This window comes from Mesorhizobium sp. M0954, assembly GCF_040319155.1.
Lineage (GTDB): Bacteria > Pseudomonadota > Alphaproteobacteria > Rhizobiales > Rhizobiaceae > Mesorhizobium.
In genome coordinates this window covers 1-56,495 of record NZ_JAMYNR010000019.1, presented here as the reverse complement: position 1 = coordinate 56,495, position 56,495 = coordinate 1, and the positions used below count along the sequence as shown (strand labels likewise).

52 protein-coding genes and 1 tRNA gene (1 of these 53 running past the window's edge) are annotated in these 56,495 nt (G+C 62.9%); 26 read left to right on the top strand and 27 right to left on the bottom strand.

The features are described 5' to 3' along the window. The 4 genes from NKH93_RS23555 to NKH93_RS23540 all read left to right on the top strand — a co-directional run. Positions 1-1,407: the 3' portion of a peptide ABC transporter substrate-binding protein gene (locus NKH93_RS23555; RefSeq protein ID WP_352771877.1), read on the top strand. 186 nt of this gene lie to the left of the window's left edge; the window shows 1,407 of its 1,593 coding nt (coding positions 187-1,593); its start codon lies beyond the left edge, outside the window; its stop codon occupies positions 1,405-1,407. A gap of 166 nt (positions 1,408-1,573) precedes the next feature. Then, positions 1,574-2,497, top strand: coding sequence for an ABC transporter permease subunit (locus tag NKH93_RS23550; RefSeq protein WP_352470962.1), 924 nt, complete (start codon positions 1,574-1,576; stop codon positions 2,495-2,497). Then, positions 2,490-3,608 (top strand): ABC transporter permease, encoded by a 1,119-nt coding sequence (locus NKH93_RS23545; RefSeq protein ID WP_352770575.1) that lies wholly within the window; start codon positions 2,490-2,492, stop codon positions 3,606-3,608. Before NKH93_RS23550 ends, NKH93_RS23545 begins: the two co-directional genes overlap by 8 nt. A 1-nt stretch (position 3,609) precedes the next feature. Then, the gene (locus NKH93_RS23540) at positions 3,610-5,229 is read left to right on the top strand and encodes an ABC transporter ATP-binding protein (protein WP_352503453.1); all 1,620 of its coding nucleotides are present in this window, start codon (positions 3,610-3,612) and stop codon (positions 5,227-5,229) included. Here NKH93_RS23540 and NKH93_RS23535 read toward each other — a convergent pair. Next, positions 5,204-6,343 (bottom strand): site-specific integrase, encoded by a 1,140-nt coding sequence (locus tag NKH93_RS23535; RefSeq protein WP_352972278.1) that lies wholly within the window; start codon positions 6,341-6,343, stop codon positions 5,204-5,206. The genes NKH93_RS23540 and NKH93_RS23535 overlap by 26 nt on opposite strands. Before the next feature lie 387 nt (positions 6,344-6,730). Further along, a tRNA-Pro gene (locus NKH93_RS23530) sits at positions 6,731-6,807 on the bottom strand. A gap of 205 nt (positions 6,808-7,012) precedes the next feature. Here NKH93_RS23530 and NKH93_RS23525 point away from each other — a divergent pair. Both NKH93_RS23525 and NKH93_RS23520 read left to right on the top strand, forming a co-directional pair. Further along, a complete protein-coding gene (locus tag NKH93_RS23525; protein ID WP_502896485.1) occupies positions 7,013-8,527 on the top strand; it encodes a phosphomannomutase/phosphoglucomutase in 1,515 nt (504 codons plus the stop codon). 17 nt (positions 8,528-8,544) lie between these two features. After that, entirely contained in the window at positions 8,545-10,815 is a 2,271-nt protein-coding gene (locus NKH93_RS23520) for an AGE family epimerase/isomerase (RefSeq protein ID WP_352972274.1), read from the top strand. Here the strand turns inward: NKH93_RS23520 and betB are convergent. The 5 genes from betB to betI are packed head-to-tail and all read right to left on the bottom strand — an operon-like array spanning position 10,779 to position 17,079. Further along, on the bottom strand, positions 10,779-12,242 hold the full coding sequence (betB, locus tag NKH93_RS23515) for a betaine-aldehyde dehydrogenase (RefSeq protein ID WP_352922956.1): 1,464 nt from the start codon (positions 12,240-12,242) through the stop codon (positions 10,779-10,781). The genes NKH93_RS23520 and betB overlap by 37 nt on opposite strands. Positions 12,243-12,299: 57 nt before the next feature. Further along, positions 12,300-13,952, bottom strand: a complete 1,653-nt coding sequence (betA, locus tag NKH93_RS23510) for a choline dehydrogenase (RefSeq protein WP_352501752.1) — start codon at positions 13,950-13,952, stop codon at positions 12,300-12,302. 3 nt (positions 13,953-13,955) lie between these two features. Beyond that, positions 13,956-14,963 carry a pyridoxal-phosphate dependent enzyme gene (locus tag NKH93_RS23505; protein WP_502896484.1) on the bottom strand — a complete coding sequence of 336 codons (1,008 nt, stop codon included), beginning with the start codon at positions 14,961-14,963 and terminating at the stop codon, positions 13,956-13,958. Beyond that, positions 14,963-16,492 carry a choline-sulfatase gene (betC, locus tag NKH93_RS23500; RefSeq protein WP_352972270.1) on the bottom strand — a complete coding sequence of 510 codons (1,530 nt, stop codon included), beginning with the start codon at positions 16,490-16,492 and terminating at the stop codon, positions 14,963-14,965. The genes NKH93_RS23505 and betC overlap by 1 nt, the downstream gene beginning before the upstream one ends. Next, a complete protein-coding gene (gene betI / locus NKH93_RS23495; protein WP_352501755.1) occupies positions 16,489-17,079 on the bottom strand; it encodes a transcriptional regulator BetI in 591 nt (196 codons plus the stop codon). Before betI ends, betC begins: the two co-directional genes overlap by 4 nt. A 224-nt stretch (positions 17,080-17,303) precedes the next feature. Here betI and NKH93_RS23490 point away from each other — a divergent pair, with 224 nt between their 5' ends. Then, positions 17,304-18,470, top strand: a complete 1,167-nt coding sequence (locus tag NKH93_RS23490) for an acetyl-CoA acetyltransferase (protein WP_352501756.1) — start codon at positions 17,304-17,306, stop codon at positions 18,468-18,470. Between the two features lie 25 nt (positions 18,471-18,495). Next, positions 18,496-19,500 (top strand): asparaginase, encoded by a 1,005-nt coding sequence (locus tag NKH93_RS23485; protein ID WP_352501757.1) that lies wholly within the window; start codon positions 18,496-18,498, stop codon positions 19,498-19,500. Here NKH93_RS23485 and NKH93_RS23480 read toward each other — a convergent pair. After that, on the bottom strand, positions 19,493-20,869 hold the full coding sequence (locus NKH93_RS23480) for a TIGR03808 family TAT-translocated repetitive protein (RefSeq protein WP_352501758.1): 1,377 nt from the start codon (positions 20,867-20,869) through the stop codon (positions 19,493-19,495). The two genes, NKH93_RS23485 and NKH93_RS23480, sit on opposite strands and share 8 nt — an antisense overlap. A 130-nt stretch (positions 20,870-20,999) precedes the next feature. On the opposite strand from NKH93_RS23480, the gene NKH93_RS23475 reads away from it, so the two are divergent. Then, entirely contained in the window at positions 21,000-21,473 is a 474-nt protein-coding gene (locus NKH93_RS23475) for a GreA/GreB family elongation factor (protein ID WP_352501759.1), read from the top strand. Here NKH93_RS23475 and NKH93_RS23470 read toward each other — a convergent pair. The 4 genes from NKH93_RS23470 to NKH93_RS23455 form a co-directional block, all read right to left on the bottom strand. Further along, positions 21,470-21,856, bottom strand: coding sequence for a type II toxin-antitoxin system death-on-curing family toxin (locus NKH93_RS23470; protein WP_352972266.1), 387 nt, complete (start codon positions 21,854-21,856; stop codon positions 21,470-21,472). The genes NKH93_RS23475 and NKH93_RS23470 overlap by 4 nt on opposite strands. After that, complete coding sequence (locus NKH93_RS23465) at positions 21,853-22,083, bottom strand: AbrB/MazE/SpoVT family DNA-binding domain-containing protein (RefSeq protein ID WP_352770601.1); 231 nt, start codon at positions 22,081-22,083, stop codon at positions 21,853-21,855. Before NKH93_RS23465 ends, NKH93_RS23470 begins: the two co-directional genes overlap by 4 nt. A gap of 70 nt (positions 22,084-22,153) precedes the next feature. Further along, positions 22,154-24,274: a methylmalonyl-CoA mutase gene (scpA, locus tag NKH93_RS23460; protein ID WP_352972264.1), complete on the bottom strand. Its 2,121-nt coding sequence runs from the start codon at positions 24,272-24,274 to the stop codon at positions 22,154-22,156. Beyond that, positions 24,271-25,713 (bottom strand): methylmalonyl-CoA mutase subunit beta, encoded by a 1,443-nt coding sequence (locus NKH93_RS23455; RefSeq protein WP_352972262.1) that lies wholly within the window; start codon positions 25,711-25,713, stop codon positions 24,271-24,273. The genes scpA and NKH93_RS23455 overlap by 4 nt, the downstream gene beginning before the upstream one ends. Positions 25,714-25,988: 275 nt before the next feature. Between NKH93_RS23455 and NKH93_RS23450 the strand changes: the two genes are divergently transcribed. Next, entirely contained in the window at positions 25,989-27,527 is a 1,539-nt protein-coding gene (locus NKH93_RS23450; RefSeq protein ID WP_352972260.1) for a helicase HerA-like C-terminal domain-containing protein, read from the top strand. A gap of 149 nt (positions 27,528-27,676) precedes the next feature. On the opposite strand, the gene NKH93_RS23445 is transcribed toward NKH93_RS23450, so the two are convergent. Then, on the bottom strand, positions 27,677-30,538 hold the full coding sequence (locus NKH93_RS23445) for an ATP-binding protein (protein ID WP_352972258.1): 2,862 nt from the start codon (positions 30,536-30,538) through the stop codon (positions 27,677-27,679). 207 nt (positions 30,539-30,745) lie between these two features. On the opposite strand from NKH93_RS23445, the gene NKH93_RS23440 reads away from it, so the two are divergent. From NKH93_RS23440 to NKH93_RS23410, 7 genes are all read left to right on the top strand, one after another. After that, positions 30,746-32,065 carry an epoxide hydrolase family protein gene (locus tag NKH93_RS23440; RefSeq protein WP_502896483.1) on the top strand — a complete coding sequence of 440 codons (1,320 nt, stop codon included), beginning with the start codon at positions 30,746-30,748 and terminating at the stop codon, positions 32,063-32,065. 131 nt (positions 32,066-32,196) lie between these two features. Continuing rightward, positions 32,197-32,733 carry a hypothetical protein gene (locus NKH93_RS23435; RefSeq protein ID WP_352922961.1) on the top strand — a complete coding sequence of 179 codons (537 nt, stop codon included), beginning with the start codon at positions 32,197-32,199 and terminating at the stop codon, positions 32,731-32,733. A gap of 47 nt (positions 32,734-32,780) precedes the next feature. After that, positions 32,781-33,428 carry a cysteine hydrolase family protein gene (locus NKH93_RS23430; RefSeq protein WP_352501766.1) on the top strand — a complete coding sequence of 216 codons (648 nt, stop codon included), beginning with the start codon at positions 32,781-32,783 and terminating at the stop codon, positions 33,426-33,428. A 222-nt stretch (positions 33,429-33,650) separates the two neighbouring features. Next, complete coding sequence (locus NKH93_RS23425) at positions 33,651-34,307, top strand: VOC family protein (RefSeq protein WP_502896488.1); 657 nt, start codon at positions 33,651-33,653, stop codon at positions 34,305-34,307. Between the two features lie 91 nt (positions 34,308-34,398). Then, a complete protein-coding gene (locus NKH93_RS23420; protein ID WP_352922938.1) occupies positions 34,399-35,151 on the top strand; it encodes an SDR family oxidoreductase in 753 nt (250 codons plus the stop codon). Between the two features lie 46 nt (positions 35,152-35,197). Continuing rightward, positions 35,198-36,259 carry an alpha/beta fold hydrolase gene (locus tag NKH93_RS23415; protein ID WP_352922936.1) on the top strand — a complete coding sequence of 354 codons (1,062 nt, stop codon included), beginning with the start codon at positions 35,198-35,200 and terminating at the stop codon, positions 36,257-36,259. Positions 36,260-36,314: 55 nt separating this feature from the next. Further along, entirely contained in the window at positions 36,315-36,734 is a 420-nt protein-coding gene (locus tag NKH93_RS23410) for an Ohr family peroxiredoxin (protein ID WP_352743187.1), read from the top strand. 355 nt (positions 36,735-37,089) lie between these two features. Here NKH93_RS23410 and NKH93_RS23405 read toward each other — a convergent pair whose 3' ends face one another. Further along, positions 37,090-37,914, bottom strand: coding sequence for a L,D-transpeptidase (locus NKH93_RS23405; protein ID WP_352922934.1), 825 nt, complete (start codon positions 37,912-37,914; stop codon positions 37,090-37,092). A gap of 174 nt (positions 37,915-38,088) precedes the next feature. Continuing rightward, entirely contained in the window at positions 38,089-38,751 is a 663-nt protein-coding gene (locus NKH93_RS23400; protein WP_352827015.1) for a haloacid dehalogenase type II, read from the bottom strand. Positions 38,752-38,902: 151 nt separating this feature from the next. On the opposite strand from NKH93_RS23400, the gene NKH93_RS23395 reads away from it, so the two are divergent. From NKH93_RS23395 to NKH93_RS23380, 4 genes are all read left to right on the top strand, one after another. After that, a complete protein-coding gene (locus tag NKH93_RS23395) occupies positions 38,903-39,781 on the top strand; it encodes a branched-chain amino acid aminotransferase (protein WP_352470990.1) in 879 nt (292 codons plus the stop codon). A gap of 107 nt (positions 39,782-39,888) precedes the next feature. After that, complete coding sequence (locus NKH93_RS23390; RefSeq protein ID WP_023677850.1) at positions 39,889-40,485, top strand: superoxide dismutase; 597 nt, start codon at positions 39,889-39,891, stop codon at positions 40,483-40,485. 175 nt (positions 40,486-40,660) lie between these two features. After that, positions 40,661-41,104 (top strand): c-type cytochrome, encoded by a 444-nt coding sequence (locus NKH93_RS23385; RefSeq protein WP_352449059.1) that lies wholly within the window; start codon positions 40,661-40,663, stop codon positions 41,102-41,104. A gap of 9 nt (positions 41,105-41,113) precedes the next feature. Next, entirely contained in the window at positions 41,114-42,064 is a 951-nt protein-coding gene (locus NKH93_RS23380; protein WP_352922932.1) for a cytochrome c, read from the top strand. A gap of 11 nt (positions 42,065-42,075) precedes the next feature. Here NKH93_RS23380 and NKH93_RS23375 read toward each other — a convergent pair whose 3' ends face one another. The 3 genes from NKH93_RS23375 to NKH93_RS23365 form a co-directional block, all read right to left on the bottom strand. Next, complete coding sequence (locus NKH93_RS23375; protein ID WP_352683839.1) at positions 42,076-42,459, bottom strand: SET domain-containing protein; 384 nt, start codon at positions 42,457-42,459, stop codon at positions 42,076-42,078. A 144-nt stretch (positions 42,460-42,603) separates the two neighbouring features. Next, positions 42,604-43,230: a LysE family translocator gene (locus tag NKH93_RS23370; RefSeq protein WP_352871571.1), complete on the bottom strand. Its 627-nt coding sequence runs from the start codon at positions 43,228-43,230 to the stop codon at positions 42,604-42,606. A gap of 77 nt (positions 43,231-43,307) precedes the next feature. Beyond that, positions 43,308-45,419: a S9 family peptidase gene (locus NKH93_RS23365; protein WP_352871569.1), complete on the bottom strand. Its 2,112-nt coding sequence runs from the start codon at positions 45,417-45,419 to the stop codon at positions 43,308-43,310. A 677-nt stretch (positions 45,420-46,096) separates the two neighbouring features. Here NKH93_RS23365 and NKH93_RS23360 point away from each other — a divergent pair. Next, positions 46,097-46,522 (top strand): Ros/MucR family transcriptional regulator, encoded by a 426-nt coding sequence (locus NKH93_RS23360; RefSeq protein ID WP_023677844.1) that lies wholly within the window; start codon positions 46,097-46,099, stop codon positions 46,520-46,522. Between the two features lie 113 nt (positions 46,523-46,635). Here the strand turns inward: NKH93_RS23360 and NKH93_RS23355 are convergent, their stop codons facing one another. The 3 genes from NKH93_RS23355 to NKH93_RS23345 all read right to left on the bottom strand — a co-directional run bounded on the left by NKH93_RS23355 (position 46,636) and on the right by NKH93_RS23345 (position 47,920). Beyond that, positions 46,636-47,064 carry a SufE family protein gene (locus NKH93_RS23355; RefSeq protein ID WP_352471107.1) on the bottom strand — a complete coding sequence of 143 codons (429 nt, stop codon included), beginning with the start codon at positions 47,062-47,064 and terminating at the stop codon, positions 46,636-46,638. Positions 47,065-47,177: 113 nt separating this feature from the next. Next, positions 47,178-47,546 (bottom strand): DUF5330 domain-containing protein, encoded by a 369-nt coding sequence (locus NKH93_RS23350; RefSeq protein WP_352972355.1) that lies wholly within the window; start codon positions 47,544-47,546, stop codon positions 47,178-47,180. Between the two features lie 161 nt (positions 47,547-47,707). Then, complete coding sequence (locus tag NKH93_RS23345) at positions 47,708-47,920, bottom strand: hypothetical protein (protein WP_352972251.1); 213 nt, start codon at positions 47,918-47,920, stop codon at positions 47,708-47,710. Positions 47,921-48,062: 142 nt separating this feature from the next. Between NKH93_RS23345 and NKH93_RS23340 the strand changes: the two genes are divergently transcribed. The 3 genes from NKH93_RS23340 to NKH93_RS23330 all read left to right on the top strand — a co-directional run bounded on the left by NKH93_RS23340 (position 48,063) and on the right by NKH93_RS23330 (position 50,995). Further along, positions 48,063-49,811, top strand: a complete 1,749-nt coding sequence (locus NKH93_RS23340) for a sensor histidine kinase (protein ID WP_352972352.1) — start codon at positions 48,063-48,065, stop codon at positions 49,809-49,811. Further along, positions 49,786-50,553 (top strand): peptidoglycan-binding domain-containing protein, encoded by a 768-nt coding sequence (locus tag NKH93_RS23335; RefSeq protein WP_352972249.1) that lies wholly within the window; start codon positions 49,786-49,788, stop codon positions 50,551-50,553. The genes NKH93_RS23340 and NKH93_RS23335 overlap by 26 nt, the downstream gene beginning before the upstream one ends. Before the next feature lie 94 nt (positions 50,554-50,647). Then, a complete protein-coding gene (locus NKH93_RS23330; protein ID WP_352449052.1) occupies positions 50,648-50,995 on the top strand; it encodes a DUF1491 family protein in 348 nt (115 codons plus the stop codon). Positions 50,996-51,006: 11 nt separating this feature from the next. Here the strand turns inward: NKH93_RS23330 and NKH93_RS23325 are convergent, their stop codons facing one another. Then, a complete protein-coding gene (locus tag NKH93_RS23325; RefSeq protein WP_352770653.1) occupies positions 51,007-52,017 on the bottom strand; it encodes a DUF2336 domain-containing protein in 1,011 nt (336 codons plus the stop codon). A 187-nt stretch (positions 52,018-52,204) separates the two neighbouring features. Here NKH93_RS23325 and NKH93_RS23320 point away from each other — a divergent pair, with 187 nt between their 5' ends. Further along, positions 52,205-52,390, top strand: coding sequence for a hypothetical protein (locus NKH93_RS23320; RefSeq protein WP_352540743.1), 186 nt, complete (start codon positions 52,205-52,207; stop codon positions 52,388-52,390). A gap of 14 nt (positions 52,391-52,404) precedes the next feature. Here NKH93_RS23320 and NKH93_RS23315 read toward each other — a convergent pair whose 3' ends face one another. The 5 genes from NKH93_RS23315 to NKH93_RS23295 all read right to left on the bottom strand — a co-directional run. After that, positions 52,405-52,953, bottom strand: coding sequence for a DUF1254 domain-containing protein (locus tag NKH93_RS23315; RefSeq protein ID WP_352471000.1), 549 nt, complete (start codon positions 52,951-52,953; stop codon positions 52,405-52,407). Then, complete coding sequence (locus NKH93_RS23310) at positions 52,946-53,530, bottom strand: DUF1214 domain-containing protein (protein WP_352972247.1); 585 nt, start codon at positions 53,528-53,530, stop codon at positions 52,946-52,948. The genes NKH93_RS23315 and NKH93_RS23310 overlap by 8 nt, the downstream gene beginning before the upstream one ends. 96 nt (positions 53,531-53,626) lie before the next feature. Then, positions 53,627-55,786 (bottom strand): transglycosylase domain-containing protein, encoded by a 2,160-nt coding sequence (locus tag NKH93_RS23305; RefSeq protein WP_352471002.1) that lies wholly within the window; start codon positions 55,784-55,786, stop codon positions 53,627-53,629. Between the two features lie 154 nt (positions 55,787-55,940). Continuing rightward, positions 55,941-56,102, bottom strand: coding sequence for a hypothetical protein (locus NKH93_RS23300; RefSeq protein ID WP_352501782.1), 162 nt, complete (start codon positions 56,100-56,102; stop codon positions 55,941-55,943). Between the two features lie 82 nt (positions 56,103-56,184). Next, positions 56,185-56,495: TCP-1/cpn60 chaperonin family protein (locus tag NKH93_RS23295; protein ID WP_352972243.1), on the bottom strand; the 311-nt coding region annotated here is incomplete at its 5' end.

Sequence of the window (56,495 nt, the reverse complement as noted above, 5' to 3'; positions counted from 1 at the left end):
GGCCTCGTCATGCATGACCAGAAGACGAATCTCATTCCGGGCGCCGCTGAAAGCTGGACGGTGTCCGACGACGGCACTGTCTACACCTTCAAGCTGCGCAAGGACGGCCTCTGGTCGGATGGCAGCCCGGTGACGGCGGACGACTTCGTTTATTCGTTCCGTCGGCTGGAAGATCCGGCCACCGCTGCGGAATACGCTTCCATGCTCTATCCAGTGAAGGGTGCCGAGGAAGTCAACACCAAGAAGGGCAAGCCGGAGGATATGGGCGTCAAGGCGATTGACGCAAATACCCTCGAAGTCACGCTCAAGGCGCCAACGCCTTACTTCCTGGAGATGCTGACCCATCAGGCGACCTATCCGGTTAACAAGGCGTCTATCGAAAAGCTTGGCGCCGACTGGATCAAGGCAGGCAAGCTGGTCTCGAACGGGGCCTTTACAGCGGCAGAGTGGATTCCCAACGACCATCTGAAGCTGGTCAAGAATCCGAAATTCTGGGACGCCGCCAGCGTCAAGTTGGACGTGGTCAACTACATCCCGACCGAGGATCGCTCGTCCGCGATGAAGCGCTTCGAGGCCGGCGAATTCGACAGTTACGGTGACCTGCCGACCGAACAGCTCGCCGATCTCAAGACCAAATTCGGCGACCAGGTCCGTGTCGGGCCATATCTCGGCATCTACTATTACGCGATCAAGACCGACAAGGCGCCTTGGGACAACGTCGAACTGCGCAACGCTATCTCGATGGCGATCGATCGCGACTTCCTCGCTGAAAAAGTCTGGCAGAATTCGATGCTGCCCGGCTATTCGATGGTCCCTCCGGGTATCCAGGGCTACACGCCGGCACTGGCCAAATACGCCGACATGCCGCAGATCGACCGCGAGGACGCTGCCAAGAAGATCCTCGAGAAACTCGGCTATACACCCGAGCATCCGTTGAAGATGCAGATCCGCTACAACACCTCGGAAAACCACAAGAACACCGCTGTCGCCATCCAGGAACAGTTGAAGCCGCTTGGCGTCGAGGTCACGCTGCTCAACACCGACACCAAGACCCACTACTCCTTCCTCGAGCAGAAGGGCGACTACGATGTGGCGCGTGCCGCCTGGATCGCCGATTACAAGGACCCGGAAACCTTCCTCGGCATATCTCGCAAGGCCAGCGGCAACAATTATTCGAGCTATAACAGCCCGAAATTCGAGGCGGCCATGGACAAGGCTGCCGCCGCCGGCGGCAAGCCCGACCAGCGCATGAAGGAACTCGCCGAGGCCGAGCGCATCCTCGTCGACGACGTCGGCGAGATCCCGCTTCTCTACTACAGCTACCACGACATCGTTTCCTCGAAGCTGCACGGCTTCGACGACAATGTGATGGACATCCATCCGTCCCGCTTCATCAGCAAGGACTGATACCTTAGCCAGGCCGCCGCGCGACTCAATGCGCGGCGGCGCCGGTTTGCCATCGCATCGGCCCGGGAACCGGATTCGATTTTCGACAATGTCGGTGCGAAGATTTGAAGGCTAGAGCGCAATCGTCCAGCCGGACGCGCGCTGCTCTGGATCAAGCGGGGCATCGATGCTGCGATTCGTTTTCCGGCGGCTCCTGACCGCCATCCCGACGCTGTTCGTCATCGTGACTATAGCGTTCTTCCTGATACGCGTCGCGCCGGGCGGCCCGTTCAACCAGGAGCGGGGCCTGAGCCCCGAGATCAGGGCCAATCTCGAAGCCCAGTTCGGGCTCAACGACCCGCTCTGGCTGCAGTACCTCCATTATTTAGGCAATCTTCTGCGCGGCAATTTCGGCCCCAGCTACAACATGCCGGATTTCACCGTCGGCGAGTTGTTCAGGGAAGGCCTGCCGATCTCGATCCAACTTGGCGCTTCGGCGCTCGTTCTGGCGCTGCTCCTCGGCAGCGTGCTCGGCACTGTTGCCGCGCTCAACCAGAACAAGCTTGCCGACTATTCGGTGATCGCGCTGGCGACCGCCGGCAGCACCATACCAACCTTCGTCATCGCCCCGATAATCCAGCTTGTATTCGGATTGACCTGGAAGCTGCTGCCGATCGGCGGCTGGGGCGACGGAGCCCTCATCAACAAGGTCGGCCCGGTACTGACGCTCGCTCTGCCGCAGATCGCCATCGTTGCCCGCCTGATGCGCGGCTCGATGATCGAATCGCTGCACTCGCATCACATCCGCACCGCGCGCGCTCTCGGCCTGTCCGACTGGTCGGTCGTCGTCAAGCATGCGCTGCGCGGCGCCATCCTGCCGATCGTCTCCTTCACCGGTCCGGCAGCCGCAGCCCTTCTCACCGGCTCGGTCATCGTCGAGACCATCTTCTCTATCCCGGGCATCGGCCGCCATTTTGTCGTTGCTGCACTCAACCGCGACTACACGCTGGTGATGGGGACGGTGGTGGTCATCGCGCTCTTCACCATTGTCTTCAACCTGATCGTCGACGTCCTCTATGGGGTCGTCGATCCGAGGGTGCGCTATGACTGATATCGCAGTTGCCGCACCGGTCGTCGGCCGGTCCCTTTGGGGTGACGCCTGGGCGCGCCTCAAGGCCAATCGCGCGGCCATGTTCAGCCTCTATTATCTTGCCTTCATCGCCGTCATCAGCGTGTTTGGGCCCTATCTCGTGCCGCACCAATACACCACCATCTATGCCGACTATGTCCGTACGCCGCCGAGCTTCTCCGCCTATCCGAAGGCCGACATGATCGAAGGCGCTCTCGATGAGGCGATCAGGCGTATGCGCGTCGACATTACGGAGTGGCGGCAGGAGGACAGCCGTGTGTTCGTTACCGTCAAATCGTCCAAGCCGATCGATGACCGCAACATTCGCTACCTTGATCGTTCCGATACCTTTGATGACACAAAGATCGAGAGCAAATCGCCGGACGGTCTCGAAATGGTGATGAGTGCCTCGATCAAGCAGCAATATTTCCTGTTCGGCACCGACAATACCGGCCGCGATCTCCTGTCCCGAACGCTGATGGCCGGGCGCATATCGCTAGCCATCGGCCTGCTTGCCGGCATTGTGGCCGTGGTTATCGGCGTGCTCTATGGCGCCACCGCCGGCCTTGCCGGCGGCAGGGTCGACGAGGTGATGATGCGTGTCGTCGACGTGCTTTATTCTTTGCCGTTCATCTTCTTCGTCATCATGCTGGTGGTGTTCTTCGGCAGGAACTTCGTGCTGATGTTCCTGGCGGTCGGCGCGGTGCTGTGGCTCGACATGGCGCGCATCGTTCGCGGACAAGCGCTGTCGATCCGCCGGCAGGAATATGTCCAGGCGGCGGAAGCGATGGGCGTCGGCCAGCGAGGCATTCTGCTGCGCCATGTGATCCCCAATTTGCTCGGGCCGGTGGTGATCTACATGACGCTGCTGGTGCCGCAGGTCATTATCCTGGAGAGTTTTTTGTCGTTCCTCGGGCTTGGCGTCCAGGAGCCGATGACCAGCTGGGGCGTGCTGATCTCGGTTGGCGCCCAGAACATCGGCTCGGCCAACTGGCTGCTTCTTTTCCCGGCCTTCTTTCTCGTCTCCACGCTGTTCGCGCTGAATTTCGTCGGCGATGGGCTGCGCGATGCGCTCGACCCGAAGGATCGTTGAGATGGCTGCTTCCGATACCATTCTCAGCGTCAAGGACCTTCGAGTCCGCTTCCGCACCCTCGACGGTGTGGTGGAGGCGGTGAAGGGCATCAATATCCACGTCAAATCAGGCGAAACCGTCGCCGTCGTCGGCGAATCCGGTTCCGGCAAGAGCCAGACGATGATGGCGGCGATGAGCCTGCTCGCCTCGAACGGCGAAGCCAGCGGCACAGTCGATTATCGCGGCCGCAATCTTTTGACCTTGAGCAAACCCGAGCTCAACAAGATCCGCGGCCGCAAGATCAGCATGATCTTCCAGGAGCCGATGACGTCGCTAGACCCGCTCTATTCGATCGGCAACCAGCTGATCGAGCCGATCCGCAAGCATCGCGGACTTGGCGCCGCCGCGGCGCGCGAGGAGGCGCTCAAGCTGCTGCGGCTGGTCCATATTCCCGATCCGGAGCGGCGGATGAAATCCTATCCGCACGAGTTGTCGGGCGGTCAGCGCCAGCGCGTCATGATCGCCATGGCGCTGGCCAACGACCCCGACATACTGATCGCCGACGAGCCGACGACCGCGCTCGACGTCACCATCCAGGCGCAGATCCTCATGCTGCTCGCCGAATTGCAGCGCAAGCTCGGCATGGCGATCGTCTTCATCACCCACGATCTCGGCATCGTCCGGCGCTTTGCCGATCGGGTCTATGTGATGCGCTATGGCGAGGTGGTCGAGGAGGGCGAGGCGGAAGCGATCTTCGCCAACCCGCAGCACGGCTACACCAAGATGCTACTTGCCGCCGAACCGACCGGCACCAAGGCGCCGCCGCCTCCGAATGCCCCTGTCCTGCTTGAAGGCAGAAACGTCGAGGTGACCTTCAAGATCGGCGGCGGATTTCTTGGCGGCGAGCCGCTGCTGCTGCGCGCCGTCGATCGCATTTCGATACGGCTGAAGCGCAACCAGACGATCGGCATCGTCGGCGAATCCGGCTCGGGAAAATCGACGCTCGGCCGCGCCTTGCTGCGGCTCCTGCCCAGCGACGGTATCATCCGGCTTGGTGACCGCGACATTTCCCACGCCGACCGCCAGGCGATGAGGCCGCTGCGGCGCGAATTGCAGCTGGTTTTCCAGGATCCGTTCGGCTCGCTGTCGCCACGCATGACCGTCGGCCAGATCATCACCGAGGGGCTCCTGGTCCATGAGCCCAATCTGTCGGGCAGGCAGCGCGATCTCCGCGCGGTCGATGCCTTGCTCGAAGTCGGGCTCGACCCGAACACGCGCAACCGCTATCCGCATGAATTCTCCGGCGGTCAGCGGCAGCGCATCGCCATTGCGCGCGCCATGATACTCAAGCCTAAAGTGGTGGTGCTGGACGAGCCGACCTCGGCGCTGGACCGCTCCGTGCAGAAGCAGATCGTCGAATTGCTACGCAAGCTGCAGGCCGACCACGAACTGTCCTATCTGTTCATCAGCCACGATCTCGCCGTTGTGCGCGCCATGGCCGACTACATCATCGTCATGAAACAGGGCAAGATCGTCGAGGAGGGGCCGGCCGAGGCGATCTTCAGCAATCCGCAGGCAACCTACACACAGACACTGATGGCCGCGGCCATCGATGTCACGCGATTTCGCCTGAGCGCATAGCCTTGCTGGCGATCCGCCACATGTCGACGTCGCACAGCACAGGCCACATGGCGCGGGTATAGCGAAGCACATTCGGGGTGACATCGTCGCTGAGCCCGGCTTCCACGCGGCAGGTGCGGAACGCCTTCTCGATGCGCTTTGTCGGTTCGCCCAGGCTGTCATGGACGACCGGCCCGCAGTCGCAATCGATACGCTTCCAGCGGCGCATATGGGCGATCAGCCGTGACGGCAGTCGCGTCGGCGGACGCCATTTCTTGCTTTTTTTCGCGTGCTGATCTTTGCAATAGAGCACGCCGCGGCCTAGGTCCGGCCAAGCTTCTGCGGCCTCGCCATCCCAATTGAGTTGCAGGATTGAACGATGTCGGCAGCCAGTGTAGAGCCCCACAATGATAAAGCGGCAGAGATGAGCGTACTGACCGTGCTTCCGGCGCAGCCGCAATGCCGCGCGCAGCAGTCCCGCTGCTTCCTCGCGCGTCAGCCAGCGCTCGCGCGCTGCTGGTTTGTCTGGCAAGGTGACGGACGGCTTCGGATCGAGACCGTATTCCTTGGCCCAAAAGTTGATCGCCGAGCGGAGGTCCTCAAGATCGCGACGCGGGCCTGATGTAAAGTCCTTGTCTCGCCACGCCGGGAGTAACGCACGGCGGGTCTCCATCGCCGCAGCGTTGAGCTTGGCGATTCGCTCACGCTCTACCCGATTGCGCTCGCGCGAACGGTGCTCGACATAGGCGCGGCAGCGATCTCCATTGATGTTGGCGACCGGCTCGGTGCCGAAGAATTCGTTCAGAAAACGCATCCTGGCGAGAAATTCCTTGCGACCGGCAATCTTGGCCTGGCGTGCTTCGGTATAGGCGGCGAGGATGTCACCGACAGTCAGGCGGCGGGCATCGGCCCTGGAGATCGGGCGCTGATGTTTGCCTGCGGCGGCAGGCCCGAGTTGAGGGCGCAGCATACCTGAAGCGCTAGACACCGCTCCCGTGCGGGCATGATGATGGGTCGTCACAATGGTCCCCTTTTTTGCTCCGAAGTTGTTCGTCCTGCGGACGGGGATCACTAGAAGAGGCGACAAGACCGGCTTTGCAACAAGCAAAATGGGCGATAGTGCCGTGAGATGCAAAGACTTGCGAAAGGCGGCGCAGAATCGCGCCGGCTTGGCTTTCCCGCCGGACGACGAGTCTTGGTGCATTCCCGGAGGGTAGCTGACAGCCGCATCAAAATGGTGGCTCGGGCTATCCCATGTTCCGGTTGCAACTGAGGTGTAAATCTCACGCCGGCTTTCACGGGACGATTTGGCGTTTCGAAGCGGGGGAGGTTTCCGGTGCCTTGGAAATCTCGCTTTTTTCGGTGACGAACATGCGTTAGCAATAGCCGCGATCCGATGCCACTGCGGGCACCGCGTAGCCTCTCCTCGGCCAAACCTCTTTTTGTCGAATGTACAGGCGCAACTTGGAAGAGCCCCTACGAGCCCTGAGCCATTGCCTCCCGGGTTGGACAATGTTTTTTCTGGTCGGAGTGGCAGGATTTGAACCTGCGACCCCATCGTCCCGAACGATGTGCGCTACCAGGCTGCGCTACACTCCGTGACCAGACCGCGGGCTTATAGCCGCCGAGTTTGGTTACTGCAAGCGCCAATGGCAGCGCTTCTGTCGCATTTCTTTCGCTTTCGCCGCCACGTCATACAGGTTTCAGTTTCCTGTCGCACAAACACGGCTTAAAGGGCATCTGGGTAACCGTCCACTTGCCTCGAAGCACCTGATTCAGCCGCCTGGAGTTTGCAGCCTTGTCGATGAAGATCGTTAGCGATGCCAGACCAAACACATTCGAGTTCGAAACCTCGGCGCTCGTCATGCCGTCCGGGTTTCGCGAATATGATGCGCGCTGGTGGTTCGGCCATCCCGGCTCGAACGAAACGCCGGAACTCAATCTAATCGGCGTCCAGGCGCTCGGCATGGGGCTCGGCACGCTGATCCGTCGCCTGGGTGCCGGACCCGACATCGTCACCGGTCACGATTTCCGCTCCTATTCGCTTGCCATCAAGCTGGCGCTGGTTTCCGGGCTGATGGCGGCCGGCGCACGGGTCAAGGATGTCGGGCTTGCCCTGTCGCCGATGGCCTATTTCGCCCAGTTCGCGCTCGACACGCCGTCCGTCGCCATGGTCACTGCCTCACACAACGAGAATGGCTGGACCGGCGTCAAGATGGGCGCGGCGCGTCCGCTGACCTTCGGTCCGGAGGAGATGAGCGCGCTGAAGGCGATCGTGCTGTCAGGCGATTTCGACCTTGTCGGTGGTGGCTCCTACGCCTTCGTTGCGGATTTCCGCAAAACCTACCTTGACGATCTGACCGCGGGAAAGCGTATCTCCAGGAAGCTCAAGGTGGTGGCCGCCTGCGGCAACGGCACCGCCGGGGCTTTCGCTCCCGAGGCACTGGAAAGTATCGGCTGCGAGGTCATCCCGCTCGACGTCGAGCTCGATCATACGTTTCCCAATTACAATCCCAACCCCGAAGACATGCAGATGCTGCACGCCATTCGCGACAAGGTGCTGGAAACGGGCGCCGATGTCGGGCTAGGCTTCGACGGCGACGGCGATCGCTGCGGCGTGGTCGACAATGAAGGAAACGAGATCTTCGCCGACAAGGTCGGCGTCATGCTGGCGCGCGACATTTCGCACCTCTATCCCGGCTCGACTTTCGTCGTCGACGTCAAGTCGACCGGATTGTTCATGACTGACAAGGTGCTGCAGGAGAATGGCGCGGTCACCGACTATTGGAAGACCGGTCACTCCTATATCAAGCGGCGGGTGGCCGAACTCGGCGCCGTTGCTGGTTTTGAGAAATCGGGCCACTTCTTCTTCAATCCTCCGATCGGCCGCGGCTATGACGATGGCCTGGTCACGGCCATCGCCATCTGCCAGATGCTTGATCGCAGCCCGCAAAGCAGCATGGCTGACCTCTATCGCGATCTGCCGCTGACCTTTGGCACGCCGACCATGTCGCCACACTGCGCCGACGAGCTCAAATACGGCGTCGTCGAGCGCGTCGTAGGCGACTTTCGCAAGCTGAAGGACGAGGGCACGGTCTTCGCCGGCCAGAAGATCGGCGAACTGATCACCGTCAACGGCGTCAGGGTCGTGGCGGAGGATGGTACATGGGGGTTGGTGCGGGCATCATCGAACAAGCCGGAGCTTGTGGTGGTGGTGGAGAGCCCGGTATCGTCCGAGCGGCGCCGGCAGATGTTCGAAGCCGTCGATGCGGTGCTGCGCCGCAGCCCCGAAGTCGGCGCCTACAATCAGACTTTTTGAACGCGGGGCTTGTTTTCATGATCGAACGGATCGTCAGTTTTGTGATGAGCGGCGGCGTCGGCTCGCGGCTGTGGCCGTTGTCGCGCGAGGACAATCCCAAGCAGTTCCATGATTTCTCGGGCGACGGCTCAATGCTGGCCAAGACGCTGCGCCGGCTGACCGCGCGGCCGGAAGGCGAAACGCCGGTTTTCCTGATTGCCTCGGAAAGGCATGCCGACCGCGTTCATGCCGACATTGCCGGTCACGAGCTTTCCGGCGGCGGCCCGCTGTTCGAGCCGACCGGACGCAATACTGCCGCGGCCGTCGCTTTGGCAAGTCTGCGCACGCTGTCGGAATTCGGCGACAGCCTGGTGCTGGTGGTGCCGTCCGATCATGAGATCGCGACGCCACAGCAATTCTGGCGGAGCATCGAGGCCGGCACGGCGGCCGCGCGCCAAGGCAGGCTGGTGGTGTTCGGCATCAAGCCCGCCCAACCCGAGACCGGTTACGGCTACATCGAGGTGGCCGGCGAGCGCGATGGCATCTGCGATGTCTCGCGTTTCGTCGAAAAACCCGATCTCGCCACGGCGCAGAGCTATCTCGAGGCCGGCAATTTCTACTGGAACACCGGCATCTTCCTGTTTCGCGCCAGTGCGATGCGCGACGCGTTCATGGCCTTCCAGCCCGACATCTGGAGCGCCACGGAGGCTGCCTACCAGGCTGCGACATCGGATCTTTCCGGCCTCTACATGCCTCTGGATCTCTATGCCGCCATCCCATCGACATCGATCGACTATGCGATCATGGAGCGCGCCAGCGGCATCGCCATGGTGCCGGCCGGCTTTCGCTGGAACGATCTCGGCTCCTGGCAATCGCTGCTCGACGTCGGCCCCTCCGACACGCAGGGCAATGTCATCGTCGGCGATGTCGTCGCCATCGATTGCGAGAACTCCTATATCCGCAGCGACGGCCGCCTGCTGTCGGCCATAGGCCTGAAGGACGTCGCCATCGTGTCGACCGCCGACGCCACTTTCGTTGCTCCGGTCAGTCACAGCCAGAACGTCAAGAAGATCGTCGAGCAGCTCGAAAAAAGCGGCCGCCTTGAGACCAGGTTCACGCCCGCCGACGACCGCGTCATCGAAAGCGGCGCCTGGCAGCGTCGCGTGCATCATTGGCTGTTCGAGGAGACGGTGCCGTTGTGGTCGACGGTCGGTGTCGATGAGCGCCACGGCGGGTTCCACGAGGCGCTCGGCTTCGATGCCGCCCCGCTGATGAAACCCAAGCGCATGCGCACGCAGGCCAGGCAGATCTACGCCTTCGCCGTCGCCAAGGCGCGCGGCTGGAACGGCCCGGCCGATCGGCTGATCAGCCACGGCCTCGAATTCATGGCCAGGCACGGACGCACCGACAATGGTGGCTGGGTACGCACGCTCAACGTCGACGGCACCGTCGCCGACGCCGCCGAGGATGCCTATGACCATTCCTGCGTGCTCCTGGCGCTGGCGCATGCGCATATGTGCGGTAATCCCGATGCGTTGCGGCTTGGCCAGGAGACCTTCGCGTTCATCGACGCGCATCTCGAGGACGAACGCCTGACCGGCTTCCGCGAGACCTCGAGCGGCGAGGGCGAGCGCCGCTCCAACCCGCACATGCATCTGCTCGAGGCATTCCTGGCCTGGCATCAGGCGACCGGCGAGCGCGCCCATCTTCGTCGCGCCGCGCGCATCGTCGATCTGTTTCGCAGCCATTTCTTCGACCCGGAAAGCTGGACGCTGGGTGAGTATTTCGACCATGAATGGCGGCCGACCCCTGGTGAGAAGGGCACGTGGACCGAACCCGGCCATCATTTCGAATGGGCCTCGCTGCTGGTCGACTTCGCCGGCCGCAGCGGCCAGAGCGGCTTGACCGGCCTTGCCCGGAAGCTCTACGCGTCGGCGATCGCCAATGGCCTGAACCGCGCCACGGGCCTCGCCTACGGCGCCGTCTCGCGGCAAGGACTGCCGCTCGACCGCGTCTCGCGCAGCTGGCCGCAGGCCGAAGCGATCAAGGCGGCGATCGCGCTGGACGGTTCGGGCGGTCCCGACCTGAAGCCGGAGATCGAGGCGCGTGTCGGCCGGCTGTTCCGCTGGCACATCAATCCGGCACCGCTCGGCCTGTGGATCGACCGCATCGACGAGCGTGGCCGCTCCTTGGCGAGCGAGGTGCCGGCCAGCATCTTCTATCATCTCGTCTGCGCGCTGACGCAGTATCTGGACGGCACGGCGCCCAAGGATCAGTACGGGCTGGCGACATCCCCGGTCTCGACATAGACCGACTTCAGCTGCGAATAGAGCGCCAATGCCGCGAGCGAATTCTCGCGGCCGATGCCGGACTGCTTGAAGCCGCCGAAGGGGATTTCGACCGGCGTCAGATTGTAGGCGTTGATCCAGCAGGTGCCGGCCTGCAGTTCGGCGATGACACGATGGGCGCGCGCCAGGTCTCGCGTGAACACGCCTGCGGCGAGGCCGAATTCGGTGTCGTTGGCGCGATCGATCACCTCGTCCTCGCTGTCGAATTTCAGCACGCTCATGACCGGCCCGAAAATCTCCTCGCGGGCAATGCGCATCGTGTCGACGACACCGGTGAACACCGTCGGCTCGACGAAGAAGCCGCCCTGAAAACCCTGCAGCGAAGGCACGTTGCCGCCGCAGCCGAGCACCGCGCCATCCTGCTTGCCGGCCTCGATGTAAGAGACCACCTTGTCGTGCTGCGCCTTCGAGACCAGCGGCCCCATCTGCGTGTCCGGATCGAGCGGATCGCCGATGCGGATTTTCTTCGTCCGTTCGGTCAGCCTCTCGACGAAACGGTCATGGATGCCGCTCTGCACGAAGACCCGCGTGCCGTTGGAGCAGATCTGGCCGGTCGAATAGAAATTGCCGAGCATCGCGCCGCCGATGGCGTTTTCGAGGTCGGCGTCTTCGAAGACGATCAGCGGCGACTTGCCGCCGAGCTCCATCGTCGCGTGCTTCATCTTCGAGCCGGCGAGCGACAGCACTTTGCGGCCGGTCGGCACCGAGCCGGTCACCGAGACCTTGGCGACGACATCGTGGCCGACAAGGCCGGCGCCGACATCGCCAAAACCCTGCACCACGTTGAACAGCCCGTCGGGCAGCCCGGCCTCGGTATAGATTTCGGCGAGCGCCAGCGCTGATAACGGCGTGTTTTCCGATGGTTTGAAAACCATCGCATTGCCCATTGCGAGGGCGGGTGCGGATTTCCAGCCGGCGATCTGGATCGGATAGTTCCAGGCGCCAATGCCGACGCAAACGCCGAGCGCCTCGCGCCTGGTATAGGCAAAGGGTCCGCCGAGATCGACGGCCTCGCCATTAAAGGCGGCGACGGCGCCGCCGAAATATTCCAGGCAGTCGGCCGCCGACGGGGCGTCCGCAACCAGCGTCTCCTGGATCGGTTTACCAGTGTCCAGCGTCTCGATGCGCGCCAGATCGGCATTGCGCGCGCGCAAGATGTCGGCGGCGCGGCGCAGGATGCGGCCGCGTTCGACCGGCTTCAGCCGCGCCCAGGCCGGTTGTGCTGCACGCGCGGCCTCGATCGCGAGCTCCAGCACGTTCGGCGTCGCCGAGCGCAGCATGGCGATGGTCTCGCCGGTTGCCGGATAGATAACCGGCAGCGCTGCGCCGCGCTCGTCGTCGATATAGCGGCCGTTGACATAATGCGATGCCGTTGGCTGGGCGCGCATGACTGTTCTCCAAATCGTTGTCGCGGCATGCGGACTGTGCGTCCGCCGGATCATGGCCTATCTGTCCGACACCTGCCAGCGCGGATTGATCCATGGTTCCTGGTTGGAAGGTGGCAGCGGCGTGCGCCCGAGAATGTGGTCGGCGGCTTTCTCGCCGGTCATGATCGACGGAGCGTTGAGATTGCCATTGGTGACGCGCGGGAAGATCGAGGAATCGGCGACCCGAAGCCCTTCGACGCCAATGACGCGGCATTCCGGATCGACGACGCTCATCGCATCGTCGGCACGGCCCATCTTGCAGGTGCCGCAAGGGTGGTAGGCGCTTTCGGCGTGGTCGCGAATGAAGGCGTCGAGCTCTTCATCCGATTGTACATGCGAGCCCGGCGACAGTTCCTTGCCGCGGTACGGATCGAAGGCCGCTTGCCCGAAGATCTCGCGGGTCAGCCGGATGCAGTGGCGGAACTCCGTCCAGTCGTCCGGATGCGACATGTAGTTGAAGCGGATCACCGGCTTCGATTTGGGATCGGGCGAGCGCAGCGTGACCGAACCGCGCGACTTCGACCGCATCGGCCCGACATGCGCCTGGAAGCCGTGCGCCTTGGCCGCCGCCTTGCCGTCATAGCGGACCGCGGCCGGGATGAAGTGATACTGGATATCGGGATAGTCGACGCCGGCGCCCGAGCGTACGAAGGCGGCCGCCTCGAAATGATTGGTGGCGCCGAGGCCGGACTTGAAGAACAGCCATTGTGCCCCGATCAGCGCCTTCGAGAACGGGTTCAGCACCGAGTTCAGCGTGATCGGCTTCGTCGATTCCTGCTGGATGTAGAGTTCCATATGGTCCTGCAGATTGCGACCGACGCCGGGCCGGTCGACAATCACCGGGATGCCGTTCTCCCTAAGGTGCTGGCCGGGGCCGATGCCGGATAGCATCAGGATCTTGGGCGAGTTGATCGAGGACGCCGCAACGATCACCTCACGCCGCGCTCTGACCATCTGAATCCGTTTGCGCACTTCGATCTCGACGCCGGTGGCGCGTTGATTCTCGATGATTACCCGCCGGGCGAAACCCTTGACCAGACTGACATTTTTCCGCCTGAGTGCCGGCCTGAGGTAGGCGCTCGCCGCCGACCAGCGGCGACCGCCGCGAATGGTCTGCTCCATCGGCCCAAAGCCTTCCTGCTTCGCGCCGTTGTAGTCGTCGGTCAGCTCGAAACCGGCCTGGCGGCCCGCCTCGACGAAGGCGCCGTAGAGTGGGTTCGTCCTCGAGCCGCGCTGCACAGTCAGCGGGCCGCCGTGGCCGCGCCAGCCATTCTCGCCGCCTGCGCTGTCCTCCATGCGCTTGAAATAGGGGAGCACGTCGGCAAAGCCCCAGCCGGCGGCACCCTGTTCGGCCCAATGGTCGAAGTCACGTGCATGGCCGCGCACATAGACCATGCCGTTGATCGAGGATGAGCCGCCGATGACCTTGCCGCGCGGCGTCGCCAGCACGCGGCCGCCGAGATACGGCTCCGGCTCGCTGACGAAGCCCCAGTCGTAAAGGCTCATATTGAGCGGGATCGACAGCGCCGACGGCATCTGGATCAGCGGCCCGATATCGCTGCCGCCATATTCGATGACGATCACCGAATGCTTGCCGTCCTCCGACAGCCGGTAGGCCATGGCCGAGCCGGCCGAGCCGGAGCCGATGATGACGAAATCCGCTTCAAGCATGGTTCATATGCGCCCATGGTTCATATGCGCCATGAAATCGGCGAGCGAGACGTTGCCGCCGGTTGCCATCACCAGAACGGTCCTGCCGGTTATGTCGACCTTGCCGCCGAGCACCGCCGCCAGCGAGGCAGCGCCGGATGGCTCAAGCACCAGCTTCATCCGCTCGAAGGCAATGTGCATGGCGCGCCGCACCGACGCATCATCGACAGTGACGCCGCGAACGCCGGCGGTCGTCACCGCTGCGAACGGCGCGTCGCCGGGCCGCCGCGACATCAGCCCGTCGCAGATCGATTTCGGCCCGATCGGCATGGTTTCGATGGCGCCATGCGCGAGCGACGAGCCCATGCCGTCAAAACCTTCCGGCTCGACGCCGATGATCTCTGTGGCGGGCGACAGATAGTGGAAGGCCAGCGAAACGCCACCTATCAGCCCGCCACCGCCGACCGAACAGAACAAGAGATCGGCCTCCACTTGCCTGGCGGCGAGCTGGTCGAGTGCCTCCAGTCCGGCGCCGGCCTGGCCGGCGACGATCTCCGGATCGTCGAACGGGTGCAGCAGGGCCAGGTCATCGCTGGCGGCGATCTCACGCGCTCTGGCGGCGGCGACTTCCTCACGCGCGCGCTCGCCATGGTCGGTCAGCACGACACGCGCGCCATACCCCGACGTGGCATCGCGTTTGGCGGCAGGGGCGTCGATCGGCATGACGATGGTGACGGGAATGCCAAGCGCCTGGCCCGCCGCCGCCAGCCCCTGCGCGAAATTGCCGGAGGAATAGGCGACGACGCCCTTTTTGGTTTCGTCAGGCGAGAGCTTCTTCAGCCGCCAGTAGGCGCCGCGCACCTTGAACGATCCTGCCCATTGCAGCGATTCGGCCTTGACGAAGACGCGGGCGGCGCCGGTCTCGCGGGCAAGTGCCGCCGATTCCAGGAGCGGCGTGATCTGCGTCGCCTTGGAGGTGACGGCATAGGCCTGCCTGAGATGGTCGAGCGAGGGGACGAGACGGTCTGCCATCATTTGCCTCGCGGAAAGCGCTTCTGCTCTTCGAGCAGGTCGAGGTTCATATGGTTTCGCATGTAGCGCTCCGATGCCTTCTGCAGCGGCTGGAATTCCCAGGGATAATGGGTGCCGTTGCGCAGCGCCGGGTAGACCACCCAGCGGCGTGCCTGGCTGGCACGCACCGCGGCATCGAACGCCGCCATGTCCCAGCGCGCCCGCACCTTGTCGGTGAAAGCGGCCACCAAAGCCGCATTGGCCGGATCGGCGGCGAGGTTGGTCGATTCCAGCGGATCCGATTCAAGATCAAACAGTTGCGGCGGATCGATCTCGCAATGGATGAATTTGTAACGGCCCTCGCGCAGCGCCACCATCGGCGCGTTCGAGCCTTCGGCGGCATATTCCATCAGCACCGGCGCGGAGCGCTTCTTTCCATTCAGCAGCGGCAGCAGCGACTGGCCGTCGGTCCACGGCGCAATCGCGCTGATGTCGATGCCGGCGAGGTCGCAAAGCGTCGGCGTCACGTCGAGGTTGGAGACCGGCGTGTCGACCAGCCCGGCGGCGATGCGCTTGCCGGCGATCATCAGCGGCACCCGCGCCGAACCTTCGAAGAAGCACATCTTGAACCACAGGCCGCGCTCGCCGAGCATGTCGCCGTGATCCGAGCAGAACTGGATGACCGTGTCGTCGAGCATGCGCGTGCGCTCGAGCACCGACATCAATTCGCCGAGCTTGTCGTCGAGATAGGAGATGTTGGCGAAATAGCCGCGCCGTGCGCGGCGTATCTGCTCAGCGGTGATGTCGAACCTGTCATAGTCGCTGGCGCGGTAGAGCCGCTGCGAATGCGGGTCCTGCCTGTTGTAAGGAATGAAGCCGACCTCAGGCTCGAGCGCCGGGCAATCCTCGTAGAGGTCCCAGTAGCGCTGCCGCGCGACATACGGGTCGTGCGGATGGGTGAAGGAAACCGTCAAGCACCAGGGCCGATGTGCGGCATCGTCGGAGACGCGGGCAAAATCATAGAGCTTCTGCACCGCATGGAAGGCGACCTCGTCGTCATATTCCAGCTGGTTGGTGATCTCGGCAATACCGGCGCCGCTGACGGAGCCGAGATTGTGATACCACCAGTCGATGCGCTCGCCGGGTTTGCGGTAGTCCGGTGTCCAGCCGAAATCAGCCGGATAGATGTCGGTGGTCAGCCGCTCTTCGAAGCCGTGCAACTGGTCCGGACCGACGAAATGCATCTTGCCGGATAGGCAGGTGTGATAACCTGCGGCGCGCAGATGATGGGCGAAGGTCGGGATCGAAGACGCGAATTCGGCGGCGTTGTCATAGACCCCGGTGCGTGACGGCAATTGGCCGCTCATGAATGCGGCGCGGCCCGGCGCGCAGAGCGGCGAGGCCGTGTAATTGTTGCAAAAACGCGCCGAACGCGCGGCGAGCGCCTTCAGATGCGGCGCGTGCAGGAAGTCCGCCGGCCCATCCGGAAACAGCGTTCCGTTGAGCTGATCGACCATGACGATCAGGATGTTGGGTCGCTTGGATGTCACTGCTTCTGCCGTCCGCTGAGCTTCGTTTCGAGATAGTCCTCGACCAGTGCAATCGCGGTCGCGGCATCGGGAAGACCGTCCTTCAGCGCGCGCCTGATATAGAGCCCGTCGATCAGCGCCGCCGTCGCTTCGGCGACCCGATCGGCCTCGCTTCTCGGCAGGATGCCGGTCAGCCCGCTGAGCAGATTGGAATGCAGCCGCCGCGCATAGACCTTGAGCAGCCGTCGAAGTGCTGCCGATTTTTGCGCTTCGACATAGAAGGCGAGCCAGGCGGCGATCGTTTCGGGCTGGAACTGGATGTCGGAAAAATTGACCGCGACCACCGCCGAGACGCGCTGGCGCGCCGTGCCGGCCGCGCGAAGTGCACGGCCCGTATCGGCGGTGAGCTCGCTGAGGATGTGCCGCATCGTCGCCAACAGCAATTCGTCCTTGACGCCGAAATAATGGTGGGCAAGCGCCGAGGACACGCCGGCGCGCCCGGCGATTTCCGACATCGTCACATCAAGCGAACCGCGCTCGCCGATCGCCGAGATCGTTGCATCGATTAGCGCCCTGCGGCGCAACGGCTCCATTCCGAGTTTCGGCATCCTTGCTCCGGCCTATTGGCGCAAGATTATTTTTTATTGACGCATCAATCAACAAAAATACACCCTGATTTGCTGGCAAAAGCCAGGCACTATGACCAGATCATCAAGATCAAGCGATTGTGCGGTTCTGGCCCCTTCGCGAGGCCGGCAGAACGGTTCATGCTTGAACAATGCTGATGCGCGCGCAGTATCGCGTAGCCCCGGTCCGCAGGATGGAGATCGCCATGACAGCATGCATCGTCGGTTGGGCGCATTCGCGCTTCGGCAAGCTCGAAGGCGAGACGCTGGAGGGCCTGATCACCAAGGTGGCAGTCGAGGCGCTCGATCATGCCGGCATCGGTCCAGATGACGTCGACGAGATCGTGCTCGGCCACTTCAACGCCGGGTTTTCCGCCCAGGATTTCACCGCGAGCCTGGTCCTCCAGGCCGACGACCGGCTGCGCTTCAAGCCGGCGACCCGCGTCGAGAACGCCTGCGCCACCGGCTCGGCGGCGGTCAGGCAAGGCATCCGCGCCATCGACGCCAATGCCGCCCGTATCGTGCTGGTGGTCGGCGCCGAGCAGATGACGACGACGCCCGGTCCCGAGATCGGCAAGAACCTGCTCAAGGCCTCGTATCTGCCGGAGGACGGTGACACGCCGGCAGGTTTCGCCGGCGTCTTCGGCAAGATCGCCCAAGCCTATTTCCAGCGCTACGGCGACCAGTCGGATGCGCTGGCGATGATCGCCGCCAAGAACCACAAGAACGGCGTCGACAATCCCTACGCGCAGATGCGCAAGGATTTCGGCTACGAGTTCTGCCGGCAGGAAAGCGAAAAAAACCCCTTCGTCGCCGGTCCGCTGAAGCGCACAGACTGCTCGCTGGTGTCGGACGGTGCCGCCGCGCTTGTCCTTGCCGACACGGCCACGGCGCTGAAGATGCGCCGCGCCGTCGCCTTCCGCGCCAATGAGCATGTGCAGGATTTCCTGCCGATGTCGAAGCGCGACATTCTCGCCTTCGAAGGCTGCGAGCAGGCGTGGAACCAGGCGCTGAAGCAGGCGGGCGTGACGCTCGGCGACCTGTCCTTCGTCGAGACGCACGACTGTTTCACCATCGCCGAACTGATCGAGTATGAGGCGATGGGCCTGGCAAAGCCGGGCGAGGGCGCCAAGCTGGCCCTGGATGGCGAGACGGCGAAAAACGGAAGGCTGCCGGTCAATCCGTCCGGTGGACTGAAGGCCAAGGGCCACCCGATCGGTGCCACCGGCGTATCGATGCATGTGCTGAGCGCCATGCAGCTTGTCGGCGAGGCGGGCGGCATCCAGGTGCCGGGAGCAAAACTCGGCGGCATCTTCAACATGGGTGGTGCCGCGGTCGCCAACTACGTTTCCATTCTCGACCGGATCAGATAAACCCGCCCGCATTGCGGGAGGTGACATGACAAATCCGGTTCTGGTCGAAGTCTTGCGCGGCGCAATCGTCGAGAGTGCCCATCGCGGCGCTGTTGCCGTCTTCGACGCCGACGGCAAGCCTGTCTGGGAGATCGGCGACACGGCACAACCGGTGTTCCCGCGTTCGGCGGTCAAGGCGATCCAGGCGCTGCCGCTGGTCGAGAGCGGCGCTGCCGATGCCTACGGCTTCGGTGATCGGGAGCTGGCGCTGGCCTGCGCCTCGCATTCCGGCGAGCCGCCACATGTCGAGCTGGCGCGCGCCATGCTGGCGAAGGCCGGCCTGGACGAGACGGCACTCGAATGCGGCGCGCATTGGCCGTCGAGCCATGGAGCGACGTTGGCACTTGCCCGCGCCGGCAGCGTGCCGAACGCGCTGCACAACAATTGTTCCGGCAAGCACTCGGGCTTTCTCTGCACCTGCGTTCACAGCGGCATCGCCCATCGTGGTTACGTCAAGGCTGGCCATGCCTCGCAGGAGATGGTGCGCGAAGCGATGCAGGCGGTGACCGGTGCTGCCCATGACGCCGATCACCGCGGCACCGACGGCTGCTCGATTCCGACCTATGCCGTGCCGCTGCGCAGCTTTGCCCTTGGCTTTGCCCGCATGGCGACAGGTGCCGGGTTCGAGCCGGTGCGCGCCCGGGCGGCGAAGCGGCTGCTTTCCGCCTGCATGGCCGAGCCGTTTTTCGTCGCCGGCACGGGCAGGTCCGATGTCGCGATGATGGACGCCGCACCGGGCCGGATTTTCGTCAAGGGAGGCGCCGAAGGTGTTTTTTGTGCAGCCCTTCCGGAGCTTGGCCTTGGCATCGCGCTGAAGTGCGACGATGGCGCCGGCCGCGCCGCTGAAGTGATGGTCGCGGCCGTGCTGGCTAAGCTTTTGCAAGCCGACCAGGCGCTCGCAGCGAAACTGACCGAACAGGCAAATCCGCCTATCGAGAGCCGGATCGGCGCCAAGGTTGGCGCGCTCCGGCCGACGGCCACCTTCAACTGACGTGGTTGCGCTCGACGGTCAAATGCGCATAGCCGGCATTGCCTGATGCAGCGAGGTCGCCGGTCACCGGCTCGGCCCAGCGTTGGCCGACGATCGCGCCGTTCTGGACTCCGTCGATGACATTGTCGGAGATGATTGCCGTTCCGGCACCTTCGACCACAGTGACGACGATGCCGGTCCCCGCCTTGCGGATGACGTTTCCCGTGGCGACCACATTGCGCATGAACGGTCCCCAGCCGATCTGCATGCCGTAGAGCGGCGCATTCTCGATGACGTTGCCGGAAACGGTGGTGTCGGCCTCGACGCTAATGCCGACGCCGAAGCCGGGCGCGTCGGCAGGGTAGGGGCCGCTGGTCGACAGATTGCGGACGATGTTGCCGGAGCACACGCCCATGCGGCCGCCCTCGTTGAAATTGACGATCGAAATGCCGTTCGCGGCGCCGTCGACGATGTTGTTGCCGATGACGGCGCCTTCGAACGAGAATTCGGAATACACGGCCGTCTCGCCCGAACGCGAGCAGGTGTTGCCGGTGACTTGCAAATTGCTGGAAGTGTTGGCGCGGATCGCCGAGAACGCGCAGTCCGAGACAATATTGCCGGAGATGATGACGTTGCCGGCGCGGAACGCATTGATGCCGTTGCCGTTCTGGCCGGCTCCGCCGCTGCGCGCCTGGATGCGCTCGATCCGGTTGCCGCTGACGATGGTGCCGTCTTCAGCCGCCTGCCAGCGGTGCACGAGAATGCCGCCATTGGCGCAGTCGGAGACGCTATTGCCTGATATTTCCAGGCCATCGGCCTCGACCGAATAGATGCCGGCATCGGCCGCACCGGATATCTCCGAGCGCTGGATTCGGCCCCAGGCGTGCTCGAGCGCCAGACCGTTCTTGCCGCTGCCGGTAAGCTGGCAATTGTCGACGACCAGATGGGCGATGCGGCGCAGATCGAGCAGGCCTTGCGTGTAGTCGCCCATCCAGCGGTTGCAGCCATCGAACACCAGCCCGCTGAGTTCGATATGCTCGGCCTGGTCGGCCATGATGAGATGGCCATTGCCGCCATAGACGATCCGCGATGCGCCCGGCACGCCGGACAGGCGCACCCGGCCGGGCAGCGACAGGTTGGAAACGATATAGATCCCCGGCGGCAGGAACACCGGCATGTCGCGGTCGTGCGCGTCGCGCAGCAGCTTGGTGAAAGCCTTGCTCTGATCGTCAAGCGCACCGGGCCGGACGCCGAGCTCGGTCGCGTTGATCGCGCCACGCATCGCGGCTTTCTCGATGCCGGGAAGGTTTTTCGCCGCTGCCTTGCCGAGCGAAAGCCCCATGACGGCAAAGCCGGCGGTCTGCGCAAGCAGCGTTCGTCTGTTCAACATCGGCACAGATTCCTTGCGTTCAACGTCGCGCCGCAGGATTCGTGCCAGACAGGATCGGCCCGGATCGGCTCCGACGTCGGTTCGCCGGCTACGGCTTGTGGAGTCGTCGCGTCAGGCATAAGTTCGATAAATGAGCAGGGCTTTCACCCGCGAGGAAGACAGCGAAAACGCCATCGCCGGCATCGGCGAGCGGCCGATCAGTCATCACCGCAATCTGGTGACGGAACGCGGCCTGACGCTGATCGATGCGGAGGTGGCCGCTCTGCGCGACGAACTGGGCAGAGCCGAAAAGAGGGCCGACCGCGAGCGCATCGCGCTGGTGTCGCGTGATCTCCGCTACTGGACGGCGCGGCGCGAAAGCGCCGAGCTTTCGGTGCCGGAACCGGGCAGCGACATGGTTCGCTTCGGCATGGGCGTCACGCTGGAAAGCCACGACGGCAAGAAGGTGCACTGGAAGATCGTCGGCGAGGACGAAGCCAATCCCGCTAAGGGGACAATTTCTCATATGTCGCCGATGGCGATGGCCTTGTTCGGCAAGAAGGTCGGCGAAGTTGCCGTGGTCAATGGCAAGGAATGGGAGATCGTCAAGCTCTCCGACAGTTAGTCTTCGAGCTTGACGACATGATCGCGGAAGAACGCTGAGGCGCCGGCCTCGTCGATTTCGCCGGCGGCGACCATAATGACCAGTTGAATAATGTCCGCCTGCTCGGCTTCGATGCTCAGCCCGTTGAAATAAAGGAACAGATCGGCCGCCGCAAAAGCCGTGCGCTTGTTGCCGTCGACGAATGGATGGTTCTTGGCAATGCCGAAAAGATAGGCGGCTGCGAGTTCACAGAGATCGGGCTCGCCATAGATTTCTCTTTGCTGCGGCCTGTAAAGCGCCGACTCCAGCATTCCTTGATCGCGGATTCCCGCTGCTCCTCCGTGAAGGCGCAACTGCTCGGCGTGAAGCGCCTCCACGAACTCCCTCGAATGATGCTCGGTCATTTTGCGAGCGCGCGGTAGGCAACCTCGTACTTCTTCATCCGTTCACGCGCTATCTTCATCTTGCTTTCGAATTTCTCGGGATCGCTTTCAAGCCGACGAAGCCGAAGTTCGCCTGCGTTCTCGGCGGCCACAAGCGTATCTCCTGCCCGAACATTTAGCCGATCAAGCACTTCCCGAGGCAAGATCACACCTTCGGAATTGCCGATTTTACGCACGGTAATGTTCATTGAAAACTCCTTCAGTCTCCCTTAGCACTGTTCTAACAACAATTATAACGGAAAACTTCTACCTGTCAAGTCAGTCTGTCAGCAGCCGGTCCATCAGCCGGTCCGCCGCTTCCGGTATGACCGTGCCGGGCGGGAAGATCTCAGTGGCGCCTGCCTGCCGGACTGCGTCGTAATCCTGCGGCGGAATGACGCCGCCGGCGACGATCAGCATGTCGTCGCGGCCGAGCTTCTTCAGTGCAAGCTTAAGTTCGGGAATGAGCGTCAAATGGCCTGCTGCCAGCGACGAGGCGCCTACGACGTGCACGTCATGCTCGACCGCCAGCCTGGCGATCTCGTCCGGAGTCTGGAACATCGGCCCGACGGTGACGTCGAAGCCTAGGTCGGCAAAGGCGGTGGCGATCACTTTCTGGCCGCGATCATGGCCGTCTTGCCCCATCTTGGCGACCAGAATGCGCGGCTTGCCGCCGGACTTTTCCTCGAACGCTACGATCTTGTCCTGCAGCCGGTCGACCACCGGATTGTCGCCGAGCGCGTTGCGATAGACGCCGGAGATCGTCTGCACCGAGGCGACATGGCGGCCGAAAACTTTTTCCAGCGCCAGCGAAATCTCGCCGACCGTGGCGTTGGCCCGTGCGGCCCGGATGGCGAATTCCAGCAGGTTTCCGTTACTCCCGGCAGCACGGGTAAGCGCATCGAGCGCGCTCTCGGCGGCGGCGACATCACGCGTGCCTTTCAGCCGCTGCAGCTTCGACAATTGCCGCGCCCTGACTTCGGCATTGTCGATCTTCAGCACGTCGACTTCGATGTCCGTGCCGGGACGGTGAGCATTGACACCGACCACGATCTGTTCGCCGGAATCGATGCGCGCCTGGGTGCGCGCGGCAGCCTCTTCGATGCGCAGCTTCGGTAGGCCCTTTTCGATCGCCGCGGCCATGCCGCCGAGGCTCTCGACCTCCTCGATATGCGCAAGCGCACGCGCCGCCAGATCATGTGTCAGCCGTTCGACATAGGCGGAGCCGCCCCACGGGTCGATAATGCGCGTCGTGCCGGATTCCTTCTGCAGGATGAGCTGTGTGTTGCGGGCGATGCGGGCCGAATGGTCGGTCGGCAGCGCCATTGCCTCGTCGAAGGAATTGGTGTGCAGCGACTGCGTGTGCCCTTGAGTGGCGGCCATCGCCTCGATCATGGTGCGGATGATGTTGTTGTAGGGATCCTGCGCCGTCAGCGACCAGCCCGAAGTCTGGCAATGGGTGCGCAGCGACAGCGAGCGCTCGTCCTTCGGCGAAAAGTTCTTCAGCATCAGGCTGGCCCACAAAAGGCGCGCTGCTCTCAGCTTGGCGACTTCCATGAAGAAATTCATGCCGATCGCCCAGAAGAAGGAAAGGCGCGGCGCGAAACGGTCGATGTCGAGGCCGGCCGCGACGCCGGCGCGGGCATATTCGATACCGTCTGCAATCGTGTAGGCGAGCTCGAGGTCCGCCGTCGCTCCCGCCTCCTGCATGTGGTAGCCGGAGATCGAGATCGAATTGAACTTCGGCATGTGCTTCGACGTGTAGGAAAAAATGTCCGACACGATCCGCATCGAAGGTTTTGGCGGATAGATGTAGGTGTTGCGCACCATGAACTCTTTCAGGATGTCGTTCTGAATGGTCCCGGTGAGGTCCTTCTGCGCAACGCCCTGTTCCTCCGCCGCCACAATATAGAGCGCCATGATCGGCAGCACCGCGCCGTTCATCGTCATCGATACCGTCATCTCGTCAAGCGGTATACCGTCGAACAGCTGGCGCATGTCGAGAATGGAATCGATGGCGACGCCGGCCATGCCGACATCGCCGGCGACGCGCGGATGGTCGCTGTCGTAGCCGCGGTGCGTGGCGAGATCGAAGGCGACCGACAGGCCTTTCTGGCCGGCGGCAAGGTTGCGCCGGTAGAAGGCGTTGGACTCTTCGGCCGTCGAGAAGCCGGCATATTGCCGGATCGTCCAGGGTTGCTGGACATACATCGTCGGATAGGGGCCGCGCACGAAAGGCGGCAGGCCTGGATAGGTATCGAGGTGCGGCAAGCCCTTGAGATCGCCCTGGTTGTAGAGATGCTTGACGGCGATTCCTTCCGGCGTCATCCGCTGGCCTTTGATCTCGACCGGCGCCCGCCGTGGCGGCGACCAGGCGATCTGGCTGAAATCCGGGATCATGGCACGGCTCCGATCGACTGATCGATGCGGATCGGAAATAGCGGCTCGCACACCGCAACGCCTTCGGTGAAGGCAGGCCGCCGCTCCGCCGCCAGCGTCTCGACCGGACGCTCGGTCTTCGACGGGTGCAGCGTCGTGCCGACGATCGCCCGTTCGCCCGCCTGGTAGGCTGTGTTGCGGCGGGCGGAAGCTGCCTGGACGCGCCTCTGGATGTGGCCTTGCTCAAGGCTGGTCAGCACGCCGCCTTCCGCCTCGATCTGCTGGAACTCCTGCCAGGCCGCCGCGCAGAGCTCCGCAGTCAGCGCTTCGACGGCCCCCGAACCGCAAACCGGATCGGCGACGTGGTCGATATTGCTTTCATTGGCCATGATCAGTTGCGCGTTGCGGGCAACGCGGCGGGCAAAACCCGCGGGCAGGCCGTGCGCGATCGTGTGCGGCAGGATGGCGATCGAATCCGCGCCGCCGGCGGCAGCGGCAAAAGCGGCAATGGTGGTGCGCAGGATGTTGGTTTCCGGATCGGCCGCCGTCATCATCCGGAAGGATGTTTCGGCATGGATGCTGGCGGTGGAGGGCACTATCGAGCAGGCCTCCTGGACACGCGCCCACAGCCTGCGCAACGCCCTGACCTTGGCCGTCGACACGAACTGGTCCTGGTCGACGCTGAGTGCAAAACCGATATGCGGCGCCGCGTAGACGAGCGGCTGGCGCGCCTTCTCGAACAGCCTCAAATAGGAGACGGCCGAGGCGAGCATGGTGCCAAGCTCCTGCGCCTCGGTGGCGCCGGCATTGTGGAATACCCGCCCGTCGGCCTCCAGCAGCACGCCGGGCACACCCATCGAAAAGAAATGCGCCAGCGATTGCGGCATCGAAGCCTGTAAAGCCTCGATCGACATGCGCAGCCTGCCGGTCCCGGCAAAGATCGCCGCCGGATCGATGCCGAAGGAGAGGTTGAGCTTTGCCGGGTCGGAGCGGCGCTTGGTCAAAAACGCCACCAGCCAGTCGGCCACGGCACGGCTCCAGGGATGGGCGTCGATGCGGATCTGGATGCGGTTGAGCGGCACGCCGTCGAGCACGCCCTCCAGCGCCTCCGCCGTCCTCGGCAAGCCATAGCCGAAGGCGTTCGGCGCACCCTCGAAGACAAGCGACAGTCCGGTGGCACCCTGCGCGACGTCTTCCAGCGCCTGCGCACTGGCCCGGCCTATGTCCGGATCGTCGATGCGCTGGCTGACGATCCACGGTGATCCCGGGTTGGCGCGCACGACAGGCTCGGCGGTTACCGAACGCTCGTAGAGCGGCTCGATGCGGATGGCGTCGTCCGTATGCGAGACGAGCTTTTCCTCGAAGGACCCGCCGGCCAGCGCCTTCTCCGCCAGCGCCAGCCATCGTTGCCGGTCGACGTTCGGAAGTTCGGCATCCTGGGTCAAGGCACCGGCGCCCATCGGTTCTCCTCGTTCTAGCGGCCGCAGCGGCCGACTATGTCAGTCTACGGTCCCCGGCCCGATATCACAATGCAGCACACATGCCGTGCAACTCGCCTTCCGTGACGGTGACCGTCAACCGATTGCCAAACATGGGCAGGTTCCGCAAGCTCCAAAAGCCATTTTCGACAACGCCCATTGTCGCTGCGCAATGGCCTCACTATACCTGCGGCGGGGCTCCCTTTTCTTCAAGGGATCAGGGCATTCAACCCTATAGGTTTGCGGAGACCGGACACATGGCCGACGATACCAGTATCTTCATAGGGGCCAGCCGCAAGCCGGACGACAGCTATCAGCGGCCCGAACAGCTTTTGCTGCAATATGGCAACCGTCACGGCCTGGTCACCGGCGCGACCGGCACCGGCAAGACGGTGACCCTGCAGATATTGGCCGAGGGTTTCTCCAATGCCGGCGTGCCGGTATTCTGCGCCGACATCAAGGGCGACCTGTCGGGTATCGCCATGATGGGCACAACGCAGGATTTCCTGGTCAAGCGGGCCGAGCAGGTCAAGCTCGATCCCTATGAGTTCCAGGAATTCCCGGTCATCTTCTGGGATCTGTTCGGCGAGCAGGGCCACCCGATCCGTGCCACCATCTCGGAGATGGGGCCGCTGCTTCTGTCGCGCTTGATGAACCTTTCCGAGGCGCAGGAAGGCATTGTGAACATCGCCTTCCGCATCGCCGACGAGGAAGGCCTTCTGTTGCTCGATTTGAAGGACCTGCAGTCACTGCTGGCCAACATCGCCGACCGCGCCGAAGAGATCGGCGCCCGCTACGGCAATGTGACGAAACCTTCGGTCGGCGCGATCCAGCGCACGCTGCTGGTCCTGGAGCAGCAGGGCGCTGCCAATTTCTTCGGCGAGCCGGCATTGCGGATATCCGACATTATGCGCACCACGCGCGATGGACGCGGCGCCATCAGCGTGCTCGCCGCCGACAAGCTGATGATGAATCCGCGGCTCTATGCGACGTTCCTTCTGTGGCTGATGTCGGAGCTGTTCGAGGAACTGCCCGAGGTCGGCGATCCCGACGAGCCGAAGCTGGTCTTCTTCTTCGACGAGGCGCATCTTTTGTTCGACGACGCGCCGAAGGTGTTGGTCGACCGCGTCGAGCAGGTGGTCCGGCTGATCCGTTCGAAGGGCGTCGGCGTCTATTTCGTCACGCAAAATCCGCTGGATATCCCTGAAACAGTGCTGGCCCAGTTGGGCAACCGCGTGCAGCACGCACTTCGTGCCTATACGCCGCGCGAACAGAAGGCCGTCAAGACGGCGGCCGAGACGTTCAGGCCCAATCCCGATTTCGACTGCGCAACCGTGATCACGCAGCTCGGCACCGGCGAGGCGCTTGTCTCGACGCTGGAAGCCAAGGGCGTGCCGTCCATGGTGCAGCGGACGCTGATCCGCCCGCCATCCTCGCGCCTTGGCCCGATCACGCCCGAAGAGCGCCGCAAGCTGATCACTGAGAGCCCGGTTGCCGGACAGTACGACCAGACCGTCGACCGCGAATCGGCTTTCGAGATGCTGCAGAAGAAGGCCAAGGACGCCCAGGAGGCGCAGGCGCAGCAACAGGACAGCGGCCGTTCGCGCTGGACCATTCCCGGTTTCGGCAATGACGAGCCCGCTCCTCAGCCCGGCGGTGGCCGGCGGGCGCCGCGCCCCTCCAACCGGCAGACGGTGGCGGAGGCGGCGATCAAATCCGTGGTGCGCTCGATCGGTTCGTCGGTCGGACGGGCGATCGTCCGCGGGATTTTGGGGAGCTTGTCCAGGGGCAGGTGAGGGGCATCGGACCCGAAGGCGGGCATCGGTGTTGGCAATTCTGTCTTGCATCAAGCGCCAGTAGCAGATCTGGAGGACAGCGGACGGCGGCTATGCGCCATAGCTGCCGTCGGACCGTCTGCAAAAGTGTAAACGCGTATCGGCGGTAGCTAGCTCAGCGTCGCCAACAGGCGCGCGGCAGCCTTCAAATCTTCCGTACTCGCGCCTTCTACGAAATGCTCCGCAACCGATTGCAAGAGCTCGCGAGCGCCGTCGATCTCGCCTCGCGCGGCCATCAACGTTGCCATATCAATTGCGGTTCGCAGCTCCCATGCCCGCGCGCCCTGACTCCGGCTCAACTCCAGTGCCTGCATTAGGTATGCGCCGACCTCGTCGCGATTGCGTCCCGACAGTTGTTGGAGAAGAAGGCCTCCCTTCATCCGCAGCAACTCCGGAAGGTACAATTGGTCACCGTTCTTTTCGACTTGACCAACTGAATGAGCGATCAGCGCGGCTGCTTCGCCGACCTGACCGATCGCGGATAGTCCTCTAACCAGCGAGAGGTTGAGCTCGGTCGTGAGCAATTCGTAAGGTGCTGCGTGGAGCTTTTGGAGAGAACTCTGGAGGCCCCCGACCCCACCTGTCGCATCCCCGTGCCGGATTGCGACTTCGCTTTTGAATCCCCGACCGACCAGCAGATAAGGGGCCATGGAATGGGACTCGGCGCGGGAAATCAGCATGTCGATGTGTGCCTCCGCGCTCTCCAGTTCCCCGGCCCACAGGAACACCGATATTCCCCAGATCAGGGCGATCGCCAGAGTCAGCGAGTGGTCCATGGCGGCGGCCTCTTCGACGGCCTGTCGAGCACGTTCCATGGCTTGGTCCGGATGGCCTTGCAGCCAAAGGTTCCTCGCCAGGATAGCCTTGGCCAGGATTTTGCCCTCGAAACCGAGATAGACCGTTGTGGTTCGCTGAGAGCGTGGCCCACGATCCAGCGCTGCCTCAAGCTCCGCGCGGGCTTCGGCCAGGTCACCACGAAGGTGAAGCGATATCCCCAGAATGGTATGCGCCAACGCAATCGCGACCGGATCCTCCAGGGTCGCGGCTATGGCTGAACAGCGTTTTGCAAACTGGAGGGCGGTCACGAAGTTGCCTGTCCGCAGGTGGAACATGTTGAGCGGACCCAGCAGGCGCACTTGATCCAACGTATCACCGCGTTCTTCGGCGATCGCCAGGCTTTTCTCCAGGGCGACGCGCGCCGCATCACGCCCTCCGCGCATGAACATCAGGGACACACCCAAGGCTGCCTGGAGATGCATCTCGTCAAGTCCGCCAAGAGCGGCATCGTCGAGAGCGAATATCGCGCGTTCTGACCAGCGATGACACTCCGGCAACAAGGACATCGCCAGGAAAACAGGCGCGGCAGCAGTGGCAAGTCCGATGCCGATATCGGCGTTTCCGCCCTCGCCGAAGCACCATTCCAGAGCGGCCCGCACATTGTTGATGGCGGCGAAGTGAGGAGCCCGCTCCTCGCCGGTCGCCAGACCTGGCCACTCGATACCTGTTTGCTCAAGCCATCTTCGATAGTAGGCGGCGTGGCGCACCGCCAGATCGGCGGCCTCGGCGTCATCTATGCTGATATCGAGGACGTAGGCGCGCGTGGTATCCAGGAGCCGATAGCGCATCATCGCTCCGAGCGGGCGCGTCGCTATGATCGACTTGGCAACAAGACTATCCATGGCATTAAGAACCGTCGATCTGTCGAGGGCAGCGCTTGTGACGACTTCCAAGACCGCATCGAGCGTGAAATGGCCAAGGAATACAGCGAGCCTGCGAAGCACTGCGCGCTCCAGGTCGGTAAGTAGCCCAAAGCTCCAATCCAGCGTGGCCTGCAGGGTCTTTTGACGCGGTGGCGCGGTCCGCGATCCCAGCCACAGCAAAGTCAGACGTTGATCGAGAAGCGCGGCGGTTTGTTGCAATCCATAAGACTCGACCCGCCGGGCCGCCAACTCGATTGCAAGCGCCACACCGTCAAGCTTTCGACAGATGCTTGCGACGATCAGGGCCTCCGCATCGCTGACATCCAAGCGCGCGCCACTTGCCACCGCGCGCTCCACGAACAGTTGAATGGCCGGGAACGTCTGGACAACCGCCGCCGTAAGCCTTGGGTCGTCCGGCGGACAGGCAAGGGCATCCAATCGGTAGATATGCTCGCCTTCGACCCGAAGCGCTTCGCGACTTGTTGCAAGAATGTGGACCTGCGACGCCGCGTCGATGATGCTTGCGGCCAGAGGCGCCACCGCATCGACGAGATGCTCGCAGGTATCGAGGATCAAAAGCATCCGCTTGTTGCGCAGGTAGGCGATCAGATTGGGCGTCGCGTCACTCGATTGAACCGACAGCCCAAGCATGGAGGCAACGGCTGTCGTCACCAGGTCGGGATCGCCGAGCATTCCCAGGTCGACGAACAGCACAGCGCCCGCGAAGGCGTCAATGAGGTGATGTCCGACCGCGATCGCGACGGTGGTTTTGCCGACGCCGCCCGCGCCAACGATTGTGACGAAGCGCGACGCATTCAGTCGAGCCGACAGCTGGAGAACGTCGTCGTCCCGGCCAACCATTCGGCCCAAGCGGCTCGGAAGATTCGCGTGCTGAAAACTGGCGGCAGCTGCAGGCTCTTCATCGCGCGGACCGCCGATCTGCGAGACGGGCGCGATGAAGCAATAACCCCGCCCTGGTAGTGTTGCGATGTATCGTGCGCCGTCCTTTCCGTCACCCAGCGCCTTGCGGAGCCTGGTCATGTGAAACCGCAGGCTGCCTTCCTCGACTACGACATCGGGCCAAACCCGCGACATCAGATCCTTTTTGCCGACGATTTCATTCGGCGTGGAGATCAGGGCAATGAGAATGTCCAGTGCACGCGAGCCCAGCGCCAAGGGAGCGCCGTCTTTTGTGACGAGCCTTTCGCGCGCAACCAGATGGAAAGGACCGAACGACAGTCCGTCCTTGGCCTGACCTGCCACTATCGTCATGGCGCTTCTCTCGGAGCCGCCCGCCACCAAGCCGATAGTCTAAGTCAAGTACAACACCTGCACCATAGGCGAACGGTGGCAGGACCCCGCTGCCCGGAGCCACCAGCGCTGACAGCCACTAACAGGGGGCTCACAACACATAACGGGCGATTCTCGTCCTGCGGGCGTAAGTTTTCGGCAGCACCGAGCACCCCCCAGGAGAGACCCATGAATACGACCAAGACTCCCGAACTAATCGATCAGGACCGCCGCCTGGTTTTGAGCACGGCCGCAATGGGCATTGCCGCCGTAGGTACTGCCAGCCTGCTCCCATCGGTCGCCGCAGCCGCGGGCGATGCGATCCGGCCCTTCAAGGTCAGCTTTCCTCAGGAGGAAATCGACGAGCTTAGCCGACGCGTCGCCGCGACCCGCTGGCCGGACCAGGAGAATGTGGCTGACGACACCCAGGGCGTGCAGCTCGCCACAATGCAGAAGCTCGCGAAGTACTGGGCGACGGATTACGACTGGCGCAAGATGGAGACCCGGCTCCATGCCCTGCCGCAGTTCATCACCGAGATCGACGGGCTGGACATCCACTTCATCCATGTCCGCTCCAGGCATGAGAATGCATTGCCGGTAATTATCACGCATGGCTGGCCTGGCTCGATCATCGAGCAGTTGAAGGTCATCGAGCCGCTCACCAATCCAACCGCCAACGGCGGGAGCGAAGCGGACGCATTTCATGTGGTGATCCCCTCGCTGCCTGGTTACGGCTTCTCAGGCAAGCCGACCGCACCGGGATGGACACCTGTCCGCATCGCCAAAGCGTGGGCGATGCTGATGCAACGCCTCGGTTACACGAGATACGTCGCGCAGGGCGGCGACTGGGGCAACGCCGTGTCGGAGACGATGGCGCTGCAAGAGCCTCCGGGCTTGCTTGGCATCCACACCAACATGGCTGCCACCGTGCCCGCCGACATCTCGAAGGCGCTTGCCGCCGGCGGCCGGGCGCCCGCCGGCCTCTCGCCCGACGAGAAGCGCGCCTGGGACCAGCTCGACGATTTCTACAAGAACGGGCTGGGCTACGCGATCGAGATGAACAATCGCCCGCAGACGCTCTACGGCATCGTCGACTCGCCGGTTGGTCTCGCAGCCTGGATGCTCGACCACGACATCCGCAGCTACGAGCTGATCGCACGCGTCTTCGACGGGCAGCCGGAAGGGCTGACGAAGGACGATATCCTGGACAATGTCACGATGTACTGGCTGACCAACACGGCGATCTCCTCGGCGCGTCTTTACTGGGACAACGCGCACCACCCGACGGGAGGCTTCTTCGACCCCAGGGGCATCAAGATCCCGGTCGCTGTGAGCGCCTTCCCGGACGAGATCTACCAGGCGCCGCAGACCTGGGCTGAAAAGGCGTATCCGAAGCTTATCCATTACAACCGGCTCCCCAAGGGCGGCCATTTCGCAGCCTGGGAGCAGCCCGCGGCCTTCACCGCCGAACTCCGGACGGCATTTCGTCCGCTGCGCCAGCAAATCTGAACCCCTCACAGGGTTCCGCTTGCAGTCACACCTGCTCGACTGTCCAAGGCAACCCGATTGAACCCGGGACAAAGGAGAACGCCATGTCAGCAATCGCGCACTCTTCCGCATCGCACGAACCCATCACGAAGATGGCAGCCCCCGTCGAGGACCATGAAATCGTCGATTCAAGCTTTACGGCTATCATCAACGCGCCGATCGAGAAGATCGACATTCCCAACTGGTGCTTCGCGCTGTCCGAATATGAATATCAGGGGTGTTCGCCTGCCCACATAGCGGCGGGTTTCACGACGGCGCCGGATGGCAAGCGCATGTCGATCAATGTCGAGATCATCGGCGGCAGCCTGATGGTGCAACACTATGTCGAGACGCTTGGCCGCAAGGATCACCTCATCCTGGAGTCGGTTTCAGACCTCTTCACGCCTACGGGCCGCACCACGATCCATGTGCGTTGGGAGCTGAGCGTCAAGGCTATCGACAGTCGCCGATGTGAGTTTACCAACCACGTCCGGTCCTGGGCCACGAAGGAATTCATGGCCTTCTTCGAGCGCCAGGGCATCCCGTTCGAGGTGCTTCGGTCACAGCGCCAGCCCATGTCGATCGCTCACAACAAGGGCGAGACGCCGCTTTTTGCGGCCAGCATCGAACGAGCCGCGCTCAGGAACTGAGCGGCAGCATCTTTCTTGTGATGTAGCCGCTCCATGGAGGAGGCACAATGACGAGGCACGCACATGACCGGGAGGTCACCGCACTTCTGGTGATCGATCCGTACAACGACTTCATTTCCGATGGGGGCAAGATATGGCCCCGCATCCGGGCTGTCGCAGAGGCGAACGGCTGCGTGCCTCACATGCTGCAAGTCCTGAATGCCGCGCGTCAAGCTAAGCTTCGCGTCTTCTATGCAATGCATCATCGATACCGTCCGGGCGACTATGAGACATGGACTTACGTCGCGCCCGTCCAGAAGAGAGCATGGAAGAGCAAGAGCTTTGAATACGGCACCTGGGGCGGCGAGATTCGGTCCGAGTTCGAGCCCAAGCCAGGCGAAACTGTCGCGACCGAACATTGGTGTTCCAGTGGGTTCGCCAATACGGATCTGGATCTGCAGCTGAAAAGGCACGGAATCCAGAAACTCATTGTCATCGGACTGATCGCACACACCTGCGTCGAAGCGACCGTTCGCTTCGCCGCCGAGCTCGGCTACGACGTAACCATGGTGAGGGACGCGACGGCAGACTACTCGGATGAGGAGATGCACGCGGCTCTCGACATCAACATGCCGAACTACGCCAGCGCGATTGTCACGACAGACCAAATCATCGACTCGATTTCTGCCGTGCAGACCTCGGCCGCCGAGGCGTAGGTGATGATCGATCTCACACGCGAGGGAATGGCCAACCGTGCGCATCTCACTCTGCACTCCGGCGGACCGTTTCCGTGCGCTCGACGCGTCAAAATACGTCGAAGAGAACTTGGCTCTGGCCGACATGCAGCAGAGAGATCCAGAACAGGCTCGGTCATTACGTGGCAACGATCGGGCAGGACCAGGTCCCACCCAACTGGAAAGAAAACGACCATGTCAGACATCGCAACGGCCCGTCAGGGCGAAAAGACCTCCGACACCGCAAGCGCACGTCCCGTCGACCTGAAGTTCGAGGTTGTCGTTATTCCGGTCGCAGACGTCGACCGCTCCAAGCAGTTCTACGAGGGCCTCGGCTGGCGGCTCGATGCCGACTTCGCGGTCGGCGACATGTTCCGGGTTGTGCAGTTCACGCCTCCGGGCTCGCCTGGCTCGATCCACTTCGGCAAGGCTGTCACCTCGGCCGCGCCGGGGTCGACACAGGGTCTCTATCTCATCGTGTCCGACATCGTAGCGGCGCGCGCCGAGCTCATCGCTCACGGTGCAGATGTGAGCGAAGTGTTCCACCGTGCCGGTCCGGGACAGCCTGCTGTCAATGGTCGGGACCCGGAGGGACGCAGCTACGTCTCCTTTGCAACGTTCAGCGATCCCGACGGGAACGGCTGGCTGCTCCAGGAGATCACCACCCGGTTTCCGGGCCGGATCGACTCGAAGGCGACGAGCTTCGCCTCCGAGGGCGACCTGGCCGCCGCAATGCGGCGCGCGTCGGTCGCCCACGGAGAGCACGAGAAGCGGACCGGCGGCCAGCGTGACGAGAACTGGCCGGACTGGTACGCCGAATACATAGTGGCCGAGCAGTCTGGCGAGGAACTGCCGCAGTAGGACGAGCTTCCAGACGGCGGCACACTGGCGCCGTATTCGTCCGCGGCCTGCGGAGATCGTGGCGACCTGACGGCCTTTATCGGAGGAAATCATGAGTACCGCAGCCATCCCCACTCAGCGCGAACCTGAACTTCTTGGCCAGACCGTCGTCGTCATCGGCGGTAGCGCCGGCATCGGTCTGGAGACCGCCCGGCGTGCCCGCGCCGAAGGCGCCCGCGTCATCCTCACCGGACGCAATCGCGACCGCCTCGATCAAGCAGCGCGCGAGATTAGCGCTGAGGGCACCGCCGCCTTCGACGCCAACGATGCGACCCAGCTGAAGTCGTTCTTTCAAGATCTGCCGGACTTGATCGACCATGTGATGGTTACTGCCGGCGCTCCCCATTATCGCTCACCCCTCGAAATTCCTCCCGAGGAGGCACGACACGATCTCACGGACCACCTATTGCTCGCGCTCAATGTGGCACGCAGCGCCGCTGGCAAGGTCGGGTCGGCCGGCTCACTGATATTCATGGGCGGCACGGGCGCACGCCGCCCAAAACCAGGCCTCGCGATCGTCTCGACGGTTACCGTCGCGTTCCCCGCGCTCATCGCCAATCTCGCGCTCGAGCTCGCGCCGATACGCGTCAACCTGATCGCCGCAGGCTTCGTCGACACGCCACTGTCGGCGTCGCTGCTCGGCGACAACCTCGACAAGCGGCGCGATGAACTGCGCGCGACGCTGCCAATCCGACGTGTCGTCGGACCGGCTGATGTCGCCGCGCTCGCCGTTCACATCATGAGCAACACGGCGCTGACGGGCGCGACATACGACCTCGACGGCGGCCAGCAGCTCGTCTCGTGACTACGCAGGAACAAAGCACATTGCCTCATCACAAAGAGACATCACTATGAACACGATCAGTGTTTGCGACAAAATCGATGAGCGCCGCCGTCGCCTGATCGGTGCAGCCGCAATGGGCATGACGCTTGCCGAACTCGGCATGACCGCGACAGCGAAGGCGGCGCCCATTGGAGTCGACCAGACGACGGCGTCTGCGATGCACACGGCAAAGAACTCGTTCGGCGAACCCAGGCAGATCGATGCCGGTGTCCTTAATGTCGGCTATGCAGAGGCCGGCCCTGCCGACGGTCCGCCCGTTATCCTTCTCCATGGCTGGCCTTACGACATCCACACATATGTCGACGTTGCGCCCATTCTGGCGGCGAAAGGCCGCCGCGTGATCGTGCCCTACCTGCGCGGATACGGCACGACGCGGTTCCTGTCGGACGAGACGATGCGCAATGGTCAGCAGTCGGCCATCGCTGCCGACATCGTCGCGCTGATGGATGCGCTGGGTATCGAGAAGGCGACGATTGCCGGCTGCGACTGGGGCGCTCGGACGGCGAACATCATCGCCGTCCTGTGGCCGGAACGCTGCAAGGCGATGGTCTCGGTGAGCGGCTATCTCATCGGCAACCAGCAAGCCGGCAAACTGCCGCTGCCGCCGAAGGCCGAGCTGCAATGGTGGTACCAATATTACTTCGCTACCGATCGCGGCCGTATCGGCTACGAGAAATATACGCGCGATTTCGCCAGGCTGATTTGGCAGCTCGCCTCGCCGCAATGGAATTTCGATGAGCCCACGTTCGAGCGGAGTGCTGCGGCCTTCGACAATCCGGATCACGTCGCGATCGTCATCCACAATTATCGCTGGCGGCTCGGCCTGGCAGAAGGCGAGGCGCAATATGATTCACTGGAGCAGCGGCTTGCTCAGGCACCCGTCATCTCCGTGCCCACGATGACGCTCGAGGGCGACGCCAATGGCGCGCCGCATCCGGACGCCAGCGCTTACGCCAAGATGTTTTCAGGCAGATATAGCCACCGGGTAGTCATGGGCGGCATTGGACACAACCTACCTCAGGAAGCACCACAGGCCTTTGCCGACGCCGTTGTCGAGGTCGACGCGTGATCGAGTTCGCGGCGCCGCCCCTCCGGCAGGTACGACAACCACCAAAAGAATGCCTATGAACCCGATCGCAAGGGTTGTTTACACGGCCAGGACCGCAACCACAGGTGGCCGCGAGAATGGCGCCTCGCGCAGCTCTGATGGCCTTCTGGACATCAGGCTTTCCATACCCGGATCGGCGCGCATCGGCACCAACCCGGAGCAACTGCTTGCAGCCGGCTGGTCGGCCAGCTTCGCAAGCGCGGTTGCGTCTGTGGCTCACGAACAAAAAATTACGCTGCCGGCCGGAGTGAGAATCGATGCCGAGGTTGATCTGAATCTCGGGGACGACGGCTACTCTCTCAGCACTCGGCTCAACGTCAGCCTGCCTGGCGTGGAGTACAATACCGCACGAGCCCTGATCGACGAGGCGCACGACATTTGTCCGTACTCGAAAGCGACGCGCGGCAACGTGCAAATTGCGATCAACCTGCTCTGAGTGGATTGCATCGATCGTTGAAGCAATTGGCATGGCCAGGGTTACATTTTGGATCATTCCTTCTCGCCAAGGTCTACAAAAACCTGCCACGGCATCGCACCTGTGAGAGGGCATCCAGCACAAATACGGTCAGGATGACAGGAGGGGTATCCCCGGTCACCGTGATAATCCCTTCTGAGCGCGAAATGTCCGCTCTGGCTCATGAGCTGTCACCGGCGGCGTCTGCACACGGCGCGGCAAAATCCGCTGCTCAACGAAAGCGTCAAATCCAAAGGCGGGCACCGGAACGGGCAAGCCGACGCTCGGCAAAACCAGCAGGAGCCGTGAGCAATCCCGCCTCCGCGCTTCCGTCAGCTCAGAAGATCGAGTCTGTGATCGCCTTGACCGGGCCGAGCAGGATCGACCCTTCCGGCACGCCGGCGTCGATCGGGATGGCTTTGCGGTTTGCTGTGGCCACCATCGGCTGGCCGATGTCGGCCGTCACCACGACCGGGGTCTTGTTCGGCACTCGGTCGTAGAGATCGATAATGTCCTGGTTCATCAGGCGAACACAGCCCGACGACACCGACTTGCCGATCGACCGCCATTCCGGCGAACCGTGCAAGCGGTAGAGCGTGTCCTGGTTGCCCTGGAAGAGATAGAGCGCCCGCGCGCCAAGCGGGTTCTTGAGCCCACCGGGCATGCCGCCATTCTCGGCGCTGTAGGGTCTCAACTCCGGCTGCCGCGCTATCATGTCGTCCGGCGGCGTCCATTTCGGCCATTTCTGCTTCCATTGGACCACCGCATCGCCCGACCATTCGAAGCCGGCGCGGCCGAGGCCGACACCGTAGCGGATCGCCTGGCCGCCCGGGCGCACCAGATAGAGGAAGTGATTGGTGGTGTCGACGACGATGGTGCCCGGCTGCTGCCCGGTCGGATCGTCAACGATCTGGCGCAGGAACTGCGGGTCGATCTTGTCGACCGGTATGGCCGGCAGCTCGAAGCCGCCATCCGACATCGGCCCATACATCGTCACATAGTCGCCGAGCGCCGGCTCGACATAGGTCGGCGGCGGCGGCTCGACCGGTTGTTGCGACAGCGTGGTGCAACTGGAGACCGCGACCGAGGCGGCGCCAAGGGCTGCTGCGTTGAGGAAACCGCGACGGCTAAGGCGCAGAGAGGACGATTGGGGTGTGAACATGATTGCCTTTTTTAAGTCTCAAATCGCAACAAAGCATGAATGCGCCCGGTTGCGCGCGGTTGTCCGAGCAATGCCCGGCGCGATAGGCGGTTCCAATTCTGGCCGCAGGGTGGACAAACAAAGGCAAAGCTGTGACTGGATCGTCACTGTTGCGCCGACGCAACATTTCCGGTGTCACCCCCCGGCGACCAGACCTTCAAGGGACGGCAGGATCAGGGCCGGTGGAAAATCCCGGTATTCCTCTGGCTGATTGGCGCGGTTGATCCACACCGTCCTGAAGCCGAATTTGGTGGCGCCGGCGACGTCCCAGCGGTTGGATGACTGGAAAGAGACAGCGCCCGGATAGAGGCGCCAGCCCGTGGTGACCATGTCGTAGACCGACGGATCGGTCTTGAAGCGCCTGACGCTGTCGACGGAAAAGACGTCGTCCAGGACCTGGTCGAGCGCGGCGGATTTGACGGCCGCTTCCAGCATCTCAGGCGAACCGTTGGACAGGATCGCCAGCCTTGCTCCCGATGCCTTGAGCGCCTTGAGCACGGCCGGCACCTCCGGATAGCAGTCCAGCCGCCAATAAGCCTCGAGCAGCTTCGCCCTCAGCCCGGCATCCGCGGATGGAACCTTGCGCAGGGCGAAGTCGAGCGCCTGCTCGGTGAGCTGCCAGAAATCGGCGTAGGCCCCCATCAGCGTCCTGACCCAGGAATATTCCAGCTGCTTGGCGCGCCAGATATCGGACAGCAACTGGCCGTCCGGCCCGATCTGGTCGGCGTGACGGCGCACGGCCGCATGCACGTCGAACAGCGTGCCATAGGCGTCGAAAACGTAAGCCGCGAACTGCATTCGACAGTTTTGAGGCCGCGTAAGGCAAGGCGCAAGCGCTGATTGCAGTCCGCCAGCCCGCTGGCCTCAACAAATCTCAGCCAAGCCGGTTGACGGCGGCCGCCAAAGCATCTTCCAATGCGCCGCAACAAGCATCGAACGGAACCTGGCAATGACACTGGCGACTGCGGCGCAATCCGCGACATGGACCTTCGTCGACGGCGACTGGTACGAGGGCAATGTTGCCATTCTCGGGCCGCGCAGCCACGCCATGTGGCTCGGCACCAGCGTGTTCGACGGCGCCCGCTGGTTCGAGGGCGTCGCTCCCGATCTCGATCGCCATGCAGCGCGGGTAAATGCCTCGGCGATCGCGCTCGGCCTGAAGCCGACGATGAGCACCGACAGGATCGTCGGGCTGACCTGGGACGGGCTGAAGAAGTTCGACGGCAAGACGGCGGTCTACATCAGGCCGATGTATTGGGCCGAGCATGGCGGCTATATGGGCGTGCCGGCCGACCCGGCCTCGACGCGTTTTTGCCTTTGCCTCTATGAATCGCCGATGATCTCGCCGGCGGGTTTTTCGGTGACGGTGTCGCCGTTCCGGCGCCCGACCATCGAAACCATGCCGACCAATGCCAAGGCCGGCTGCCTTTATCCCAACAACGGCCGGGCCATCCTCGAAGCCAAGATGCGCGGCTTCGACAATGCGCTCGTGCTCGACATGCTGGGCAATGTCGCCGAGACCGGCACGTCGAATATTTTTCTGGTCAAGGACGGCCATGTCCTGACGCCGGCGCCGAACGGCACCTTCCTTTCCGGCATCACCCGCGCGCGCACCATGGCCCTGCTTGGCGAATACGGGTTCACGACGACAGAAAAGACGCTGTCGATCCGCGACTTCCTGGAGGCGGACGAAATCTTCTCGACCGGAAACCACTCGAAAGTCGTGCCGGTCACCCGTATCGAGGATCGCAATCTGCAGCCCGGACCGGTGGCCAAGAAGGCGCGCGAACTCTATTGGGAATGGGCGCATTCGACTTCGCCCGGCTGACCCGCTAAAAAGCGGCCGGCGCTTCGTTTCCGGAGTTGTTCCAGACCAATCCAGTCCTATGTTAGTCCGGTATCGACACCGGATTTTTCCACGAGGGAGTACGACCGATGGCTTTTGAATTGCCCGCCTTGCCCTATGATTACGAGGCTTTGCAGCCTTATATGTCCAAGGAAACGCTGGAATATCATCACGACAAGCACCACAAGGCCTATGTCGACAACGGCAACAAGCTGGCCGCCGAGGCGGGCATGGGCGATTTGTCGGTCGAAGAGGCCGTCAAACAGTCCTTCGGCAAGAATGCGGGCCTCTTCAACAATGCCGCCCAGCACTACAATCACATCCATTTCTGGAAATGGATGAAGAAGGGCGGCGGTGGCAACAAGCTGCCGGGCGCATTGCAAAAGGCGGTCGACAGCGATCTTGGTGGCTATGACAAGTTCAAGGCCGACTTCATCGCCGCCGGCACCACCCAGTTCGGTTCGGGCTGGGCCTGGGTCTCGGTCAAGGACGGCAAGCTGGCGATCTCGAAGACGCCGAATGGCGAGAACCCGCTCGTCCATGGCGCGACGCCGATCCTCGGCGTCGATGTCTGGGAACATTCCTATTACATCGATTATCGCAACGCCCGGCCGAAATATCTCGAAGCCTTCGTCGACAGTCTCATCAACTGGGACTATGTGCTCGAGCTCTACGAAAAGGCCTGATCCGTTCCAGAAAAGCCCCGGCAGAACCGGGGCTTTTCTTTTTCAGCATCAGAACGACAGCTGCAAAAATTTCACGCAAGCGTGAGGCGAAGCGTCGGAATTTTTAAGCCATCCTTGCCGTTTGTCATCGGGGTGGGACCGCATCCTGAACTGCCTTCAACATGGAGCCAAGTGAATGAGAAAGCTTATCCTCGCCATCTCGATGCTCGCCTTCGCTGGTTCGGCGGCATTTGCCGACCCGGTAGCCGACCGGCAGGCCCTGATGAAGGAACGTGGCAAGATCGCCGCCGGCTTGTCGAAAGTGGTCAAGGGCGAGACGCCCTACGACGCAGCTTCGGTGCTGACGGCGTTGCAGGCACTGCAGGTCAATGCCGAGAAATTCCATGCCGGCGTCGACACGCTTTTCCCGGCCGGCAGCGACACCGGCGACACCACGGCGTCCCCAAAAATCTGGCAGGACATGGCCGGCTTCAAGACGGCTGAAGGCAAGTACCTCGCCGACGTCAAGGCGGCGGTCGCCGCAGCACCTGCGGATGCCGACGCGTTGAAGGCGCAGTTCAACACCATTGGCGGCGGCTGCGGCAACTGCCATCAAAACTACCGGGTAAAAAAAGGCTGATAGCGGGCAATGCGCTTGCTGAAGAAATTTGTCGGCGCCGCCCTCGTTCTGGGCGGCGCGGCCGCGATTGCCGGCTGGTTGCTGTCGGCTCCGGTCAGGCTCGATGCCGCAACGCTGGCTGAGCTTGGTCCCGGCGACGCCGCCAGGGGCAAGCGCATCTTCTACGCCGGCGGCTGCACATCCTGTCATGCCAAGCCCGGCTCGCAAGGCGACGCCCGCCTTCGGCTGGTCGGCGGCCTTGAGCTCAAGACGCCGTTCGGCAGCTTCGTGCCGCCGAACATATCGCAGGATACCAGGGACGGCATCGGCGCCTGGTCGGTCGAGGATCTTGCCAACGCCATGCTGAAGGGCGTGTCGCCGTCGGGCGAGCATCTCTATCCGGCATTTCCCTATGCTTCCTACGCGCGCATGAAGCCGGCCGACATTGCCGATCTCTATGCATTCCTGAAGACGTTACCCGCGGTCGCCGGCAAGGCGCCCGCCAATTCGCTGGCATTTCCCTTCAACGTCCGACGCGGTCTTGGCTTGTGGAAGCTGCTCTATTTGAGTGACCAGCCGGTCGTTTCCTTTCCCGACGGCACACCGGATCCGGTGTTGACAGGCCGCTATCTGGTCGAAGGCCCCGGCCATTGCGGCGAATGCCACACGCCGCGGGATCTTGCCGGCGGCACCAGCAAGAGCCAATGGCTGGCAGGTGCGGCCGCCGCCGAAGGCAGCGGCATCGTGCCGAACATCACGTCGGGCGAGGGCGGCATCGCCGACTGGTCCGAAGCCGACATCGCCAACTATCTCGAAACCGGCGTTACGCCGGATTTCGATACGGTCGGCGGCGCTATGGTCGACGTGCAGCGGAACATGGCCGTGCTGACCTCGGAGGACCGCTCGGCGATCGCCGCCTACCTGAAAGCCGTGCCGCCGCATCCCAACGGCTATCCGGCGCGCAAGAAGCCGGCGAGCTGACAGCTGTTGCGTCAGCGGTCGCCGAGAAAGTCGAAGCCGGTTTCGAAGAAGTGATTGTAGTCGCAGGTCATTTCCTCGCCGGGCGCAATGTCGCGCAAGGCATAGGTCTCCTCCGGTTGCGAGACGTCGCAATTCGGGTCGTCGGCATGGTTCATGTAGCGCGCATCGTCGGCCTCGAAGACGATGTAGTTCGGGTCGCGCCGGTCCGGATAGGCGTAGCGGTCGAGATAGGCTTTGACCGGCCCGGTTTCCCGCTCATAGGTCTCCACCTCGATGCGCCGGTCGTATTTAGGGTCGAGCTTCCAGACCAGCGTGCCGCGGGCAATGTGGTTCTTGGCAAAGACGCCGATGCCCTGGATGGGCGATTTGTCGAGATAGACATCGACGAGCAACATGGCAGATCCCTGCGTGATTGAGTGTTGGCGGCGACCGTGAAAAGGCCGCGCACTGGGTAGCGCGCGGCCCTTGCAATTGCGAGCGGAAAATCAACTGTGCCTGCCTAGTATCCGAAGCCTCATACGGCGTCGCTTGTCGAGACCCTAGCGCTGTTGCAGCGCCAGCCGGATGCCCAAGGCGCAATAGATGCCGCCGACAGCCTTGCCTTGCCATCTCAGCACCGTCGGGTTTCGGCGCAGGAATGCACCGAGGCCGCCCGCACCCACGGCGAAAACCACCGTGCTGGCGAGGCCCAACAGAACAAAGATGACGCCCAATATCGCCAGTTGAAGCATCACCGATCCGTTTTCAGGCCGCACGAACTGCGGAAGAAATGCGAGGAAGAAAAGCGCGGTCTTGGGATTGAGAACCTCGGTCAAAACAGCCTGCCGAAATGCTTTGGCAGCGGGGATCGCGAGTGCGCCGGCGGCCGGATAGGCCGGCGTTTTCTCGATGATCGCGCGAATGCCGAGATAAATGAGGTAGGCTGCGCCGATGTACTTCACGATGCTGAAAAGCGCCGCCGACGTGGCAATGATCGCCGAAATGCCGACGATCGCCATGAAGGTGTGAACCACGTCGCCGGCCGCGATCCCCGCGCCGGTCGCGATGCCAACCCTGGTTCCGGAACTAGTAGCCCGCGCCACGGTCAGAAGGGTGGCCGGACCCGGGATGAAGACAAAGCCAAGCACAACCGCGACATAAGCTATCAACGTGGCGAGATCGATCATTGGTGGGCTCCGCAACTCTCACCGCCAATGAAGCCACGTCGCGGAACGGAAGGCAATGACCGCTCATCCGCCGATGTTCACGCCGCAAGCTCGGCCTTGCCTGTCACCTTGAGCGCGAAGGCGTAGGTGAAGGCGATTTCCTCCAGTCTTGAAAACCGGCCGGAGGCGCCGGCATGGCCTGAATCCAGGTTGATCTTGAACAGCACCGGATTTTCACCCGTCTTGCGGTCGCGCAGCCGCGCCACCCATTTGGCCGGCTCCCAATAGGTGACGCGCGGGTCGGTCAGGCCGGCCAGTGCCAGGATCGGCGGATAGTCGAGTGCGGCGACATTGTCGTAGGGCGAGTAGGCGGCGATGGTCCGGTAATCCTCCGCCGACGCGATCGGATTGCCCCATTCCGGCCATTCCGGCGGCGTCAGCGGCAAGCTGGCGTCGAGCATGGTGGAGAGCACGTCGACGAAGGGAACCTCGGCGACGATTCCGCCGAAGCATTGCGGCGCCATGTTGGCGACCGCGCCCATCAGCATGCCGCCGGCCGAACCGCCTTGCGCAACGATGCGGTCATGCTGCGTATAGCGTTCGGCGACGAGGTGGTGGGCGGCAGCGACAAAATCGGTGAACGTGTTCATCTTGTTCACCCGCTTGCCGTCGTCGTACCAGCCATAGCCCTTGTCCTTGCCGCCGCGAACATGGGCTATCGCGTAGACAAAGCCGCGGTCGACCAGCGAAAACAGATTGGTGTTGAACGCGGCCGGCACGGTGATGCCATACGAGCCGTAGCCGTAAAGCAGGCAAGGGGCGGACCCGTCGAGCGGTGTGTCGCGGTGATGGAGGAGCGAGATCGGCACCAGTTCGCCGTCGGCGGCAGGCGCCATCAGCCGGCGCGTGACGTAGTGCTCCGGGTCGTGGCCGGACGGCACTTCCTGGGTCTTGAGCAGCACCCGCTCGCGGGTGCGCATGTTGTAATCGAAGACCTGCGCCGGGGTCGTCATCGACGAATAGGAAAAGCGCATGATCTCGGTATCGTATTCGTAGGAGCCGGACAGGCCGAGCGAGAAGGCTTCCTCGTCGAAGGAGATCAGGTGCTCCTCGCCGCTCTTGCGGTCGCGCACGACGATGCGCGGTAGGCCTTCCTTGCGCTCGAGCCGGACCATGTGGTCCTTGAAGCCGATCACCGAAAGGATCAGCCGGCCCGCTTCGTGCGGCACCAGTTCCTGCCAGTTGGCGCGCACCGGATCGTGGGCCGGCGCCGTCATGATCTTGAAGTCCTTGGCGCCGTCGGCATTGGTGAGGATGAAGAAGATGTCGCCGCCTTCCTCGAGTTCGTACTGCAGGCCGGTCTGGCGCGCCGCAACCAGCTTCGGCTCTGCGAACGGATCGTTGGCGCTCATGATGCGGTATTCCGAGGTCTCATGATCGTTGATGCCGATCATGATCCACTCGTTGGAGCGCGTGCCGCCGACATCCATAAAAAAGCCGGGATCGGTCTCCTCGTAGATCAGCCGGTCGTTTTCAGGACCGTCGCCAAGCGCATGGAACAGCACTTTGGAAGGACGGTGGTTGGGGTCGAGGCGGGTGTAGAAAAAACCGTCATTGCCGGCATCCCACACACCGCCACCGCCGGTGTCCGGGACCCTGTCCGCCAGATCGTTGCCGCCGGCCAGATCGCGGACGCGCAGCGTGTAGAATTCGGAACCCTTGTCGTCGAAGGCCCAGAGCAGCTTGCTGTGGTCGTGCGAATGATCGACGCCGCCCAGGCGGAAATAGGGCTTGCCCTCGGCCTCGGCATCGCCGTCGAGCAATATCTGCTTGTCGCCGCCGTCACGCGCCGTGCGGAAATAACGCGGCTGCTGGCCGCCAAGCTTGAAGGAGGAGCCGTAGGCGTAAGGTCCGTCCTTCATCGGCACGGAAGAATCGTCTTCCTTGATGCGTCCCTTCATTTCCGCGAAAAGCTGCTTCTGCAGTTGGACGGTATCGGCCATCAGCGCCGCCTGGTAAGCATTCTCGGCTTCGAGGTGGGCGCGGATTTGGCCGTCGAGCAGGGACGGATCCCTGAACATCTCTTGCCAATTGGCGGCCCTCAGCCAGGCATAATCGTCCGTCCGCGTTATGCCGTGATGCGTGTCGAAGATCGGCCGCTTCTCCGGCTGCGGCGGCGTGGCGGTCGGAAACACTGGGGTTCTGGTCATTGCGTCTCGCTGTGGAAGCTACTTGAATGGCGAATGAACACGCCGAGCAGCGCGGGTTCAAGGGCTATGATCTATCGTCGTGGTGGCTCGAGAGGACGGGCTGGAGGAGCGGATAACGAATATTTCTTCTCGGACTGCCGCGGTTCTCGCCGTCGCTGCGATGACCCCGCCAGTGCCGGTCAATCTCATGCAACTGCCTTCGCGGCTTTGCAAGTGGCCGAGATGGCTGGGTCTACGGAAATACATTACCCCATTTCAATGACACAGCGCACCGCTCCGGCGACGGCTCGCGAGCAACAGCAACGCTTCGCAACCTATGATTTTACTGAATCCGCCGATCACCCTGGCTGTAATGCCGCCGGCAGGGTCAAGCATCGAACTCTATTTACCTGCTGCCGTTTGTGTAATTGCTGCTTGCCGCCGCGTCAGTCGATGCTGGTCTGACCAGAAAAAACGGCAAAGTTACACTTTGCACGAAAGAGTGAAGCTGAATGAGGAATATTTGACTTGTATCGCTGAATAGACCGCAAGACGCGAATTGACTTACTTGGCGCTCAGGCTCATTAAGATGCCGCGACGCGAATCGCGGAGGCTTTTTCCTGCACAAGTTCGCGCGATGCCCTGCTTGCCAAAAATAGGGCGTAGACAGAAACAATTCTCGTTGGGACATGAACGCCATGGATATTACCGAAACACCTTCCAGAAACAGTGACGCGCTGATCGAGCTCACCGCCGACGTGGTGGCCGCCTATGTCAGCAACAATCCCGTACCGGTCGGCGAACTGCCGAACCTTATCGCCGATGTCCACGCCGCTCTCGGGCGCGTCGGCGGGGCCGCCGAGCAGCCGCCTGCCGACAAGCAGAAGCCGGCGGTAAATCCGAAGCGGTCGGTGCATGACGACTACATCATCTGTCTCGAAGACGGCAAGAAGTTCAAGTCGCTCAAGCGTCACTTGATGACCCACTATGATCTGACGCCCGACCAGTATCGCGAAAAGTGGAACCTGGACCCGAGCTATCCGATGGTTGCGCCCAATTACGCGGCCGCCCGTTCGCAGCTCGCCAAGAAGATGGGTCTCGGCCGCAAGCGCAAGGGACGCTGACAAGGGGCTCTTCCGGTTTGATACTCAAACGGCGCCTGCGGGCGCCGTTTTCGCATTGGGGGGAGACCAAGCTTGGGCCGCCAGTTCTTCATGCCGCCGGCACCTGCCGTGCGTCAGGCGGTCTGCTTCAGCGCTGCCTCGGCGTCACGCTTGATGCGCTTGACCATCGAGCGAAGGCCATTGGCGCGCTGCGGCGACAGGTGCTCGTCAAGCCCGAGTGCCTTTAGCGTTGCCTCGGCGTCGGTCCTCTGGATTTCGCTGGCCGGCCGTCCCGAAAACAGCGCCAGCATGATGGCGACCAGGCCGCGCACGATATGGGCGTCGGAATCGCCCTTGAAGGTGATAACGGGGTCGGCACCCCCGCCCTGTTCGGTGGTCAACCAGACCTGGCTGACGCAGCCGGGCACCTTGTTTGCCGGTATGCGTTGCTCATCCGGAAACGGCGGCAGCGCTTCACCCAGTTCAATCACATAGCGATAGCGGTCTTCCCACTCGTCGAGCAGGGAAAAGTCGTCGCGGATGGTCTGGATCGTCGTCGTCATGCCCCCGGATATAGTCATCCGGCGCTGCCACGTCACGGAAAAAGAGGAGAAACGCCGCAGGCGCCGGGCATGGGGAGCCTTGCGGTCTGGCGATGAATTCGGCCGAAACAGTCTCAGTTCTTCGCCGGCAAGTGCAGTTTCGCCGGCAGATCGACTTTCGCCGGCAAGACGATTTCCCCCGGCACGCTGCCGGTAGTCGCCACTGTATCGGGTTCAGCGGCCTTGTCGTCCAGCATGGCAGCCGCGATCTTGGCGGTCTCCCGGGCCCGGGCGGTGATGGTGTGCATTGCCGATTTGCCGGTCTCGCACACGTCCGGCTTGCGCTCGCAGATGCCGGCGATATCGCCGACGGCTTCGCGCGCCGCAAACAGCGCCTGGAGCGGTCCGACGCTTTCGCGGCCCGCATCATCGGCGCCGACACCCAGCGGCAGCGCCAGAAGCACCAGCGAAAACCAGAAAGCAGCTCTTATCAGAAAGCCCATCTGTCTGTCCTTTATGACGGTCATGCCTCCGAACCGCACGACCTGTACCGCGATACTGACACAGACGCGCAAAGGACGGCTTGTCCCGAAAGCAACAGTTTTCCTCAAATTTTAGGCAGATTCGAAACGAAGCGGTTTGAAGTTCATTTGCCTCGAATGGTTCAGATTTCATTCAGCAAATGATAACCATCCAACCGTTTGTTTTTCATGATCATTTTCTTAATCGGCGACAGGTTGATGCCATCGGCCGCAACGTCAGGCGCGGGCGTGCGGATAACGCTCCGTTTACTATGGCGGCAATTGCCCCGGTTTTTCCCCGCCGGTATCCCGATATTTGCAGCCTGCCGGGGGACGATCAGCCCAGCCTTATCCATTCCTTAAACGCTGGATGCGAGTTTCGGATCGACAAAAGCCGCCTGCAAAGCAGGGCCGTTCACGACCGGGTGCGTTGAGTTGAGTGCGATCAAGGCCAGATACGCCGAGTTGCCGGGCGCGATAGCCGCCGGTTGCGAACGGATGGTTCATCCGTCCGTGCTCGGCCAGAGCGATCGTCGCCGCCACAGCCGGTTCATTGGCGTCATGCTGGCGGCGCCTTTCTTCAGCGCGGGTGCAGCGGTGACGCTGGTGACGTCGGGAATGGGCGCGGCCGTGACTGTGGCTGCGATCTTTGCGGCGTTCGGCCTTTGCTGGTTCGCCGCCCTGCTGGTGGCTGCATCGGGCAAGATGGCCCTGGCCGGCCGACTCGCCTTGGTCGTCGGCAGCGTTGCCCTCGGTGCCCTTATCGCTGCCGCCGGCGGTGTGGCCTCGCCGGTTGCCTTGCTCGCGGTAGCGCTGCCGTTTGAAGCGTGGTGGATCGGCCAGTCGCGCCGTGCCGTGATCTGGGGCGCCATATCGGCCTTTGTCGCAGTCTTGCTGCAGCCTTTAGCCGGTTCCGTCTTGCCGCTCGACCACCAGACCGAAATCGCCGCATGGCACTGGCTGGTACCACTGGCCTGGGCACTCACGCTCATTCCGCGTATCGCTCCGCTTCGCGGCGCCGCCAACGCACAGCTCGATCCGGCCGGCAGCCACCGGCTCGAAGACCTCATCGACGCCGTCGTGCTGCGAATCGCTGCGCATGGTGAGGTTCTGGACGTCTCGGCTAAGGCACGCACTATGCTGAGGCTGCCGCCGGAGCTGCTTTTCGGCACCGGACTTTTCGATCGCATCCATCTGTCCGACCGCGTCCCGTATCTCAGTGCGCTGGCCGATATGCGCGATGGCGCCCTGTCGCGCCGGCTCGACCTTCGCGTCCGGCTGCCGCAGAGCAGCGGCGTGACGGCCGACAATTACCGGCCGTTCTCGCTCGAGATGATGCGCGCGCCGGCGCAGGAGACTGTCTTCACGCTTCTTCTGCGCGAGAACGACGAACTGGCCGGACTGCGCCAGGAGCTTGCCGCTGCCAATGAGGCGGCTGCCTCCGCCGAGGTGGCGAAAGGACGCTTCCTTGCCGTCGTCAGCCATGAGTTGCGCACCCCGCTCAATGCCATCATCGGTTTTTCCGACATGTTGCTGCACGAGATGTTCGGCAGCTTCAAGGATCCTCGCCAGAAGGAATATGTCGGCTTGGTCAGGGATTCGGGCCAGCACCTGCTTGCCGTCGTCACCTCGATACTCGACGTATCGCGGATCGAATCGGGCGCTTACGCGACCGAACCGGAACCGTTCCGCTTCCGCGAAGCGGTCGAGATGTGCCAATCGATGATGCGCCTGCAAGCCGAGGCAAAGGCTATCGATCTGCAGGCCCAGATCGCGCCGGACGCAGGCGAAATAAATGCCGACCGTCGCGCCGTGCAGCAGATCCTGATCAATCTCGTCTCCAACGCGATCAAGTTCACGCCCGAAGGCGGCAATGTCGTCATCGGCGCCAAGCGCATCGGCTCGCGGCTGCATTTCTGGGTCCGGGACACCGGCATCGGCATCGCCGAGGAAGATTTCGCCAATCTCGGCAAGCCGTTCATGCAGATCCAGAACGACTATACCCGCCGTTTCGAAGGCACAGGCCTCGGGCTTTCGCTGGTGAAGGGGCTGGTGGCGCTGCACGAGGGCACCATGTCGATCGAAAGCATGCCTGGCGAGGGCACCACGGTGACGATCAGCCTTCCCGTGAACGGCCCGACGGGCCGCTCGGCGGAGAAAACCGGCGTGGTGCCGATGTCCGCAGCCAAAGCCAGAGCGGACGGTGGCAAAGGGGAGAGCAATGGTTCGCTCCGCAAAACAGCCTAAGGCGGTCAAACGCCGCGGCAATGCCTTCGAGCACGGAGCGATGGCGCTGGGCAGCCTGATCTCGCGCAATCCTATTGTGGTCGGCGGCTCGACCGCGTTCCTGGTGACGCTGTTCTACGTCTCGGCGAACGCGCTTTGGTACCAGCCCTTTCCGCATGCCGGCGCGTTTTTCGTCACCAGGAGCATCGAGCGCTTTCCCCGGGCGGACAGCGACGAGCCCGAAACCACCATCAATATCGTGCGACCGGCCGCTGCGCCGATCAAGAGCGACCCGGTCGTCGAACAGGTCCAGGGTATATTGAAGGATCTCGATTTCTATTCCGGCACGGTTGACGGCATTCCCGGACCGAATACGCGCAAGGCCATCCAGGCCTATCAGCAGAAGGTCGGATTGAATGCCTCCGGCGAGATCGACAGCGTCCTGCTGGATCAACTGGGCGCCACGCCAAAGACCGCGGCAGTGGTACCGCATCCGGTGCCGCGGCCGGTCGAAACGGCCGCTGCTCCGGCCGCCATTCCGGTGTCCGCACCGGCAAATGCGACGGCGCCGGATCCCCGCATCGTCAAGATCCAGGCCGGACTGAAAGCGTTCGGCAATGACGACATGCAATTGGATGGCGTCGTCGGCGCGCGCACCAAGGCCGCGATCAAGGAATTCCAGGCGCTGTTCGGCCTGCCCGAGACCGGCGAGCCCGACGAGATCGTCTACGTCAAGATGCGCGAGATCGGCCTGACCAACTGAGGGTCGTGACGGCCGCTCGCCGGTCGCTCGGCAAAGACCGGTTACGGTTTTCCGGCCAATGCTGTAAGGACCGCCGCATGTCCAGGAATACTCCATGCGGGTAACCACCGATCTGTGGGTGTCGGCGCTGTTGCGCCGGGTTTTCAGCGCCGGCGGCTTTGCCGCCGTGGTCAAGCGCGGCGCGACGGAAGCCGGCGCGGTTTTCGTGCTGGCGCGGGGCAGGCAAGGGGAGATGGCGCTGTTCGGGCCGGCGCCGCAGACGAGTTACGATTCAGCCAGGCCGGACGACCGTTTTTTCAGCCTGCTTGGCGAAGGCGACGATGCCGCCATCTTCGACGCGCGGCTGGAGCGCGAGAAGAGATTCGATCCGGATATCTGGGTGGTCGAGATCGAGGCGGGCGCCATTCCCGTCGAGGAGCTTATCTCGGTCAAGGCGTCTTAACGGCAAGCGCTTCAGACGCGACGCGCCTTTGGGGTGGCGGTCATATCGGCGCTGTTCGGCTTGCGCAGGTCGGCATTTGCGGCGACGCGCCCAGGCTTGCGAACGATTTTCGACACGGTCTCGGCCTTCCAGCCGCGGAGCCTGTCCAACGCCGCGTCGCGGTGCAGCAGGCGGTAGCGGTCGAGGAAGATGCGGATCGCCTGCGGGTGCGGAAACTCGGTCGGATAGATGGCGGCCGTGATCAGGAACGCCTTGTCTTCGCTGAGGTCGAGCGCCCGCAAGGCGGCCAGCAGCGGTGTGTAATTGTGGCTCGCGGTGAGCGTCCGCGCCGTTGAAAAATCGACTTCGAGCGCATCGGCGAGCGCTGTCTGGAAGAATGCCGCATTGCCGGTCAGCGCGGTCTCGCGCAGATTGACATAGGTTTGTGGCTCGACGAACGGACTGATGGAAGCGCCGCTCTCGGCTCGCATCATGGATCGCAACCGGCGGCGTACAGTTTCAGCGGCATCGGAAGCCTCTTGCCTGTTGACCTCGCCCGCAACCACTTCGGCGTTTTCGGACGCGGCTTTGGCGGTTGTTTCCGGCTGCTGCTGCGACCGCACCAGCGTCGGCCTTTCGAGCACTTTGATGAGATCCGCGATCGTCTGATTGAGATCCTTGCGGCGGGCAATGGCACGGGCATGCGGCAGGCCGTGACGTCCGATCAGCGCGATCAGGTCGACGTCGCTGAGGGCGCGCGAGCGGATGAGCAGCGGAGCGGCGATGTCGACCCGCTCCTGGCAAAGCCGCCGCACCAGCGCGGCGGGTGCATATTCGCATTCGGAAAGGGCTGCCGCGACGTAGCGGCGCGATTCGACCGAGACATTCTCGAACAGCGGCAGCGTCAGGTCTTCGAGCTGCGCGATTTCCCGGCGCGAAGGCCGGGTGAGCGAGCAGAACGCCGATACCGCGGCGCGAAACAGCCTTTCGGCCTTTCCCGATTCAGCTCCTGCTGCGATTTGCCTGAAATCCGAAGCTGACACGAAGGATACGCCCGACACTCGACACGATCTGGACAGCGCTCTGCCGGGCTGTACCGGTTTCGCGTTTCCCAAGAACAAAGATCAATTTAGCGGCGATCCGTTAGCGCTCCGTTAACCTACTGCCTTCTTAATCGACTATGGAGGCGTTGCGTTGTGCTCCGGGGCAACCGAGAGGAATACGCGAACCATGGGCATGGTACTGTCTTTCGTGCCGCGAACGGCGGCAACCAATCGAGCACAACAAACCGCGCCGGCGGCAGTGATCATCTTTCCCGGGGTCCGCTACGAACAGCGGCCGCAGACCGGCGAAACGCGGCCGGCCGGCCCTGACAAGCCGGGACCTTCGGGAACATTGCCGGTACCGCATCACTGAGCATCGGAACCGGCTTAAAAATCCTGCAGTTCGCAGGAACTCTGTTCGAGAAACCGCGAGACGATCGGCTTCCAGCTGTCGTCGGGCACGAACGAACGGATGACGAATACGCCTTCCTCTATCGGCGCCTCGACGAAGATGGCCCCTTGCAGTTCCTCGGGAAGATCCTTGCGGACCTCGATCATCTGGGCCGGCGTCAGCACAACGGTGTCGAGCATGCCTGCGGTCGCGCTGTGGTCGTTGAACGAGTAGATGTTGTGGCCGCCGCGGTCATAGACCGATATCGACCAGAACGGCACCTTGCCCGGCGCCTTGACCCGCACCATCCCCTCGGCAAGATCGAAGCGGCATGCCGCCGCATAAAACAGCGGATCGACCGATTTCACCACCGGCGCGCCGCCGGCTTCCGCGTCGAGCCTGGTCATCTTGTAGAGATCCGAAGCCATGGCCAATCGCGACCAGGCGTCGCGTTCGGAGAACTCGGGGACGAGCAGCAGCACGATGATGTGCACGATGCCGGCGCCGAGCAGGCCGAGCAGCACGGCATGCAGCAGGCTACGCATTGCAGCCGACCTTCTGGATTTGTGGCAGCGTGACGTCCGAGAGACCGGTGCTGCTGGCGATCGGCGTGTCGTAGAACGTAAGCACCAAGTACATCTTGCCGGCGCCGCTGGTCAGCAGCCAGTTGCCGGGCGCTGGGCGGCTGCCGACGGAAATGACCACCGCATTGTCGGCCTGGCGCAGCACTTGATAGGACTGCAGCGCAGCCGGCCTCGGCTTGCCGGTCTCGACCACGCCAAGCGACTGGTCGGCGGCATAAAGCGTCCAGAACCGGGCGGTGGGAAAGCCGCCCGCGATCTTGTAGGCACATTGCCGCTGGAGCTGTTCGCCGCCGGAATCGCGCTCGGCTATGAAGGACAGTCCTTCCGCCTGTCCGAGCGCCAGCACGCCTTCGCGAGCCACGCGGGCCTTCGAATAGGGATCTGCCGTCGGCGTGCCGATATCGGGGAAGGCGGTCCATTGGCCGATCCTGATGGCGCCGACGCCATCCTGCAGCTTCAGTGCATACCAGACGCTGCCGCCACCGCCGACGACGGCGATGGCAAGCGAAAGCAGTGTCAGGAAGGCGTTCTTGAGCATGAGGAGGCAGGGAACCGAAGGCCGGGACTGAAAGATTGCCGCTCGGGGATATCGCGGCGCAGGGCCTTGTGGCAAGCGGCCCCGCGCAATTGGGCGTCACAGCGCCGAGAGGGTTTCCGGTGCAGCGGGCGCGTCGAGCACGGGTGCCGCCTGGAACAGCCTGGTCAGTTCCTTCAGGGTCTGGGTGGTCCGGCTGGACAGCACCGGCGGACGCTCGGCGGCGGCATCGGCAGCTGCCTGTTCGGCGTTCTTCTTTTCCGCTTCCTCGGCCTTGGCGGCAATTTCGGCATCGACGAAGGGGTGATCGAGGCCGGGAATCGGTCTGAGGTCGATATTCTGGTGCGCATAGACCATCAGCCGCTGCCACACCATGGCCGGCAGCGTGCCGCCGGTCATCTTGTTGGTCGCGGTGAAGTCGTCATTGCCGAGCCAGACGGCGGCCGTGTAGTTGCCGGTAAAGCCGACAAACCAGGCATCGCGGTAGGACTGGGTCGTGCCGGTCTTGCCGGCGACGACGATGTTTGGAAGGGCCGCGCGCCGGGCAGTGCCGATCACCGGCACCGCCGCCAGCATGGTGTTCATGTATTTGAGCGCCTGCTCCGACAGCACCCGATGCGGCGGCGGCGCATCCTTGGCGAAGTCGTAGACCACCTCGCCGGTACGGGTGAAGAGTTGGCTGACGCCGTGCCGGGTTCCGGCAAGGCCGTTCTGGGCAAATACGCTGTAACCCGTCGCCTGGTCCATCACGGTCATGCCCGACGTGCCGAGCACCATGGTCTTGTGCGATTCCAGCGGCGACTCGACGCCCATCGCCTCGGCCATGGCCTTGATCGGCTTGATGCCGAGATAATCCTTGGCCAGCCGCACCGGCACCGTGTTGATCGATTTGGCCATCGCCGTGATCAGCGTGACGTTGCCGGCCGACCCGCCATTGTAATTGTGGGGCGACCAGCTGCCCCAGGAGATGGGTCCGCCGGAAACCACCGAATCCGGCGTGAAGCCATGCTCCATCGCCGTCGCATAGACATAGGGCTTGAACGAGGAGCCGGTCTGGCGAAGTGCCTTGGTGGCGCGGTTGAACTGGCTGGCGCCGTAGTCGCGGCCGCCGACGATCGCCCTGACCGCGCCATTGGTCTCGATGACGACGATGGCGCCCTCGGTGACGTTGTATTCCTTGCCGAACTGGCGGAGGTGGAACTCCATCGATTCTTCGGCCGCCTTCTGGATGTTGGCGTCGAAGGTGGTGTGGGCGACAAGCGAGTGCGGGCCGCCTTTGGCGGCGATCTTCTTGACCTCGTCGAAGGCCCAGTCGAGGTAGTAGTCGGGGCTCTTCTGCTCGCCGCGGTCGACGATTTCGGCCGGGTGTAATCTTGCCTGCAGCACCTGGCCTTCGGTCATGAAGCCGGAATCGACCAGGTTGGACAGCACCACATTGGCCCGCGCCCGGGCGGCGGGCAGGTTTATGTGCGGCGCATATTTGGTCGGCGCCTTGAACAGGCCGGCCAGCATCGCCGCCTCGGCAAGGTTCAGGTCCTTGACGCTCTTGCCGAAATAGAAATCGGCTGCCGCCTCGATGCCGAAGGTGCCACCGCCCATATAGGCGCGGTCGAGGTAAAGCTGCAGGATTTCCTTCTTCGACAGATTGGCTTCGAGCCACAGCGACAGGAAGGCTTCCTTGATCTTGCGCTCGAATGTCCGCTCATTGGTCAGGAACAGGTTCTTGGCCAGCTGCTGGGTGATGCTCGAGCCGCCCTGGACGACGGAATTTGCCCGCACATTCTCGAATATGGCGCGCGACAGGCCGAGCACATCGATGCCATAATGGTCGAAGAAACGGCGGTCTTCGGTCGCCAGCACCGCCTTGATGACATGGTCGGGCATCTCGTCGACCGGCACCGAATCGCGCTGGATGATGCCGCGCTGGCCGATCTCGTTGCCGTAGCGGTCGAGGAAGGTGACGGCGAAGTCGCCTTGCGTGCGCCAGTCGCCGGCGGTTATCTGGAAGGCCGGCAAGGCCAGCGCCAAAAGGACGACGATGCCGCCGGCACCGAGCGTAAAGCCTTCACTCAACAGTTCGATCAGGCCGCGGCGCCAGCCGTCGACACGGAAACGCCGCGAGAAGATGGTCGCCGCTTCCCAGAACTGGCGCGCCCTGAAGCCGATTTCGTAGACCGAGGAATCAATCCACGCATCCACCGCCAGCAGCCTTGCGGCGATCGGACCTCTTCTCTTGCGTGGTTCCAAAGGACTGGCCATTCCAGGATCCGGCTGCGGCGATGCCGCCAACTGAGAAACCGCATGCCGGCAATTTCACGGCGGCGCGCCGCTATGACTATTCGTCCATTTTGGCGCTGCCTACAAGGGCGATGAAGGTTCCGCGCTTGCGCGAGGTGCCGAGCATTGGCAGTCGTCACATGGGACGCTTGTCCGCGATCTTTTTCGGGTCGCGGCCTATCATGCCGGCGTTGGCTTTCCTGTGCTTGTCGGCAAGCCTGCGAATGCGATCGAAGCGGCTTTCCTCGGCCACTTCGATTTTCGCCGCTGCCTTTGGCTTCGGGACGAATGCGATCATTGATCGATCTCCTTGCCGATGGTGCGCGCCGGGGAAGATACCCCGGCGGCTGTCTTTCAGGCTTGTTTCCGGCAGTGGCTGGTCAATAGCCGATGCCGCCGGGCGAAGCAGCGGCTTCCTTCGCCGGAACGTCGGTGATCATGGCTTCCGCCGTGATCAGAAGCGCCGCAATGGAGCCCGCGTCCTGCAGCGCCGTCCGTACCACCTTCGCCGGGTCGACGATGCCGGCCTTGATCATGTCGACATAGACCTCGTTCTGGGCATCGAAGCCCTGATTGTGATCCTTGCCCTCGGCGAGCTTGCCGACGACGATCGAACCTTCGACGCCGGAATTCTCGGCGATCTGCCGGATTGGCGCTTCAAGGGCCCTGAGCACGATCGAGATGCCTGCCG

What these genes read in the sequence shown, in the direction of transcription:
- NKH93_RS23470 (WP_352972266.1), bottom strand. Translation starts at nt 21,856, where the DNA reads ATGACCGAGCATCATTCGAGGGAGTTCGTGGAGGCGCTTCACGCCGAG.
- NKH93_RS23490 (WP_352501756.1), top strand. Translation starts at nt 17,304, where the DNA reads ATGACAGCATGCATCGTCGGTTGGGCGCATTCGCGCTTCGGCAAGCTC.
- NKH93_RS23445 (WP_352972258.1), bottom strand. Translation starts at nt 30,538, where the DNA reads ATGACGATAGTGGCAGGTCAGGCCAAGGACGGACTGTCGTTCGGTCCT.
- NKH93_RS23545 (WP_352770575.1), top strand. Translation starts at nt 2,490, where the DNA reads ATGACTGATATCGCAGTTGCCGCACCGGTCGTCGGCCGGTCCCTTTGG.
- NKH93_RS23330 (WP_352449052.1), top strand. Translation starts at nt 50,648, where the DNA reads ATGCGGGTAACCACCGATCTGTGGGTGTCGGCGCTGTTGCGCCGGGTT.
- NKH93_RS23400 (WP_352827015.1), bottom strand. Translation starts at nt 38,751, where the DNA reads ATGCAGTTCGCGGCTTACGTTTTCGACGCCTATGGCACGCTGTTCGAC.
- NKH93_RS23305 (WP_352471002.1), bottom strand. Translation starts at nt 55,786, where the DNA reads ATGGCCAGTCCTTTGGAACCACGCAAGAGAAGAGGTCCGATCGCCGCA.
- NKH93_RS23455 (WP_352972262.1), bottom strand. Translation starts at nt 25,713, where the DNA reads ATGGGCGCCGGTGCCTTGACCCAGGATGCCGAACTTCCGAACGTCGAC.
- NKH93_RS23380 (WP_352922932.1), top strand. Translation starts at nt 41,114, where the DNA reads ATGCGCTTGCTGAAGAAATTTGTCGGCGCCGCCCTCGTTCTGGGCGGC.
- betA (WP_352501752.1), bottom strand. Translation starts at nt 13,952, where the DNA reads ATGCTTGAAGCGGATTTCGTCATCATCGGCTCCGGCTCGGCCGGCTCG.
- NKH93_RS23550 (WP_352470962.1), top strand. Translation starts at nt 1,574, where the DNA reads ATGCTGCGATTCGTTTTCCGGCGGCTCCTGACCGCCATCCCGACGCTG.
- NKH93_RS23350 (WP_352972355.1), bottom strand. Translation starts at nt 47,546, where the DNA reads ATGGGCTTTCTGATAAGAGCTGCTTTCTGGTTTTCGCTGGTGCTTCTG.
- NKH93_RS23365 (WP_352871569.1), bottom strand. Translation starts at nt 45,419, where the DNA reads ATGACCAGAACCCCAGTGTTTCCGACCGCCACGCCGCCGCAGCCGGAG.
- NKH93_RS23370 (WP_352871571.1), bottom strand. Translation starts at nt 43,230, where the DNA reads ATGATCGATCTCGCCACGTTGATAGCTTATGTCGCGGTTGTGCTTGGC.
- NKH93_RS23345 (WP_352972251.1), bottom strand. Translation starts at nt 47,920, where the DNA reads ATGGATAAGGCTGGGCTGATCGTCCCCCGGCAGGCTGCAAATATCGGG.
- NKH93_RS23435 (WP_352922961.1), top strand. Translation starts at nt 32,197, where the DNA reads ATGGCAGCCCCCGTCGAGGACCATGAAATCGTCGATTCAAGCTTTACG.
- NKH93_RS23520 (WP_352972274.1), top strand. Translation starts at nt 8,545, where the DNA reads ATGATCGAACGGATCGTCAGTTTTGTGATGAGCGGCGGCGTCGGCTCG.
- betB (WP_352922956.1), bottom strand. Translation starts at nt 12,242, where the DNA reads ATGCGCGCCCAGCCAACGGCATCGCATTATGTCAACGGCCGCTATATC.
- NKH93_RS23450 (WP_352972260.1), top strand. Translation starts at nt 25,989, where the DNA reads ATGGCCGACGATACCAGTATCTTCATAGGGGCCAGCCGCAAGCCGGAC.
- NKH93_RS23440 (WP_502896483.1), top strand. Translation starts at nt 30,746, where the DNA reads ATGAATACGACCAAGACTCCCGAACTAATCGATCAGGACCGCCGCCTG.
- NKH93_RS23360 (WP_023677844.1), top strand. Translation starts at nt 46,097, where the DNA reads ATGGATATTACCGAAACACCTTCCAGAAACAGTGACGCGCTGATCGAG.
- NKH93_RS23505 (WP_502896484.1), bottom strand. Translation starts at nt 14,963, where the DNA reads ATGGCAGACCGTCTCGTCCCCTCGCTCGACCATCTCAGGCAGGCCTAT.
- NKH93_RS23540 (WP_352503453.1), top strand. Translation starts at nt 3,610, where the DNA reads ATGGCTGCTTCCGATACCATTCTCAGCGTCAAGGACCTTCGAGTCCGC.
- NKH93_RS23410 (WP_352743187.1), top strand. Translation starts at nt 36,315, where the DNA reads ATGAACCCGATCGCAAGGGTTGTTTACACGGCCAGGACCGCAACCACA.
- NKH93_RS23310 (WP_352972247.1), bottom strand. Translation starts at nt 53,530, where the DNA reads ATGCTCAAGAACGCCTTCCTGACACTGCTTTCGCTTGCCATCGCCGTC.
- NKH93_RS23315 (WP_352471000.1), bottom strand. Translation starts at nt 52,953, where the DNA reads ATGCGTAGCCTGCTGCATGCCGTGCTGCTCGGCCTGCTCGGCGCCGGC.
- NKH93_RS23480 (WP_352501758.1), bottom strand. Translation starts at nt 20,869, where the DNA reads ATGTTGAACAGACGAACGCTGCTTGCGCAGACCGCCGGCTTTGCCGTC.
- NKH93_RS23420 (WP_352922938.1), top strand. Translation starts at nt 34,399, where the DNA reads ATGAGTACCGCAGCCATCCCCACTCAGCGCGAACCTGAACTTCTTGGC.
- NKH93_RS23395 (WP_352470990.1), top strand. Translation starts at nt 38,903, where the DNA reads ATGACACTGGCGACTGCGGCGCAATCCGCGACATGGACCTTCGTCGAC.
- NKH93_RS23385 (WP_352449059.1), top strand. Translation starts at nt 40,661, where the DNA reads ATGAGAAAGCTTATCCTCGCCATCTCGATGCTCGCCTTCGCTGGTTCG.
- NKH93_RS23300 (WP_352501782.1), bottom strand. Translation starts at nt 56,102, where the DNA reads ATGATCGCATTCGTCCCGAAGCCAAAGGCAGCGGCGAAAATCGAAGTG.
- NKH93_RS23340 (WP_352972352.1), top strand. Translation starts at nt 48,063, where the DNA reads ATGGTTCATCCGTCCGTGCTCGGCCAGAGCGATCGTCGCCGCCACAGC.
- NKH93_RS23375 (WP_352683839.1), bottom strand. Translation starts at nt 42,459, where the DNA reads ATGTTGCTCGTCGATGTCTATCTCGACAAATCGCCCATCCAGGGCATC.
- NKH93_RS23355 (WP_352471107.1), bottom strand. Translation starts at nt 47,064, where the DNA reads ATGACGACGACGATCCAGACCATCCGCGACGACTTTTCCCTGCTCGAC.
- NKH93_RS23335 (WP_352972249.1), top strand. Translation starts at nt 49,786, where the DNA reads ATGGTTCGCTCCGCAAAACAGCCTAAGGCGGTCAAACGCCGCGGCAAT.
- NKH93_RS23405 (WP_352922934.1), bottom strand. Translation starts at nt 37,914, where the DNA reads ATGTTCACACCCCAATCGTCCTCTCTGCGCCTTAGCCGTCGCGGTTTC.
- betI (WP_352501755.1), bottom strand. Translation starts at nt 17,079, where the DNA reads ATGCCGAAACTCGGAATGGAGCCGTTGCGCCGCAGGGCGCTAATCGAT.
- NKH93_RS23390 (WP_023677850.1), top strand. Translation starts at nt 39,889, where the DNA reads ATGGCTTTTGAATTGCCCGCCTTGCCCTATGATTACGAGGCTTTGCAG.
- NKH93_RS23320 (WP_352540743.1), top strand. Translation starts at nt 52,205, where the DNA reads ATGGGCATGGTACTGTCTTTCGTGCCGCGAACGGCGGCAACCAATCGA.
- NKH93_RS23485 (WP_352501757.1), top strand. Translation starts at nt 18,496, where the DNA reads ATGACAAATCCGGTTCTGGTCGAAGTCTTGCGCGGCGCAATCGTCGAG.
- NKH93_RS23525 (WP_502896485.1), top strand. Translation starts at nt 7,013, where the DNA reads ATGAAGATCGTTAGCGATGCCAGACCAAACACATTCGAGTTCGAAACC.
- NKH93_RS23415 (WP_352922936.1), top strand. Translation starts at nt 35,198, where the DNA reads ATGAACACGATCAGTGTTTGCGACAAAATCGATGAGCGCCGCCGTCGC.
- NKH93_RS23465 (WP_352770601.1), bottom strand. Translation starts at nt 22,083, where the DNA reads ATGAACATTACCGTGCGTAAAATCGGCAATTCCGAAGGTGTGATCTTG.
- scpA (WP_352972264.1), bottom strand. Translation starts at nt 24,274, where the DNA reads ATGATCCCGGATTTCAGCCAGATCGCCTGGTCGCCGCCACGGCGGGCG.
- NKH93_RS23475 (WP_352501759.1), top strand. Translation starts at nt 21,000, where the DNA reads ATGAGCAGGGCTTTCACCCGCGAGGAAGACAGCGAAAACGCCATCGCC.
- NKH93_RS23430 (WP_352501766.1), top strand. Translation starts at nt 32,781, where the DNA reads ATGACGAGGCACGCACATGACCGGGAGGTCACCGCACTTCTGGTGATC.